Raw genomic sequence first — 57671 nt, forward strand, 5'->3', positions numbered from 1 at the left:
GATTCGAGAAAAGCTTAAGCTAGTTGCCTATGGTGACTGGCTTTTTTTTCGTTTGGAGCATGGGGTTAATAGCAGATAGCTGATCATAAAGAGCCAAACGACAGACAAAAAAATAGCCAACCGCAATAATCGCGATTGGCTCTATATATTTGTGAACAAATCATAAGTTCACTAACAACGTCAGTTGGCTAGGTGACCCTCGGCTTAAGAAGGGTCAATGTATATAATGCAGTTAGCGTGCCAACTTTAATTCAGCCATTTTATAAGCCCTGCATCGCATAAAAACCTCTAATTCATGATGCGAATTGCAAAGTGCATTTGCATAATGCAACCAAGATGCAATATCGATAGAAAACAGGTTTCACTGCCGCCGATAATAATAAGACACCAAGCAGTTGTATTTTAAATGTAAGGCAGATGTTCACATCAACGTATTGCCTTACAATTAAAGAGGTAATAAAGCACCTCGCCAAAGGCATATTCATACTTTTTTTACACTAAAGTTTGTATACTGCACAAAATCACTCTCAACTCTATGAAGCAATGAACTACTTAAGTACTTTTTTCAAAGGCATGGCAATGGGCGCAGCCGACGTTGTACCTGGCGTGTCGGGCGGAACCATCGCATTCATCACTGGTATCTACGATACGCTACTAGAAAGCATTCGAAGAATTAACCCTAGCGTACTTGGACTATGGAAGCGTGAAGGTTTCAAAGCCGCGTTTAGCCACATCAATGGTTTTTTCCTAATTTCACTGTTCGCAGGCGTATTCACGAGCATTGCGACATTTGCAAAACTGATTTCTTGGTTATTAGTCACCCACCCAGTTCCACTATGGTCTTTCTTCTTTGGCCTTATCTTGGTGTCGGTTTTCCATATTCTTAAACAAGTAGAAAAGCGCGATATGATTCGATTCGTATTTTTGCTGCTTGGTGTCGCCTTCGCTTACAGCATTACCGTGCTTAAGCCGCTGCAAATGGAACCTACCGGTATCAATATTCTCATTGCAGGTGCGATTGCAATCTGTGCGATGATTTTGCCAGGTATCTCAGGGAGCTTCATTCTGCTATTAATTGGTATGTACGGCCCGGTACTTGGTGCCGTTAAAGAATTTCAGGTTGATGTACTTGCCCTATTCCTTGGTGGCTGTGTGATTGGCCTGCTGACTTTCTCTCACGTACTTTCTTGGTTATTGCGCTCATTCCGCGACTTCACATTAGTATTCTTGACTGGTTTGATGATCGGTACACTGCCGAAGATTTGGCCGTGGAAAGAAACGATCAGCTGGCGCACTAACTCTAAAGGTGAGCAAGTTCCTCTGATTCAAGAAAACTTGTCACCGTTTGATTTTGAAGCCGTCACTTCTCAACCTTCACAGCTAGTAATGGCTATTTTGATGATGCTTGTAGCGATTGCTCTGGTCCTTGGGTTAGAGAAATTTGCAGAGCGCAACGCTGACTAATCATTCAGCCAACTTCTGGAAAGCGTTTAGAACGGATAATGCTTAGAAAGACTAAGCTCACGCCCCTATGACACAGACAAAAGCGAAGCCAATGGCTTCGCTTTTTTAGTTCTACCATACGCACAAAATTACTTTTTGATACAAGCACATATTGAGGGATATGATAACATCGCCGCTCTTATAAAATTAGATGAGAACACGACATGCACTCTGCATTAAAGGTTGCAGCTCTTGGGATCGCTCTCGTGGCAGGCTTTTATGGGCCGCAAGCAATTCAGCAATTTGAATCAGCGATGGAGCGAGCCTCTGCTGAGGTTAACTTAGATGATTACTGCATGCTTTCCACCACATCGTGTGAGCAAAATACAGTTGCGATGACACTTGATCGCGAGACAGCTCAACCTCTGGCTCCCACCAAAATCAAAGTAGTGTGGGAAGGCGCAGCCTCTGACACATTAATGCTGTCGCTTACAGGTTTAGAGATGGAAATGGGCTCGGCACGTTTTCAATTAAAAAACATTGGCAATAATACCTATGAAGGTGATGTGATTTTACCTGTATGTACTTTAGACAAGATGACATGGATCGGTGAGCTCACTGATGGTGTCGATACTGTAAATCCGGCAATAAGGATGGCAAGATGAGTAGAAATTGGTCGTTAGCATTGGTTGTCGCTTTTGTCCTTGGCTTTGGCGTTAAAAGTTATCTTGATGGGCAAAACGAAGCTCAAAAACAACACGCGGCAAAACAACAATTCTCCGCAACAACCCTTTTCGGCAAAGATAACCAGCCAACTGAAATCTTTGACCAAACCGATGACAGAATTCGTATCGTTTATTTTGGTTTCACACGTTGCCCAGATGTGTGCCCTACTTCTCTAGCAATGTTAGCCGGAGCACTTAACCAGATTTCTGATGAAGCAAAAGCCAAGATTCGCCCGATGTTTGTTTCTCTCGATCCAGAACGTGATGCCGCTGAAGCCTCATACGAATACGCACAATACTTCCACCCAATGATGGAAGGATTAAGTGGCCCGTTAGATGTGACAACAACGCTTGCACACAACTACGGTGTTATTTTTAGAAAGACCAAGCTTGAAGGTTCAGAGTTGGAATACACCCTAGACCACAGCTCATATTTCTATTTTTTAAAACCTGATGGCACGCTGATTACCAAAGTGCCGCATACGTTAACGCCAGCGCCAATTGTTGAAGCTATTAACACATTAACGCGCTAACGTACCAAGTCATCAGCGACGAGAAACAACGTGTACAAAAATAAAGAACTTAACGAATAAAGTTCGAACAAAAAGTCAGGTCCCAGACCAAAACAAAAAACTAAGGACAACAACATGAAGTTAAAAGCACTTGCTCTAGCAGGCTTATTGCTCACTCCTCTTGCTCAAGCGAATAGCGACATTATGGTTCATGACGCGTACGCGCGCGCAACCCCGCCTTCAGCAGTGAACAGCGCGGTATTCACGACTCTGATGAACCATAGCGATAAAGATCGCGCTATTGTTTCTGCAACAACACCAGCAGCAGGAAAGGTTGAACTTCATGATGTTATCGTTGATGGCGACGTAATGAAGATGCGTCAAGTTCAAGCGATCACCATCCCTGCAAATGGTAAAGCAGTACTTAAACCAGGTAGCTTACACATCATGTTGTTTGACTTGAAAAGCAGCCTAAAAGAAGGTGAACAAATCAAAATGACACTGACCTTCGCAAACGGTGAAACACAGACCTTTGATGCGCCAGTGAAGAAAGTGATGAGCGGTATGAAAAAGATGAATCACGATCATCATTAATCAGATTTACAACCGATGAAATAATTTAAGCCACGATGACTTCTCGCCATCGTGGCTTTTTGCTAAACTGAGCTCGCTTTTTATTCAAAGCCTGACCACATTAATAACCAAGGAGAATAGAAGATGATTGTAATGAAGACACTAAAACTGGCAGTAAAAGTAACGCGTTAACTTGTTTGGTTAATCCAACTTAAATACCGATCGACCAACTTATCGTCACTCTTTGACGACCGCACACTTTTACCCGGTTTACTGTTGATCGTAAGTGATCAATTCCTGCATGCCTGTAAAGCATGACTCAATCCGGGGTCCTATCTATTTGAATTCGACCCAAACTCAAAACATTTTTGACGTCTCGACGCTTTTAATCTCAGCAACTCTTTTTGGTCTCATTAACTCTTTTGATCTCATCAACAAATTGAGATCTCACAAGAAGTTAATGCTCTCATAAGACTTTAATGCAGTGATAAGACTTTAATGCTCTCACAAGAAAAGAAAGCTCGCACGTCTGGGTAAATAGACATGAATTCACAAAACGCATTTTCTAATCCAATGTCACTTCAACAACTTGGATGGCAACCTGTATTCCAACAACAACTGACACTCGAAGACTATGACCAATCCGTCATTGCTCGTATTACCGCGCACCATCGCAGCGGCTATACACTAGCGTCAGAACAAGGCGAAATCGTTCTCCCTATCCATCAAAACCAACCCTCAATGACGGTAGGCGACTGGGTAATCTTGAACTCTGAACTGCAATTCGGCCGTTTATTAGACCGTCAATCACTCTTCAGCCGTAAAGCTGCAGGTAGCCGTGTCGCCGAACAATATATCTCAGCTAACATCGACACGGTTTTTATCGTGGTTTCGTTAAATAACGACTTTAATCTAAGCCGTATTGAACGCTACCTAGCGCTCGCCAATGAAGCACAGGTTGAAGCCGTTATCGTACTCACCAAGAAAGACTTGTGTGATGACTACGAAGACAAAGTACAACAAGTGCAAAGCTTAGATTCTATGCTGATGATCGAAGCGGTGAATAGCCTAGACCAAGACTCAACTCAAGTCTTGTCGCCTTGGTGTAAAACGGGCAAGACTGTGGCTTTAATTGGTTCATCCGGTGTGGGTAAATCCACCTTAGTCAACTCATTACTTGGTGAGGCTGAACAAGCCACAGGTGGCATTCGTGAAGACGATAGCAAAGGCCGACACACAACCACATCACGATCGCTCCACTTGCTAACATCGGGCGGCTTACTGCTCGATACTCCAGGAATGCGAGAGCTACAACTTGCTGACTGCGCTGAAGGCGTGAGTGAAACCTTTTCTGATGTGGAAGAGTTAGCCATGCATTGCCGATTCTCTGATTGTCATCATGAATCAGAACCGGGTTGCAAGATACGCAAGGCGATTGAAAGTGGAGAATTGTCTGAGCGACGATTTGCTAACTATCGAAAGTTATTGCGAGAACAAGCCCGAAATGGCGCCTCGTTAGCGGAACAACGCGCCAGCAATAAGCAGCTTTCCAAGATGTACAAAACCGTACAATCAGAAGGCCGCAATCTTAAAAAAGCGTCTGACTAAGGTTTAAGGTTAACGGCTATAAGCTGTATTTAAGATAACCTAACTTAAGATAACTTTAATTTAAGACAATGAGCCCCATCGTGTTAATCACGTGGGGCTTTTGTTTCAATTTGATAATGGTGTGGTTATTTATGCACACAATGTTCTTTCCTATAGCCGTTTACATTTCTACATTTGCAGTGTTTTGAATCTATCAAATGAGAATCAGCAGATTTATAGCTCAATCAAAATACATTTATTTAACATTTAGCTCTAAAAACACCACATAGCGCAAACAATAACCCTAAAAGTAAACTATCCCTAGACACCCTCTTAGATCCCGCTAATATGACCGCCAATTCCGCTAGTGTATAGTTGGATTTGGTACAACTTCATAAAAAGATACATCACTATAATAAATTAACAATTGCAGGTATTTTATGCAAAATCACAACATGCTCGCCCGCATCGCTCGTGGAAATCTCGTTCTACAGATCCTTGCTGGTATTGTTTTCGGTGTCGTTCTCGCCATGGTTTCTCCTTCAGCAGCTCAAGATGCAGGCCTATTAGGTAGCCTGTTTGTTGGTGCTCTGAAAGCTGTTGCCCCAATTTTAGTATTCATTCTTGTTGCAGCTTCTATCGCAAACCAAAAGAAAGGTCAGCATACTCATATGCGTCCAATCATTGTGCTTTACCTGATTGGTACGTTCTCTGCTGCACTGACTGCTGTAGTACTGAGCTTCATGTTCCCAACCACTTTGACACTGGTTGCTGGCGCTGAAGGTGCTAACCCTCCTCAAGGTATTGCAGAAGTTCTTCATACGCTTCTATTCAAGCTTGTAGACAACCCAGTTAGCGCACTAATGAATGCGAACTACATCGGTATTCTTGCTTGGGCAATCGGTCTTGGTCTTGCTCTGCACCACGCATCTGCAACAACCAAAGCGGTTTTCGAAGACCTAAGCCACAGTGTTTCACACATTGTTCGCTTCATTATTCGTCTTGCGCCATTCGGTATCTTCGGTCTTGTTTCTGCTACATTCGCAACAACAGGCTTCGATGCACTGGCAAGCTACGGTCAACTTCTAGCAGTACTACTAAGCTCAATGCTAATCATCGCACTTGTGGTTAACCCACTGCTTGTATTTATTAAAACAAAACAAAACCCATACCCACTTGTACTGCAATGTATTCGTGAATCTGGTGTAACGGCATTCTTCACTCGTTCAAGCGCTGCAAACATCCCAGTGAACATGAACCTTTGTAAGAAGCTAAAGCTAGACGAAGATACTTACTCTGTATCGATTCCTCTAGGCGCAACGATCAACATGGCAGGCGCTGCAATCACCATTACTGTGTTAACGCTTGCTGCTGTACACACTATGGGTATTGAGATTGATATCTTCACTGCGATTCTACTAAGCCTTGTTGCTGCAGTTTCAGCATGTGGCGCATCGGGTGTTGCTGGCGGTTCACTACTGCTTATCCCGCTAGCGTGTGGCCTATTCGGTATTTCAAACGATGTAGCGATGCAGGTTGTAGGGGTTGGTTTCATTATCGGTGTGATTCAAGATTCAGCTGAAACGGCGCTTAACAGCTCAACAGACGTAGTGTTCACTGCGGCTGTATGTAAAGCCGAGCAAAACAAAGAGCTATAAGCCTTTAGCTGCTCTGAACCTAAACAGTTCTGAGCTCTAAGCTCTAAGCTCTAAGCTCTAAGCTCTAAAAAGCAAATCGTACATAAACAAAAAGGGAAGCAGATGCTTCCCTTTTTTTTGTTTGAGTGCTTTACCCGCCGCAGTCAATAATACCTACCGTATGACTTAGCGGCTTAATGCAGTCAGTTATAACATCTACACTCATATAACATCGTTGGATTTTTTAAATTGTAGAACTACTCGTTTCAGTCATGTACAGAATACAGGTAATAACTCATAAACACGGTTTATTAATTGCTCTTCCAGTTAGACTCGACTGCCGGTTGGCTAAAGTCCAAAGAACCGCTATTAGAGTTAGCTTGCTTATCTTGTGATGCTCGATTTACGCTTGCCTTGTCACCATCATGGTTTTCAGCCGCCTGTTGGTGATTGTTGCCATTTAAACCTTGAGCACTTGAAGCTTGAGCATTTGAGGCTTCAGTATCCAAATCCGCCTTATCGACACCTAACTCATCACCCTCTTCGTCAGAGGCTTCTTTCACTTTCTTATGTACTGGGATATCGCGTTTGTAGAGCTTGTTGAGCGCTTTAACGATAGAGTGCTTGGTGATTGCTTCTTGCGTCAACTTGGTCATTATTGGCTTAGTCAGAGCCTGTAATCCCACAACGGCATCAACACCAAGATCCCCACCAACTTTATCTCTCAAGTACCTCGCATCCGCATAGCCAAAATGAGCCGATAAGAATAACCAGATATACGCGATAGCATTGCCGTGCTCACCATGGTCAATCCACGCCTCACCGGCTTTAAACATCGCTTCTGCACAGTTTTTTTCAGCTGCCGTTTCAAACCAGTAAACCGCTTCACGATGATTAGCGACAACGCCAACACCATTCAAATAGCTCATACCCAATTTGATTTTTCCGTCTAGGTTATTCTTTTCAGCCGCTTTTCTGAACCACATGAAAGAGCTTTCTGGAGAATAATCTGGGTTCTCTCTATCTAAACACCAATCCCCCATGAAAAGCATCGCTTCGGTGTTACCACTAACTGCAGACTCTTCAATATAGGCGCTGCCTTTCGGAAGGTTTTTCTCAACTCCGCGACCAAACACGAGTGCTTTACCCACCTCGAATTTTGCAAGCGGATCGTTATCCAGTGCTGATATCGCTAACTGCCAAAAATTGGCCTTTTCTCTTAAAATTAGGTCTTCTTTGCACTTCATACTCAGACGCACAATGCCGTACATGCCGTTGACATTGTCTAAATGGGCAGCTTTATCGTACCAATACAGAGCTTCCTTAAGATTGACTCGTTCGGCCTCTTTCGCCAAATATAAAATCGACGGCACATGCCCTGTTTCAGCCTTAAATTGACGATCTTTTTGCTCTTGGATACGTGCTTTTTCAATCGCTTTTCGGTAAGCGACAGCGCGAGCTTTACGTTCTTGTTCCAAGCGCTTTTTTCTTAGCGACAAAGAGACCAGCCAAACAGCAATCAGTATTAACGAAAGAGCGGTCGCACCAATTGCGATTCCCATTGTACTCATAAAATATTTTATCCTAACTCGGCTAATAGCACCCTACACAGGAAAGCAATCAACCTATAGCGAGCAGTATGTTTGAATGACAGGGAAAAGCGCAGTTATTAAAACGTTCCGCCCTAAAATGAATTTTGTTCAGTATCTCAGGAATACATAATGATAAAAAGCCTACGAGTATCTATCCGTCAGCACTCCATTAATGCTGTGATCCCGCTCGCTTTTTCTCTATAAGTCTTGGGGCGTTACTTATTCTATCTTATCTATCTTATCTATCTTATCTATCTTATCTAGCAGCTTATGGCCTAGCGACATAATTAACCTTGCTGCATCTTCTCCCAAATGGTCGGAGAGCCAATATAGTCTTGAACCGTAGTAATGAACTCTTTCACCAATTTGGTCTGCTTACGATGCGGATACACAGCATAAATAGCCGTATCAACCGTCGAGATTGCATAATCAGGAAGTAACGTAACCAAGCCCAATTCTTTCATTGAGGCATACAAGTTTGATTGATCAAGGAAGCCATAACCTAGACCATCTTTCACACAAGACACCATAGTACGAACATCACTGACCTTATAGTTGCCACGAATCGTTAGGCTTTGGAAAGTGTTGCCATGCGGCTCTTCACTGATACGCAGGTGATCAACCGTCATATCACCATTGGTATAGATAACCGCAGGTAAAGAGAGCAAATCTTGTGGCGTCTTCGGCTCACCGTGCTCTTTCACAAAGTCGTTCGATGCAACGAGCATAAAGTTACTGTCGGCAATCTTCTTGGCAATCAAGTTTGATTCAACGAGCTTACTGAAACGAAACGCGATATCAAACTGCCCTGCAATGATGTTGGCGATCTTGTCGTCCAATGACAGCACAATCTGAACATCCGGATACTTTCTCATGAACTGAGTAATAATAGGTTGCAGATATTGCTGACCAAAATAGATCGGCGACGTAATTCGCAGCACACCTTTGGGTTCAGACTGATATGAATCTGCAATGCCCTGGATCTGATTAATAGTATCTTTCAGCACATAGGTTTGCGCTAAAATATCTTCCCCAGCCGACGTCAACGAGAACGAACGAGTAGATCGGTTGAGCAACTGAACACCTAAATCTTGCTCAAGCTTTTTGATCTGTTTAGAGAGCGATGAGTTGTCCATATCGTGTAAAGTTGCCGCTTTGGTAAACGACCCTTGTTGAACCACATCTAAGAACAACAACAACTGGTTAGTATTTGGCAATGCGCCTCTCCTGAAATAAAACTCGACTAACGTTCATCTTTGGGGGTGTCCATCACAACCATAGTCGTAATCGATTGCACCTGAGCACATTCCCCAAGCACATCGGCATGAAACTTCTTATAGCCCGGTAGATCTTTTGTTTCTACCCTTAGCAAGTACTCGTTGGCACCAGTAATGTTGTGGCACTCCACCACCTCTTTTTCCATACTGACGTGCTGTTCAAATTCTAGCTGAGCCGCTTTGCTATGGCTCGACAAGCCAATCGAAACATAAGCTATAAAGCCAACGCCCATCAGGCCATTATCCAGAACCGCACGGTAACCTTGAATGATCCCTTTACGCTCGAGGTCCTGTACTCGCCTTAAGGTCGCTGAAGCCGACAATCCTATACGTTCTGAAAGCTCAATGTTGGAGATTCTGCCGTCCAATTTAAGCTCTTGCAATATCCTTTCGTCAAATCTATCCATAAGTACTTATTATTGTGCATTAAGTGATAATTGAGGAAATAAAAGCACATAATTGCCTCACTTTCCACCTACTATGTTTCTCAACACGTGAAAGTCATGACCGGTCAGTCACTTCGTTCATTTTACTGCTGGAGAATCACAATGCCTTTAGAACAACTTAGCGCACTTGCCTTGTTTGCGTTTGTCTCGACCTTCACACCAGGTCCAAATAACATCATGCTCATGACATCAGGAGCCAATGTTGGCTTTGCCCGTACCATTCCGCACATGCTAGGCATTGCTCTGGGTTTTGCAGCCATGTTGCTATTGGTTGGCTTCGGCTTAATGGGGATTTTTAACGCCTATCCGGTCTCTCACCAAATCTTGAAATACCTGAGTCTTGCTTACCTCGTGTACCTTGCGATTAAGATAGCATTGAGCGGCAAAGCCAAAAGCACCGAGGCTTACAAACCCATGACTTTCATTGGCGCAGCGAGTTTTCAGTGGGTGAATCCTAAAGGCTGGTCAATGGCGCTGACGGCAATTTCAGTGTACAGCAGTGGTAGTTCATGGTGGGAGCTCGCGATCATCGCCAGTATATTCACATTAGCCAATTTGCCTTCTGTGACATTCTGGACAGCGGCAGGTAAACAGCTCCAGCATTGGCTAACAACACCCGTTCGAATCAAAAGCTTCAACTATGGTATGGCAGGGTTACTTTTAGCATCGACGATTCCGATGATCTAATCGACTTACTTTATCTATTGATGGTTAGTACACCGGTGCTAACCATCCGTTTCTTTAAAAGAGCTTAATAATCTCGCTTAGCCATTGACCAAATGTCGCCTGCCCACTCGGCGTTAACGTCCAGACAAAAGCCACAACATTAAGTGACACCGTCACGAAAAATATAAGTCTAAATGGTTGCTTCTGCGTTTTATGACGCAGTTTATCTTGAGCAATTAACGCCCCTAACCAACCACCAGCAACAGAAAAAATATGCAGAGTTTTCTCTGGTACACGCCAATTACCATTGATTGCCGCTCTCTTGTCCTTCGCGTACACAAAAAACGTCACTATTCCGATAACTAAATACCACACCAAGAGCGCTTTTGAACTTTCTGAAAACAACGCAGATACCGCTACCAATACCAGATAAGTAATAGCGATTTGAATAGATGAAGACAACATCAACTCCTTTGGATAATGAACAACATAGCGTCACCATTCCACATTAAAGACTCACTAAGGCTATTTGAGGCGAATGAGTACAAACTTTTTTTGATAGGAAAAACAACCTACGAGTGAAGTGCCACTAAGCTCACATAAATAAGGCGTAGTTATCACCCCTAGCGACTACTCCTATCTTCTACGCCTATGGCTAACCAACTGTATTTTATGAGCTATTGAACCAATAAAAAAGCGCGTTAACCACCACAATCCGTGATATCGACACTAGGTTTCCTATTTTTACGGATTAAAAATAACTTAATACATAAGCGTCACAAATAGTGGAGCATCGTTAAGCCTAGGATATTCATCTTCGTAAAAAATATGGATATCAAAACGTGAACGAAATAAATACCAATAAACACGAGATTCTACAAAGTACCTTGAAGATTGCAAAAACAACGAGCTTCAATATTGCGCAAACAAACACCTTTAAACGTTCAGCTTTAACTAAGGCGATATTGCCTCTCGTCACCGCGACCTTGATAGCAGGCTGTGGAAGCGACACTAGCAAAACAAACTCTGACAGCAATAGTCTATATAAAGCCGCTGAAAACGAAGTTGTTATTTATTACAAACGTGATGTTGCAGCGGCTCGCGCTTCTGGCTCGACCTACGACGGCTGGGGGCTTCATCTTTGGAATGGTGAAGGTTGTACGAGCACTGACTTAGTCGGCATGGGATTAGGTAACAATGGGACTGACTGGGATGTACCTTATGAATTCAAGGGCATCAATGATACCTATGGCGCCTACTACGTATTGAAAGTCGACCCAGATGCATCCGACCCTCATAAGTGCATCAACTTCATCTTGCATAATGGCGGCGATAAGGCGTTTGGCAGCGCCAACTCGAAAATTGATCTCACCAAACTGAGTCAATCTCAATCTGTATTCGGTTTCCATGGCAGCAGCGCGCTGTACTACGAACCGATTTCAGAACGCCCAGTTAAGATTGATGGCCAGAAGGCACATTGGTTGGACTCAAACACAATCGCTTGGGAAGCTGCAGACGGTGCCGATTCTCTCAAGTTGTTCTACGCACTCGATAACAGCATCACGATAAACGATGATAAGGCGATCGTCGGTGGGCAGGCCGTTGAACTCAAAAAAGATGGCAAGCTATCCTCTGCATTAAAAGAACGCTTCCGTCATCTAGCAAGCTTACCCGCTTTATCAATTGATGTTGACGACAGCACGCTGCGCACCATCTTGAAATCTCAGATCATTGTTGTTGCGTATAATGCGAATGGCGACGTTATCTCTTCAACTGAAGTTCAAAAGCCCGGCGTACTTGATGCTGTATTTGCCAACGAAGAGGCCGGTAACGCAATGGGAGAAACACTGGGGGCGATTGTGGAAGGCAGCACGACGACCTTCAAACTTTGGGCTCCTACTGCGCAAGATGTTGGGCTCGTCCTCTACAGCGAAGACCGACAAAGTTCAAAAGTGATCCCAATGACGGAAAGCTTGGAAACAGGCATTTGGGCAACGGATTCAATTTCTAACGCCGTGAATAGTTATTACCGTTACCAAGTGAAGGTCTACCACCCAACCACTGGTAATATCGAAACTCGCCTTGTGACCGACCCATACTCACTCGGCTTGTCGAAGAATTCAGCATACTCACAAGTGATTGACCTTGATGAAGCAGCACTGATGCCACAAGGTTGGGCTGGATATAAGCGCCCAACGGTGAAGAAAGACGAAGACCACGTACTGTACGAATCACACCTTCGTGACTTTAGCTTCAGTGATAAGTTAGGTACAGCAAGCTTAAACGGCAAGTACCTAGCGCTAACAGAAGCCGATCGTGAGTCAGTAAAACACTTGAAAGCTCTGAAAGATGCCGGTTTAACTACGCTTCATATCTTACCTGCATTCGATATCGCTACCATCAATGAAGATGATGCGAACCGCGTGGATATCACCGACACCGTTAGCAAACTCTGTAACGTAAAACCAACAGCGACTTTATGCGGCACCGAAGATGAAAACAAAACCATCGAAGCCGTACTCAACAGCTATAACTCTTCAACAGGCGATGCCCAAGCTCTAATGAACGATCTGCGTATGTTAGATAGTTTCAACTGGGGCTACGACCCATTCCATTACACCGTTCCAGAGGGAAGTTACGCGACAGATCCTAACGGTTCAAAACGTATTCTAGAATTCCGTCAAATGGTTAAAGCTGCGCACGACATGGATCTTAAACTGATCATGGACGTGGTTTATAACCATACCAATGCGTCTGGCGTGAACGATAAGTCCGTACTGGATAAGATCGTCCCTGGGTATTATCACCGCCTGAATGTGAACACTGGTGGCGTGGAAAGCTCAACGTGTTGTGATAACACCGCAACTGAAAACCTAATGATGGGTAAGTTGATGGTCGACTCACTCAAGGTATGGGCTGACGACTATAAGGTTGATGGTTTTCGTTTTGACTTAATGGGCCACCAGCCAAAAAGCGTAATGGTTGAAGCATTGAAAGAAGTGCGCAAGATCGACCCAAATACCCTGTTCTATGGCGAAGGTTGGGACTTTGGCGAAGTAGCAAACAACGCTCGCTTCGAACAAGCCAACCAGATCAATATGGCAGGCACCGAAATTGGCACCTTCTCTGACCGTTTGCGTGATGCAGTAAGAGGCGGTAGCCCATTTGATGGTGGTGTCGATTCTGAAGGTAAGCACCCACTTCGATTTAACCAAGGCTTCGGTAACTCCGCGTTTGCCAACGAAGAAACCAAAGTTGATCAAGATTCAGTCAACGGTCGTTTACACAACCAAGATCTTGTGCGCTTAGGCATGGCCGGTAACTTAGCCGAATACGTATTACTGGATTACAAAGGCGATACCAAACTGGGCAAAAACGTCGACTACAACGGCGCACCTGCCGGCTACACCAAAATGCCATCAGAGAACATCTCTTACGTTTCCAAGCACGATAACCAAACTCTTTGGGATAACAACGCTTACAAAATCGCCGAAGGTACAAGCTCTGCAGAACGTGCTCGTATGCAGTCGGTATCGCTCTCGACCGTCATGTTGGGCCAAGGCATCCCGTTCATCCACATGGGGTCTGAACTGTTACGTTCTAAATCGATGCAGCGTGATTCTTACGACTCTGGCGATTGGTACAACCGTGTGATGTTTGATGGTACTGGCAATAACTGGAATGTTGGCTTACCTCGTGAAGACAAAGATGGTGCCAATTGGGAACTCATCAAAACCATCATTGCCGACAGCACAGCCAAGCCTGCAAAAGAGGATATTGACCTCACCAAGCAGCAATTCCTAGAGTTGTTAAAAATCCGCAGCTCAAGTGAACTGTTCCGCTTAGACACAGCAGAAGAAGTCATGAAGCGTGTCGACTTCCGCAATGTGGGCAAAGATCAAATCGAAGGCCTGATCGTGATGTCTATTGATGACGGAATCTCCACAGGCAAAGACCTAGATACTACCGCTGATGCGATTGTGGTTGTTGTAAACTCAACGAGTAAATCTCAATCGTTCAAGATCACGGGAGCGACGGGCTTTACACTCCATACCATTCAGAAGAACTCTGCCGATGACATCGTGAAAGGCGCCACCTTTTCCGCTGAGACTTTCACCGTACCGCCATTAACCACCGCAGTGTTTGTGCAAACTCAAGGCGCGTCACAAGGTGCTGGGTTATCGGTTGATAACTCACAAAAGGACGTATCTAAGATTCCGCCATATGGCAAAACGACCGTCTATGTACGTGGTGCAATGAACGGATGGAACCCGACGGACGCTTGGGCGATGAACTTCGTTGGTAACGGCGTTTACTCTGTCACTGGCGCTTTGGCTGTGGGTGAATATGGCTTCAAGTTTAGCGGTTCTACTTGGGGTATCTTGGATATTGGCTGTCACTCCGTCGACTTAGCTAAAGGCTCGATCAACATTGGCAGCGAAGGCGACTGTAAGTTGAATGTAACCGAAGCCGGCAACTACACATTCACACTGAATGCGATTCATCAACTCAATGACAGCGCAGAAAAAGCCGTGGTATCTGTGACGAAACAATAAGCTTCACATTCACATAATCATCACAGACGAGCCTGTTTTTTTGGGGAAAAGCGAGGGGAGGTATTAACCTCCCCTTTTTTTGAGCAGCCGCTCACATACCACAGCAACTACGCCCCGATTTTCTTACCCAAGGAGGATAAAGCCGCATTCTGATTAAGCTAGCCTCCTAACAATAACTTCTATATCAAATATAACGTCTAACACAGCTTCAACGACAAAGCCCTACACCTCCACTTCTCGAGATGGAATATAAGTATGTACAACAAGAAACATTCAATCTATCAAGTTTTTACCCGTTTGTTCGGCAATCAGAATACACAGAACACACCTTGGGGAACCATTGAGCAAAATGGCGTGGGCAAGTTCAGTGACTTCACCAATAAAGCGCTGACAGAAATTAGAGAACTCGGCATCACTCATATTTGGTACACCGGAGTACCACATCATGCTGTGATCAACGACTACAAGCACATCGGCATCTCAGACGATCATCCAAGCGTTGTAAAAGGACGGGCTGGCTCACCTTATGCCGTCAAAGATTACTACTCCGTAAACCCAGATCTTGCTGACAACCCAGCGCAGCGCTTACAGGAATTCGAAGCCTTGATCAAAAGAAGCCATGACAATGGTTTGAAAGTCATCATTGATATCGTCCCTAACCACATTGCCCGTAATTACCAAGGCTTGAATAACCCAGAGGGCGTGCGTGACTTTGGTGATCAAGATGACACGACGGTTGAGTATCATCGCAACAATAACTTCTATTACATTCCTGACAGCACATTTGAACTGCCCGAGATCGAACCTGCGTTCATTCCTCTTGGTGGCGAACAACACCCGAATTTAGCCTCACCGTTTCTTGAATCCCCAGCAAAATGGACAGGAAACGGATCGCGCTTGAGCAAACCTAACTTCGATGATTGGTATGAAACCGTAAAAATTAACTATGGCGTGCGACCAGACGGTTCAAAAGACTTCCCTGAACTACCGAATGATTATGCGATGCGTGATCACCTCGCCCACTACCATTTCTGGCAGCAAGTTGATATGCCGGATTCATGGATTAAGTTTCGAGACATCGCATTATATTGGTTAGAAAAAGGTGTCGATGGATTTCGCTACGATATGGCAGAAATGGTACCGGTCGAATTCTGGAGCTATCTCAATTCATCAATCAAAGTAAAGAATCAAGACGCCTTTTTGATGGCGGAAGTGTACCAACCGGACCTTTATCGTGATTACATTCGCATGGGTAAAATGGACTATCTGTATGACAAAGTCGATCTTTACGACGGCCTAAAAGCAGTCATGCAAGGTAAGGCTTCAACGGCAGTCATCCCTGAGATCCAGCATCAAATGATGGACATCGAACACCACATGATGCACTTCTTAGACAACCACGATGAGCAGCGTGTCGCGTCTCCTGAGTTTGTTGGTAACCCACACATTGCCAAACCAGCCATGTTAGTCAGTGCGCTATTAAGTAGCTCTCCCACCATGATTTACTTCGGGCAAGAAGTCGGCGAATCGGGCGCGGAGAACGCAGGCTTTGGGCAACCTTCTCGCACGTCTATATTTGACTACATCGGTGTTCCTCAACATCAAAAATGGATGAACGGAGGAAAGTTCGATGGTGGACAGCTCAACGATGACGAAAAGCAGCTCAGATTCTTCTACCAACAAGTGATGACGTTTTCATTGAACCATTCATCGATGACCGGAGCGTACCAAGATTTACACCAATCCAATCAACTAAGTGATTCTGTTTATGCTTTCTTGCGTTTTGATAATCAAGAACTGGTTATCGCCGCGGCTAACTTCAGCCAAAGCAAAACGGATCACATCCAGCTGAAGGTGACGGCAGAGGTTATTCAAAAACTAGGCATTGCTGACGGAAGCTATACGCTCAAAGAACATATTGAAGGCGCCCAACAACAGACGCTGTATGTGGAAAACGGTGTCGGTTACTTCAGTGCAGAATTAAAACCCCTAGCCGCTTTCGCTTGGGTGTTAACCCTTTAATCAATCGTTCTAAAAGTAACCAGCAATGACGGCGTTAAACAAGAGGAAACGGTACTTAACGTCGTCTTCGGATAGGAGCGCACTAATGTGCGCTCTGAGTTATTGCAAAATAAACACTGCGATACGCTGGGTATAAAATACCAACCGAGCATCCTTTGTGCTCCGTGGGGCCTCACTTGCGTTCAATGGTATGTATATGATCATGTTAAATACTCCTGTAATTTACATAAGCGCCCATGCGCTCACTACTATATTTATTAAATTACGCCAAAATGACGTCCAAACAGCTTGTTTATTTGCCTTTTCAGCGGAGTAAGGACAATAATATCGCCACCAACGATAACGCTCATCTGTCTATCTCCAGTTCAGTCAACTCTCGTCTGACTTATCTTTGCCCCTTTCTTCGTTAGATCTTATAGTGATTCATATCTTGTAAATTTGAGTTTACCCTACTCAAACTTATCTGAGCGAGTTGATGGATAGAGTTTCCATTATTCGGTAAAATTGTGCTGCTTATCTTTCATGGTTTTTCTATAACTTATTGATTTTAAATTAATTAAACATGAAAGATACAGCGTTTTGGAAGGGTGGAAAGACGACGATTGGTCGTCTAATAAGCGTTAGTCATTTCATTTCATCAACCTTACTTTTCGTTGAGCAGTAAAGGTGAATCGATTTACCTCACATTTTTTTGACTGATGATATGTAATATCAATAGTTTGTATGTGTTATGACGTAACTATGATTAATTATAAGAAAAAAATTTATCTACTATCTCTATGTTTACTTTTTGGCTGTAAGACAACGGAGCAAATAGTACAAGAGCGTGAGGTTGCTATTTCCAATATGGATAACTTAGATATATGTTACAACCTAGGAAAACAAGATGATTTCAACTACTGGAAGCTTATTAAGAATGAACAGTTCCATAGGAAAAATACAACTCATTCATGGGATGTTCCGAATGATCTGTGCAACAAAGCTATTGAGATGGGTAGAGCGGCTCTACTGAAAAGCGAGATGCGAGAGCAGAGACACAGAGATGAATTAGTCGATACTATTAATAGTGCCTCTAAGTCAATAAGTGATGGGTATAAGAAATCGGCAGATGCCTATGGCTCGCAAACTAGAACAACCTGTCAAAGCTACGGCTCTGAAACCAACTGTATTTCATATTAGTGAATGGCTAATAAACTGTTTAAGAGTGATTTTCAACGCGCGGTATTTTCACCATGCGTTGTGTTTAGTATGGCGTGCGAAAGCATTTGTATTGCGTGTCTAACGCCTTAATTAGGTGTTAAATTACAGAGGCAAGAATGAAGAAACTAGTTATTGTTTTGTTGGCAACCTTCCCATTGTTTGCATTATGTGATGACTCCAAAAAGTACGAAGAGCTACTTACAGGTTTCAAAGAGTCTCAAGCATACAAGAGCGTAGCTATTGGTGTTTGGGATTGCGTTTCCCTGTCTGATAAAGATGTTGTCTCAGTGTTAAGTTTACAGCCAGATCATATGGTCTATTACAATGCGCTAGACAAGTATTATTTCTCCCTGCAAGACAGCAGTGATAAAAAACGTGTAACGTTACTTGAAAGAGGCTTGAAGGCAGTCAATAAAATAAAACACAGCACAATGGCTGACGAATTGGAATTTGATTACTCTACTCATATTGTTAGCTTCAAACCATTTGCTAGTGCATATGGTAATTTTTCAAATTATCAGTGTACGAAACGAAAGTAATTTAACAAATGATCTGCTCCAGTCAGGCTGGAAACCAAGTTAAGTGATTTTCCATACTTCTAGTTATTCATAAATTGCTAATTTAGGGGAAGCCATAACACACTTTTGTCCAGAGACGTGTTATGCCGCCATGCTTTGGGACAAGAACGCCTTAGTGCTATGACTCTAAAACGCGTGTGCCTCAAAATCCGTCAGAGTTAAACCCATACATATCCTGTTCCTGTTTTTCACCAGATTATTTAGTCGTGAAGATCTCGATACGATTGAAATTAATGTGAGGCGGATGATATAAATGTAACCTTTAAATGCAGGAATTAATAAATTTAGATATGGTACAAATGGATAACTTTCCCACCGTAGGACTTAAAACCTCGTTACCCATAAGCATATTGGCACTTGCCATATATTACCTATGGGGCGACATGGGTTTTAATGATCTTCGAGGCCTTTTTTGGGTGGTGGCGTTTGTGATGATGCTTACTTTAAAGAAAAGTGAAAATAGCCTCTTTTCAGTAACTCCACAAGTTTCCTCTTTTACTCATCATGTATTCCCAATTACTGTGCTAGCGATTGGCGTGGCTTGTATCACGTTGTTCTATATGGAATTTATCCGGAAATATATCACGGGGCAAGAAGTCGACTATATCGTAGGATTTCTCGTTAGTGGTGAACTGGAAGTAAGCGAGAAACTAAATTATCTTTTCGAAACCGTTATATTAGCTCCGTTATCAGAGGAGTTTTTCTTCAGGTTTATCTTGCTAAGTAGCATATGCTTACTTTTGAGAAACAAGTTTGTAGGCGTAATTTTATCGTCACTCTTATTCGCCTACGGCCATGAAGACCCTGTCGTTGCTTTTTCTCTAGGTATCACTGCATCAATAGTTCTACTGAAATACATGAGTATATATAGCGCTATAATTTTTCATACGATTTATAATTTGTGGATATATACAGTGGAAGTTTTTATCGTACCCGCATTTTTCTTTAATGATTGGGACTTTGCACCAAGTGGGAACATCGGAACAACCGTTTCTATAATGGCATTAGCTGTATCTTTTTTGGCACTATTGATTATTAAACGCAAGGAAAAATCAATACAATAAGGTTTTAGTAACCGCTTCATCACTATAAGGACTGAGGCAATAATCAATGAAATCACCACACTTATCGACACCTCGATAGTAAAGTTTCTGACACATTTATGTCCAAAAACGAGCCAGCACGATCTCTGTTACCTCACCCCTTTCTAAGGTTAACCGCTCCCGATTACATTCCACTGGTTTACTGTTTTTCCATTCGCTTTTTATGGTTAAAATGCCTTATGGTACAAACAATCGAATTATAGATACTTGCGGGCTTTGCCAAAGGTATTCCCCATTTACACGAAAAGACTGATTATGAATTTTGATATCAATGCACTGAAACACCACCAACTGGTCGAAGATGGTCAACTAGAAGGGTGTTACCTTCATCAACCAGCACAGGGCAGCCAGCAAGACGATGACGCTGTTTTAGCAGAGCGCCAAGCGCTAGAAAAATTGGGGTATAAGGTAGTACAGGTACAAGCTAAAGGTGGGGCAACAACCTTTGCTGAGGCTATGCAAAAGTTTGCGAAGAAAACAGGTCACCAGACCAAAGAGTAAGCGAATGGGTGTAGAGGGGCTTTCTATTACGGCTGATAGCCTTTGGATTTTAAAGCGAACACAACATAAAGCTTTTAACAACAGCCACTTAACTCGAATTAAAACACACCCTGTAAGTCACTAAACGGGGTTATAAGTACATCAGCTAAATCTCTGCTATAACTCTATTTATGTATGATGCAATAATCAACGAGAGCCATTGATATGTCTTGTTTTTGCCTTAATAAGACCAGGCCTATAACCGTGCCATTATTCACCTCATAAAACAGCCTAAAGCCCGATTTTTTGAACTCTCTGATACTAGTGACCCCCAACCCTACAAGCTCAGAACATCTAGAGTACATGTCAGGGTTATGGCTCACATTTTCTTCAAAGGCATCTAAAAGACTCTCAACCCCTTCAATGACTGATTTTTCATCATTCCATTGAGTTAGGTGATCAATCGAATCATTTAGCGAATTTTCAAATGTTTCCGTGTATTGAATTTCTACTTTATGAGTCATATTTACCTTTGTTACTTACGGGCAGCTAATCGACTTCTTAAATCTCTAGACGAAGTTACACGATCTTGAACAACATCATTTTTTGCAAAGCTAACCAGTTTCATTAGCGCAATGGCATCTTGACGTTTTTTATGGTCTTCATACGACTCAACTACATACGTAGGTTTTCCATTTTGCGTGATCGTTAGTGGTTCACTTAAAGGCAAGTTAGCCGCATTTTTTTTTAAGAAACTGACGGTTTCTACATTTGCTGTGTCCATAATCACTCACCCTGTTTGTATTTGTTGCTTTAGTTAGTTGAATGTCATCACTCATTCAATAGCTATATTGTACTACCAGATCACTGCAAGTTCAAATTTAGACTTTATTTAAACCACCTTGCACAACCAAAACAGGACGCTTACCAAAAGGAGTTTCGTATTTCATGTAATGCTTAATCAAAATTGGCTTTTTGTAAGATCTCAATGAACGTCTTGATCTTGAGGTCTTCCGCTCCCTGTTTCGCGTAGAGGCCAACGTTTCCTAACTTAGAGTCATCAATCAGTAAGGTTTCGAAGCCTTTGTCTTTCATCCAGTCACACATTTTATGACTGTATGGCATGACAGCATTAGACATTCTCAACATATCTAAACTCGCAAAAAGAGAGTCAACGTCATAGACATCTCGCCCAACCATCTCAGTATCACGCCCGCCAGGCTGTGAATTTACGTGGTCAGACAGTACAGAGTTATGTCGAGAGTGATCGGGGGTCACTTGGAGTATTGGAAACGCCAACACCTCACGCCTTAACAAGATCGGGTCTAAGTGCTTCTTCGTTAGCAATGGATGGTTAGCTCGAACAAACACCGCTTCTTTGTCTTGAAAGAGTGGGTAAAACGTTACTTTGCATCGCTCATGCAGCCCATAGATTTCATGGCCAACAAACAAGTCGATATCGCCTTGAACCAAATGGTGCATCAAAGACAAGTTGTTACCGAACTCCAAATGTAGCGAGCCCATTCGTTCTTGTTGCTTGTATTCCTCAACCGCCTTGCAAACAAATTGTTCCCACCAAGCTTCCCCAGTGCCGAGCTTCAATTTACCGGATTGGCGCTGCTGCATGTCGGTAAAGCGGTGCATTAACGACAGATGCTTTTCTTGCTGTTCTTGTGCAAACTCCCGAAACAACAACCCGTACTCGGTAAGCTCAACGCCTTTTGACTTACGAGTAAAAATAGCCACACCAACATCACTCTCTAATTTCTTGATCGCAGCGGTCAAGGAGGGCTGGCTAATATTCAGCTTTTCCGCGGCACCTTTAATACTGCCAGTATGCGCAACCATCAGAAAGTATCGGTATAGCTTGTTCATAGGATTCTCTTAGTTTGCATTCGATCACAAAATGCGAGGTTAGAAATTCAACAAATTAAACCACTGAACACAGTGCGCAGCGGATAGAGCTCATGATATAGGATTTTTCTATAGAGAGCATTAGTAATGCTATTTCCCAGTGTAAGATGAAATCACTATAGTAAGGTCAATTAACTTATTAAGTGGACATTGAGATGGAACAGAAATGGTGGCATGACGCAGTGGTCTACCAAATTTACCCGCGTAGCTTTTTAGACTCGAATAATGACGGTATCGGTGACCTAAATGGAATCATCAGCAAACTCGATTACCTTAAAGAACTGGGCATTAATGTCATTTGGCTCTCTCCTGTTTATCAATCTCCAATGGACGATAACGGCTACGACATCTCCGACTACCAAGCGATTGCTGAAGAGTTTGGCACGATGGAAGAGATGAAACGACTGATGGGTGAAGCGAAAGAGCGTGACATTAAGATTGTTATGGATTTGGTGGTAAACCATACGTCAGATGAGCACCGTTGGTTCGAGCAAGCACGCTCTTCAAAAGACAATCCGTATAGAGACTATTACATTTGGCGCGATGCAAAACCGGATGGCAGCGCACCGGATGACCAAGGTTCTATCTTTGGCGGAAGTGCTTGGCAGTGGGATGAACTCACACAACAATATTACTTCCATCTATTCTCGAAACGTCAGCCAGATTTGAACTGGGAAAACCCGAAGGTTCAAGAAGAAGTTCATACTATGATGAACTGGTGGATTGACCTTGGCATCGGCGGCTTCCGCTTAGATGTGATTGATCTTATTGGTAAGGAGATCGATAAAGGAATCACTGGTAACGGACCAAGGCTGCACAAGCTATTACAACAAATGAATCAGGCGACCTTTGGTAACAAGGATTTGTTAACCGTAGGAGAAACTTGGGGCGCAACACCAGAAATAGCCAAGCTATACAGCGGACAAGGTAAAAATGAACTTTCTATGGTATTCCAATTTGAGCACATTACCCTGACATGGGAAAACGGTGACAAATGGAACCCTATTTCGCTTGATCTTCGAGAGTTCAAAAATGTGCTGACCAAGTGGCAGCTAGAGCTGGCCGATGGTGGTTGGAATTCCCTTTTTTGGAACAACCACGATTTACCACGTTTGGTTTCAAAATACGGTGATGACAAACACTTCCGAGTTGAGTCAGCAAAAATGCTGGCGACGTGTTTGCACTTCTTAAAAGGCACACCTTACATTTATCAAGGTGAAGAGATTGGCATGACCAATGTCGCTTTTGACAATCTGGACCAATATAAAGATATTGAAACGCACAATTTCTATAAAGTAAAAACGGAATCAGGTGTTACTCATGAACACATGATGGACGCCATTCACGAGAACAGCCGTGACAACGCTAGAACACCCATGCATTGGAACAACCAACCAAATGCAGGCTTCTCTGACGGAACACCTTGGATTGAGCTGAATCCAAACTACCCAGAGATCAACGTCGAAAGTGCGTTGGCTGATCCAAGTTCCATATTTTATCACTACAAGACATTGATAGAGTTACGAAAAGCTCACCCAGCGATTGTCTACGGTTCATTCATTCCTGTTTTTGAAGAACACGACAAGGTTTTCGCCTACGTACGTGAGTTGGATGGTGAAAAACTGTTTGTAGTTTGTAACTTCTCAAACGACAACCTGACACTGGATATGCCTGAACAATACCAAACTCAGACGCTTGATTGTCTGATCAATAACTATCAAACGGTCACTGAGTTGTCAGCCAAGCTTGAACTGGCACCGTATGAATCATTTGCTGTAAAACTGTAATCATACGTTAAACTCAACACACCAAAGGCAAGGTTCTCCTTGCCTTTTTTATTGCCCAAAGCCATCGGTTCTCTCCAACATTTCACATCTTAACCTAAGCAACCTAACGCTTAGTTTTGGATGGCTTTCATCACCCAAAAATAGTTTGAGCCCGCCTTCACATTTCTCTATACGCGCCACTTCACAAAACTATGGCGATCGCCTGTAAAACAGCACTGTATCGGCATTGCTATAGCTTTTTACTATATCAAAGGTGCGTTTACCTATTTCTCAAAGGCTAAATTAGTCGATATTATTTTCAGCAGATAATAAGAACTGATAGAAGTGATTATCGTTATGGATAACCTTCTGAATATGGAATGAAATTATGAAACCTCTATTAAAAACACTGTCTATTTGTACCCTTGCTGCTCTTTGCAATGCACCGGCTTTTGCTATGGAAGAAGGTGAAATCACAATCTGGATCAATGGCGATAAAAGTTATGCCGGTCTTGCTGAAATTGGTAAACAATTCGAAGAAGATACCGGTGTAAAAATTAACGTTCAGTACCCAGACTCACTGGAAGCTAAATTCCAACAACACGCAGCAACAGGCGGCGGCCCTGACATCATTTTCTGGGCACACGACCGTTTTGGTGGCTACGCAGAATCAGGGCTACTTCACGAACTTAATCCAAGTAAAGAATTCAAAGAAAAGCTTGTCGACTTCAGTTGGGATGCGGTGACAGTCAACGGTAAAGTTGTGGGCTACCCTCTAGCAATCGAAGCACCTTCTCTAATCTACAACAAAGACCTACTTCCAAACCCACCAAAAACATGGGAAGAGCTTGCTGACATTCAGAAAGAAATGGCTAAGCAAAACAAAAAAGCCATCATGTGGGATGTGAAAAATGCGTACTTCACATGGCCGATGATCTCTGCCGGTGGTGCCTTCGCGTTTGAAAAAACAGCAACAGGCTATGACGCTAAAAGCACAGGTGTTAACAATGCAGCGGGTGTTCGCGGCCTTCAATTCTTAGTTGATATGGTAAACCAAGGGGTAGTTAACCCGAATATGGATTACTCAGTAGCAGAAGCAGAGTTCACCAATGGCAATGTGGCAATGACCATTAATGGCCCTTGGTCTTGGGGTAACTTAGACAAGCTTGGTGTTAATTATGGCGTTGCTGAACTGCCGACATTAAATGGCGGTAAAGGTAACCCATTTGTTGGGATCCTAAGTGCGGGTATCAATGCTGCGAGTCCAAATACTGATCTTGCTGTAGAGTTCTTAGAGAACTACCTATTCCAAGACGACGCTCTGAAAACTATGAATGATGACAAGCCTCTTGGCGCGGTGGCACTAAAGTCATTCCAAAAAATTCTTGAGAGCGATGATCGTATCAAGTCAACCATGACAAATGCTGAAAACGGCGAAATCATGCCAAACATTCCGCAAATGACGGCTTACTGGTTCGCTGAAGGTGCGGCTATCGATAACGCAATGCAGGGTAAGCAAACCGTTAGAGAAGCGCTAGACACAGCAGCAAAACAAATTACCAAATAAGCTTTCTTCATATTAATAACCCTTTCTTCATATTAATAACCCTTTCCTCATATTAATATCCTATTGTCCTTTGGCACAGCGCATGCTGTGCCTTTTTTGTTTTGGAAATCAACTCGCTATGCAAATCCCTACTCTTTACCTAAAAGGTACGTTCAATGGTTGGGGGTTAGACACCCCATTGTTCAAAGAGCAAGACGGCTCCTACAGAGCAAACCTATGTTTATCTACCGACCTTTATCGCTTCAAAATTTCGGATTCAGATGGCACCAAGCAATGGACACTTTCAGGGCATGAAAGTGAAGCCACTCTCTGCGAATTGGAACAAGCAATGCCGCTTATCAATACACAAGGCATTGGCAATGATCTACTGCTCTCTCCTGCAGTCGCTGGTCAATACTCCTTGAAGGTGCAATTTGGCTCTTCGACGCCAACGGTCACCGTAACCAAAGGGGAATACAATGACCTATCAACACCTCAACGAGAGCCTATTGATACTCACCTGATTGAGGCTGATATTGAGGTTGAGGAGTCGCAGCCTCACTGGCAACACCCTGAATTTGCAATGCCACATGACCAACTATTCCAAAAGCTCATCATCTCAGAGACACAGTCATTCCCGTTTGTGTTTGGGGATAATGTCGATGGTTACTATCATGGAGCAACCTATAGCTATGTAAACGGTGGTAAATATCGTCACCACCAAGGTTGGATACTGGGAACCTTCGCCAGCTATATCGACGGCAAGTTCAATAACAAGTTAGAGGCAGAGCGTGCCAGCCTGACGCCTTATGGTATTGAACATCATTATGATCATAGCCGAGAGTCGTTGAGCCTGGTTCAAGGTTCCAGACTTGTATCACTCACTGTGTCGTCAAACAAACCGAGCGCTTTAAGCTTAATTCCAGAACTCAACATACCGACCACTCACTCTAAAGTTCATACCTCAGACTCAAACATCGTCATAGAACTCAGCCCTCAAGTTTGCCCAGACGGCTGCCCAAGGTTTGTCGCCATCGCAAGCAATCATGCTGTACATGCACGAGAGATCTCGCTAGACGCTCACCCTGAACTTCGCGACCTAGTTCAGCTCTCAGAGAGCAATACAAAACTCATGCTCACGACGTCAGATAAACAAACTGAACTTGTCGTCTACCTCGGCTTTGCTGAAACTCTTGAAACCGCTAGCTCATTGGTTAATCAAGCGATCAAAAATAACGAACACGTTCTTCACCAACAGCGGATTTATGAGTTCTTAACCAATAATTATTTGTGGACCAACGACCTTGAATACAACCAAGCCGTCATGTGGTCGCGCCTTGCAAGCCGAACCTTTGTGAGTCATGAGTTCGGCACGGGCATTTGGGCTGGATTACCTTGGTTCAAGGACTGTTGGGGCCGCGACACCTTTATCGCGCTGTCTGGTACAAGCCTGGTAAATGGTTTATTCAATGAAGCAAAAGAGATCATTGAAAACTTTGCGTCCATGCAGATGCTCGACGAAGATTCCACAAATTACGGACGAATCCCGAATCGAGTGACGAGTAAAACGAACATCATTTATAACACCACCGATGGTACTCCTTGGATGATTCGTGAAGCCCTTGAGTACATCAACTACTCTGGCGATGTGGCGTTCGCTAAGGCCATTTACCCTACTCTCAAGCGTTTCATCACGGGTGTCGAAAAACACTACTTGAATGAAGATAGCTTGAATAAAGATGGCTTGAACGAAGATTATTCGAATAAAGACAGTCTGATGGCACATCGCCACCCTGATACGTGGATGGATGCAAAAATTGATGGGATGACACCTTGGTCTCCTCGTGGCCCTAAAGCCAATGACATCCAAGCTTTGTGGTTTGAAAGCTTAAACTGCGCTATTCAACTCGCTATTCTGGTGGGCGACTCTGAATCAGAAAAGAGCTGGACAATCCAAGCTGGAAAAGTGAAAGAGAGTTTCGCCACCAAGTTTTGGGATGATACAAACCATCGCCTAGCCGACCATTTATCGCAAGGTGATGTGCCTGATTATAGCGTGCGTCCGAATCAGTTGATGACGATTTCAATTCCTCAGAAAAGTCCGCTGAATCAGAATGAAAGAGAGCAATACATCGTCAAGAACGCGGTAGAAACGCTATTGTTCCCATGGGGGATCTGCTCCTTACAACAAGAGCATGTCGATTTTCATCCTTATCACGACAATCAAGCCATGTACCACAAGGACGCGGCTTATCACAACGGGACGATCTGGGGGTGGAATTCGGGCTTTACTATTACGGCGCTCAACAAGTTTAAGCAGCAAGAACTCAGTTACCAGCTATCCAAAAACTTGGCAAAACAAATCCTTACACAAGGCTGTAGAGGGACAATGAGTGAAAATTTGGATGCTTTCCAAGAAAGTGACCGCGACCTTGTAGAATCAGGGACGTTTGCTCAGGCCTGGTCCGTTTCAGAATACGCTCGTAACGCGCAACAGGACTATTTGGGATATTGCCCACGCTTATTGGACAATCAGATACACCTAACACCAAACTTCCCAAGTTGTTGGAGCGAATTAGTGACTTCGTTGCCTTTTGGTCAAGGAAACCAGCTACGACTGTCATTTGAATCTAAAAATGGGATTTCTCATTACAAGATTCAGTCAAATCTAGAAGATACGGTAAGTCCCGAAATCACGTTGGTGCTTACGCTAGACATAAACCATGAGTCTGTTGCCGTAATCTCGACACCATTAACACAATCGTTGGAGATCATGATCGACAGTCACCAACAACAGGTCACAGTTAACGACAAACAAGCGCAGTTTGAGATTCAGCTAAAGCCAAATAACGCCATCTTACGCGATTTACAGTTTGCCAAGCCCGACTTTGCAAGGCAACACAACAGCTTGATGAGCAAGGACTACTTGTTGAACAAGCGCAATAAGCAAAAATTGTCAGCAGCCAAGGACTAGCTTTGCTGATACTAAGCCTATCGCTTTATAGACGTATAAAGTGATACGGCTATAAAGCGATAAAAAAGCAGGCCTAATACACCGGTTACGAAGACAAAACGGAGTTAGGCCTTCTTTTATTGTCTAAAAATAAAGTCGATAAAATCCGGGAATCGCAACGACCAAGCCAGTTCATTGTGTTGATGACCTTGCCCTTCTTGATAAAACAGCGTCACGTTCGGCTTTTGAGTGAGTAACGTGTTCATTGCCCTTGAACCACTCAGATAAACGTCAGCAAAATCTACGTTTGCCTCTTCACGAGCTTCATTCGTTCCCATATCCATATATATTTTCGTTGGAGACAGAAAGTTAAACTCTTTCATATACTCGAAGTATGAGGATTTATTGAACCAAAACGCCGGACAGAAGACCCCAAGCACGCCAAAAGTATTCTGGTACAGTGAGCCACCATATAAGCTAATTAGCCCGCCCATTGAACTGCCAGCAAGGTACGTAAACTCTCGGTTCGGCTTTGTTCTGTATGTTTGGTCTATATAAGGCTTCAATGTTTGACAGATAAACGCTATATACTCGTCCCCTTCACCACCAAATTTAAGTAGCTCATCACCAACACCCAACTCTTTTATCTCTTGGTTAGCGCGCCAAGGCGAATACTCATTGTAACGCTCCATGCCATCACGCTCATGACTGCTGTCGATAGCGACAACAATTAACCCGGATAACTTACCGAGCCTTTGCATCTCATCGAGTGTCGTTTGTGCATCCCAACACATCCCATACGTCGCTGTAGACTTCTCAAAGACATTCTGCCCATCATGCATGTATAAGACAGGATAAGCGTGCTCTGTTTGGTGATACCCCGCAGGAAGGTAAATGCGGAGCGTTCGAGTTCGATTCAACTGTGGAATAAAGAACTCATCGATAATAATCAATTCAGATTGCATAACGACCTCTAAACTTGAAGTGTCTATAAATTCAGATATAAAAAACGCCCCTTTAAAGGAGCGTTCTATCTTTATTTCTATCTCTATCTAAGCGACTAAGATACTGGGCTGCTAAGCCATTAAGCCTACTAAGCTATTAAGTTCTTAAGCTCTTAAGCTCTTAAGCTCTTAAGCTCTTAAGCTAACAAGCTAACAAGCTAACAAGCTAACAAGCTAACAAGCTAACAAGCTATTTTGCGTTGACGGCTCGCACAAAAGCTTCTTGTGCACCTTCAACATTAAGCGCCTTCGCTTCATCTAACAAACCTAAAGCTTTCGGTATATCACCTGACTTCACCGCATTTTGTATAGCAGACAAATAGAAGTCTTTTGTCTCTTGCTGCACACGTATCTGCGTGTCTGCTTTCTTCGGTACAACAGCTGTTGCAGTCGCTGCCATAGCGGCAGGGGCAGCAACGACTGGCGCTACGGCAGGTTTAGCACGGTAAGGGCGAAGTTTTAAAGTTTTAATTTCTAACTCTAAACGACCACCTAATTGATTGGTGTATACCGGATCGGTGACCATAGGCATCACCTCACCAAATTCTTTTGCTCGCACCTTTGCTGGGTGATCAACTTTCACCTTATTGCCAAGCTCATCAGCAGGCGTGTAGATAATAATATAAGGTGTCTTGCTCGCATCAATACGCAAGCGTTCAATGTAACTCGTGCGAGTAAAAGCATCGGATGCCTGAACCTTAAAGTCTTCAAACTTCAATGTTTGCACTGGCTTAAAGTTTTCATCTAGAAGCATGGCTTCTGGAGCAAAAACTGAATCATCGATCATCAAGCTCGATAGCTTAACGACCATCTCCCCTGAGCGCTCGCTGAACTTGAACGCTGCAAAGTGGCTATTACCTGTTGTAAATGTACCGACAGGTGACCCCAAGTCGATATCAAACTTTAAATCTTCATTATCATTCAATTGTGCGTATGGGTACTGCGAAAAATCGCTGCAGCATACTTCTGCATTAGTGGGTGCATCGAGTTTAGTTTGAACCTGAGCATCGGAAGCACAACCGCTTAGCAAGGCACCTAGTACCACGGCTAACATAGAGCTTTTATTTGTCATTGTAATCTCTCTCACTATTGGTTGTTGTTGGGGGAAACGGAAAAAGGCAGCCAATGGCTGCCTTATACTTTAAACGGTTTAGAACCAAATTTCAGTGTGTACACCGAATACAAATTCGTCTTTACCGTTATCGATACCAATTTGTTTAGCACTTGCTTCATCATCAGCTTTAATGTAGCTAATGTAAGGCTTAACTTGTGGACGACCGAAGTAGTCAGAGTTCGCTGTAAATGCAGTTGCAATTTCTAGGTTAAGAATATCGCTCTCTACAGCATCGCCAGTACGACCACCAAAGTAACCTTCATCACCCTCTTCGTGACCGTAAGAAGCCGTTGCTTCTAAACGAACGTTGTCGTTCAGCTTGTAAGAAGGACGAGCAGCAACCATGTAACGAGTCAAACCGTCAGCACCAAACAATTGGTCAAGAGCTGTAAAGTACACAGCTTCCGTACCTAGCTGCCATCTTTCTGAAATGTTTAGTACACCGTAAGAAGTCAAGAATAGAGACTCAGCTTTATCATCGCCGCCAGACCAACCACCGAAGTTAACACCACGGTTTTGCATTACACCAGAACCATAAGCAATGGCATTTTGAGTCCAACCGTCTAGACCATAGTAGCTTGTGTTTAGTGTTACAGCAGCTCCGAAACCATCTTGATCCTCACCATTATTAATGTGTTTCTGACCATATTTAAAGTCAAAGTCTAGGCTGCCGATACCCGCATCCACGCCGTAGTAGTACAAATCGATAGAAGAGAGAGTTTCTCTTTCTTTTGCACCGTTTTTATTAACTTTACATTTATTAGGATCTGTCGATGTAGTGCCATCTTTTTGCTTACAGTCAATCGCATAAGAATCTGCAGAACCTGCATCAGGATCAGCCATTACATAAGCGATACCAGCAGTATGTCCTGCAAGCTTAGTTTGAATACCTGCACCAATACCAGATGATTGTTTCCAGAACTCACCAGATAAAAGACCTGCTGCACGGTTTAGGTAACGTTGACCACCCCAAATAGAAGTGTCTTCACCTAAAATACCGCCGAGCTCAACGAAAGCTTCTTTTACTTCGAACTGAGAATCATCATTCTTCTTTTGTCCGCCTTCAGAAGAATAAGCGTATGAGTTACCGTTACCATATTCAGTACGAAGAACGTAGTCCGCCCACACACCATTTTGATACTCAGAGTGCTTCTTAATTACAAATTCAACTTGGTTAGTACTCTTACCGTGAGTACCCGCTGTTTTGTAATCTGGCTTACCGAATTCAGTGTCTACTGTTTTACCGTCGACAACACGAACGTTAGAAGACATGTAACCGTGAACTTCCCAGCCGTCAGTGATAACGTCAGTAGGGTTTTTCACCTCTACTTCCATTGCAGAGTCACCACTTGTTACATCAAGTGCAACGTCATTTTCTGCGAACGCTGAACCAGCGACAAGTGCAGAAGCCACTGCAGCAGCAATCAAACTTACTTTTTTCATTCTTAACTCCATTAAGGACGATTTATTTTAGGTTTTATATTTTTGCTCTCTTGCGACAACCAAAGGCAGTAATGGTGGGCGTAAGATAGAGAGGTTTAGGGTTTCCCCTGATTCGTTTCAACGGAGCCAATATTAAGAGAGGATGACAAGTTTGACTTCCTCCACCCCGAACTAAATTAAGGGGGATGAGAAGGGAGTAGAGTTTATACAGAATGGTATTTTAAAGGGTTGGATCACTTAATCTAGGAGGAGTAGACAGCACACAGATCTAATTATTCAGCATAAGTGAGATCTACTTCAAATATATAATTTGAACTTCATCGATGAATTATTTTTCAACAAAATTTATTCTATGAAGTTGCTTGACCTTAATGGGACAAAGCCTTTTACTAATAGTTCACTGATGTTGATAAACGAACAAGAAATCAAGCAATGACTAGAACGCTCGCTCGCCCTTATCCACTAGGCGCAACGCTAGGTAACACTGGCTGTAACTTCTCAATTTATTCCCCTGACTGTAAATCCCTTTCTCTCGCTCTTTTTGACGAGAACGATGAGTTCACCACTTATAAATTGGAAAATGAATACGCTGATATCAGATATGTATTTGTTGATGGTATTAAAGCGGGACAAAAATACGGTTTCATTGCTGAAACTGATAATGGCCCGATCTTACTTTCCGACCCTTACGCTAAAGCAATAAGCGAACCGCTCGATTACGCAACGCCATATACCAATGAAAAAAGCTTTTCGATGGCGAAGTGTCTCGTAGTTGATGACACGTTCGATTGGCAAGATGTCGAAAAGCCGCGTATTAGCCGCGAAGAGACCGTTCTTTTCGAAACCCATGTTAAAGGCCTATCTCAACTTCACCCAGAAGTCGCGACCAATACAAAAGGCCGTTATTTGGGGTTAGTTAGTCCCGAAATGCTTGCATTCTATAAACAGCAAAACATCAATTCTCTACAACTTTTACCTATTGCTGCATGTATGCATGAGCCCCACCTATTGGATATGGGGAAAGTGAATTACTGGGGTTACAATCCATATTTGTTTATGGTGCCAGACCCACGCTACGCAGAGAAAGACGCCGTAAGTGAACTCAAAACCGCGATTCGAGAACTGCACCGCAACGGTATCGAAGTCATTCTCGATGTCGTCTACAACCACACAGCAGAAGGCGGTGAAGGCGGCACAACCTTCAACCTAAAAGCACTCGATAGTCGCTACTACATTAAGCATGGCTGTCATTACGCGAACTTCACCGGTTGTGGTAATACGGTCGACCTCACCCACCAACCAGCACTTAACTTAGTAATGGATACACTGCGCTACTGGGTTAGTGAGTTCCAAGTCGACGGCTTCCGTTTTGATTTGGCAGCAACACTGGGGCGCGAAGGCGATAACTACAATCCTGAGGCTGCTTTCTTCAAAGCCGTCGCCCAAGATCCGGTATTGAAAGAAACCAAGTTAATTGCAGAACCATGGGACATCGGGCCAAATGGCTACCAAGTTGGCAATTTTCCGTTGGGGTGGAATGAATGTAACGACAAACTGCGAGATATCACTCGTAGCTTCTGGCGTGGTGATCAAGGCTACTTGAAAGAGTTTGCGACTCGCTTAATGGGCTCTCGTGACATCTACAGTGCCGCACACTGGCCGTACAAATTAACCGTCAACTACATCACTTATCATGACGGCTTCACCATGCAAGATCTTGTTTCTTATAAACATAAGCACAATGAAGAAAATGGTGAGAGCAACCGCGATGGACACGGTGATAATCGCTCTGAAAACTATGGTGTTGAAGGCAACACAGAAAACCTTTTGGTTATCGCAACACGCGAAAAGCAAAAGCGTAACTTCATGGCTAGCCTGTTATTTGCATTCGGTATTCCACATATTTTGACGGCCGATGTGTTATCTCATTCTCAAAATGGCAACAACAACGCGTACTGCCAAGACAGCGTCACTAGCTGGCTCAACTGGGAAAATTCCGAGCGTAAGGCTTACTTCAAGGCTTGGTTGTCTGAGATGATCTCCGCACGTCAGCAATACATGGTGCCGTTTATCAAAGCGTTCAGTGGCGATAAACGTAACTCTAACCGTATATTCTGGAGCCGTGTTGATGGCACAATCATGGAACATGATGATTGGAACCGTTTAAGCTCCGTAGCCTTGCATTTAGGCATCGGCAAAGATGGCGACGAGTTGATTTATCTGATCAACCAAACCAACGCTCCTGCTCGATTTTCTTTACCGAGTGACCGTCAGCAAGACTGGGTAACCATCTGTGATACCAACTTGCGAAACGTGAAACCGGGTCATGCCGAAGGTGAAATGCTGTTATCTCCCGTTTCAATGGCAATTTTGCACTATTCGCCAAACAAGACTGATTCGGTTTAGGTTTAGGTTTAGGTTTAGGTTAAAAGCCAAATCAGCTTAATAGAACACGCGAAGCCATAGAAGCCAGTTATGTTTATGACTGGCTTTTTTATTAGCTGAACGTCACAAACTCAACTTTTTATATGGAACATTTTGCATTGATGTGATTACGAAAACTGTTTAGTATGGCCGTACTATAAAAATGAATCTATAACGTCTTTGGATATCATGGCTTTACCTAAAACATTAATTCGGCTTTTTAAACCATACATTATTTTATTAACTGGAGGGATGCTCTATCTTGCTGCAGCTCAACTTGAAAAAGTAGAAACGACAGCAAAAGAACAATCACTATCAAATATTCGTATCGCAAGTTCCATCATCAATTCCAACATCGAAGCCACATTCGGCAAACTCTATTTTTTGGAAACCAGTTTAAGCTTATCTACATCAGGCCCCGTCGGTGAACAAAAATTCAGGGACATCAGTGACAATATTCTTAAGAGAACACCTAACTTCTCCGATATTGTTCAATACCAGCCTCAATCCCAACAATATATTTCAACTCGTGGCCTGCCTCTTTCTAATGAGCAGATCAATGCCATCCAGTGGAATCCAATAGATAGTGTTGTAGAAGGTTTTTACATCTCTTCTATCTATCAAAAACCCGATGGTCGTTGGGTTTTCGCGATCAAACACACGACGGAAAAGTTGAACAAAGAAATATGGATTGAGTTTGACCTTTTGCATACCACACAAGGCCTGAGAGACTTAAAGACATTAGACCGTGGCTATGTATTTGTGGTTGATAGAGCAACCGAACGACTGGTTTTCCATCCTGATCCGAAACGCATTGGCTCCAAATCCATCAGCTATCATGCCGGCATCAGCCACCAACTCTCTCAAGGTGAGACCGTCGGCCAACACGAATACTACTATCAAGATAATTTCAAAATAACGGTATTTGATGCTGACAACAGCTTAAACTGGGTATTCGTCTCGGGCACTGATCGCCACGACATACTCACCAGCTCACACCAATTTACGCTAACTGGCGTGGTACTCGGGTCACTGCTTCTATTATGGATTGGCGCACACTACCTAGCTCACCGCTTGAACATGTCGTTATCTCAACTGAATAAAGTTGATGATCTCGCCAGCTTTAAACGAGAGTTAAAAGCCATATTCAATAGCTTTACCTATCAAAAAGGCATTCAATTCTGCCTTTATCAAGCAGAGAGCCACTCATTCAGTACCATCGATTATCATGGAAACAAATCAACGGTACATTCTGACAAAGCCCTTGCTGAGCGATTTGCTCCCGAGACCATGGCTTATCGAAGCAGCAAATACGCAGATCCATTGGCACGTAAACTCAAAATACTCCAACGCCACTACTGTATCCCTTTGCACTCTCGTAACCAGCTAATCGCGGTGATTTACGTCAATGCGCCCTTGCCGATCAGTCAAAGTATTTTACGTATGATCAAAGATTACACGGAAGTCTCGTTGTCTAACTTACTGCTCCACCATCAATTGAGCAGTAAAGATCTCATGACTCAGTTAGACAACAAAAGTAGTTTTAACATCGCGATCGACAACTACGCATGCGAACCCGATACCTATGTAGCTCTGCTCGATATCGATAACTTTGACCACGTAAATCGAGCTTACGGTGAAGCGATTGGCGACAAGATGATAAAGCTCGCCGCAGAAGCGATGCGTTCTTACTTCCCTAAGCCAAAAGGGCTTTGCCTTGCTCGAGTTGGGGATAAGGAGTTCGCCGTTTTATTCAAAGCGAATGATGCGAAGGATGCCAAGCACCAATTGGAACAATGTCGAGTCAGCATCGCCGAGAAAACCATAGTCACTCCGGATATCACATTGTCACTCAGTATCAGCGTCGGGTTTTCGCAAATAGACGGCGAAACAGACTCTGCTTTAGCCCTTGCGGAACAAGCAAAGCTTATCGCACTACAACTTGGAAAGAATCGAGTAGAAGGTCACATTAGAGGCGTAGCCAAAGCGTCGTAGACATTAGCTAACACGCTCGTATCACACCGATTGGTACGATACCGATAACAAAAAAGCACCTAGGATTAATCCCCTAGGTGCTTTTGTTTTTATGGAAAGTCATTACAATGCGCGTTCGATACAACAATACCCTTTTTTAACGATACGAGCCTTATGAAGCTAAGTAACCGACTGCAAACTATCCACTCCCTTGTCAGTAATGACTACCAACATATTTGGGACTGTTGTTGTGATCACGGCTTCTTGGGTGTTCAACTATTATCTGACCACAAAGCACCGCAGATTCATTTTGTCGATATCGTCCCTTCTCTGATGAATGAACTAGAAGGCAAACTAACTCGTTACTTTCCCCAAGGTGAAACCGCAAAGCAAAAGGTTACTAGCCAATGGCAAGTCTACTGCTTGGATGTCGCAGCGATTCCATTGGAAAAGCACACTGGCAGACATCTAGTCATTATTGCGGGTGTGGGAGGCGATCTAACACAAAAGCTCGTCGACGATATTCATTGTAAGCATCCAGACAAAGCGATCGATTTTTTGCTTTGCCCGGTTCATCAGCAGTTCGAGCTAAGAAATCATTTAAAGGCGCTCAATTTCGGCCTAATTGATGAAGTGTTAATTGAAGAGAACCGTCGTTACTACGAGATTTTATTGGTCAGCAATAACCAAGGTGAAAGCGACAAAAATCTAGATGAAAATGGCAATAACCGAACGGTAACTGAGATATCAAGCGTCGGCGACAAGATCTGGACTCCGCACTGTGAACAACAGAAGCAAGTATCACTGCAATACAAAGCCAAAACATTGCAGCACTACTTGCGCATCCATCAAGGACAAGAGAAGCAAGGCAAAACCAGTCAGGTTAAGCACATCATTGAGGCTTACCAAGCGATTTAACTTCCTCACTCTTTGACCATCCTTGTTTTAGCGCTTTAGAACATAGTGAGCACTGACTGCACTGTTTGAGTAGACAAAGTCCAATCAATAAAAAAGCCGACAGTTCAATGAACTATCGGCTTTTTTGATGCTATCGATTTGGTATGATCTTACTGTTCTTGTTTCTTATAAGCGACATCAGGTTCATCAATCATTTCAACCTCAGAGGGCGTATCAAGAGCATAAACCGTATCGAGATAGTCGTCTTTCTCTTTCCACGTACTATTCAACCAACTGTGGAAACGACGTTTAAACGCTTTATCTTCAAAATAATTACCGTTCACGTTCTCATCCATTGGGTGCAGTTTAATACGCACCACCACCTTGGTCATTTTACCCTTCAGCATGTCTTCAAATGGAGAAGCCTGATTTTCTGGATAAGCCAGAGTGACATCCACAATACCATCCAAGATTGGGCCCATAGCAGACAGAGCAAACGCCACACCACCTGTTTTCGGTTTAAGTAGATGTCGATAAGGTGTTTTCGCTGTCGCCAGTTTCTCGTGGTTTGCACGAGTTCCTTCCACAAAATTTACCAAGGTTGTCGGTGCCCATTTGAACTTAGTACATGCCTTATTAATTGCATCAAAGTCATCATTGCGACGCTCAGGGTTACGAATCAAAAACTCACGTGAGTGACGTCTCATGAAAGGCATATCCAAGCCCCAACATGCCAAACCAACAAAAGGGACGTACAGCAATTCATGCTTAAGGAAGAACTTGGTCATTGGCATCTTATCTTTCAAGATCGAAGACAAGATCACGATATCCGCCCAGCTCAGGTGATTCGACATCATCAAGTACCATTGCTTAGTCGAGATGTCTTCCCCACCCTCAACTTGCCACTCGATATCATTATTCACGTTCAACATCCAAAGATTGAGCGAAGCCCAACACCAAAATGTGAAATTCGCTAAACGAGTACATGACTTTTGAATAATAGAGATTGGAAGAATCAGTTTGATGAGGCCAAAAAAGCTCACGGTAAACGCAGTCATTGCGGTATTGATAGTCACGAACAATACGTTCAAGGCCATACGAAGATTATCAAGCATAAAACACGGCTATATTGAGATCGAAAGCCGCCATTATACTCATCTATAAAATATTCTCTTTAGTTATTGGTGAATACATTAAGGGTCAAACCACGGAACTAATTTTGGTCTGTGCCCATAGGGCAACTCATCGTTCTTAATCACAAGGAATCACATCAAAAAACAACAAAGATGTCATTTAGACACAGCAGTGCAAAGTCTATTTGACATCATTCAAGTTAATTTTTACCGAATAACCAGTATTGATAAGCATTCTCACTAATGGCATGGTACATGCAACTCCAAAGTGTAAATAGTTGAGTATCCTTAATGAGATAACTTCTCTAAATAAAGGTGATGATATGACAGATATTCCTCATGGCTTAGTAACCGGAAAAGTCGTACACAAGACCGAATGGACAGAGCAACTGTTCTCGCTGCAAGTCAGTGCGCCAGTCTCGCCCTACCAAGCGGGGCAGTTCACTAAGCTGGGGCTACGTAACAGTGAAGGCGAGTTTGTCAGACGTGCTTATTCCATGGTGAATGCGCCAGAGCACGAACAAGGTCATCAACATCTGGAATTTTTGATTATTAAGGATCAGAACGGGCAGCTTTCACCTCAACTTCATGAGTTGAAGGTAGGCGATGACATATTTGTCGGCAAAGACCCAAGTGGGTTCATGACATTAGAGGAGATCCCAGAGATCGCCGACGATCTATGGATGCTTTCAACCGGAACCGCCGTTGGGCCTTTTATCTCAATGCTCGAAAGCATGCAGATACAGCAGCATAACGGCTCTGAATCTGAAAAAGTCACCTCGTTCAAAAACCTTGTACTGGTTCATGCCGTAAGAACAGAGCAAGACCTCACGTATCAAGATCGAATCAATCAACTCGTTGAACACTTTCAGGGGAAACTACAATATGTGCCAATTATTTCTAGAGAATCAGTCACCGGAACTTTGCGCGGACGAATCCCAAGCTTGTTACTTGGAGGCGACCTTGAGCAAACCACGTCTGTCACTTTCAATCAAACCCGCAGTTTTTTCTACCTTTGTGGCAATCCGCAAATGGTTCGCGACACAAGTGAAGCACTAACCAACTTAGGTTTCGAGAAGCACTTACGCCGAAAGCCCGGCCAATTCAGCAGTGAAAACTACTGGTAATCACGGTCACCAATTCAATCAAAGCTAAAGCTTGTATTCAAAATACAGACAAGAGGTTTTATATGAGTCATTTACGTATTCCGTCACACTGGAAAATTCAACGTTCAACGCCATTTTTCACCAAAGACAACATACCGGCTGCATTGCTTAATCACCACAACACCGCAGAAGGTGTATTCGGGCAGATCTGCGTAATGAAAGGCACCGTCACCTTCTATGGTTTTGCCGATGCCGACGCGACAGAACCAGAAAGTGTTATCACGATCCAAGCAGGGCAATTTGCCACAAGTCCACCTCAATATTGGCATCGAGTAGAGCTGAGCGACGACGCACAATTCAACATTAACTTCTGGTCTGAGAAAGAGACTAAGAAGATGTTCAACACCCGAAAGTAAGATCCATTCAATATTGATGAACTTATAAGCAAGCTGCCTCGTACTGTGATTTTTAATGTTCAATAAGTGAAGACAACAGACCAAATAACCATAGTAATTACAATGACTAATGGTGATAGACAAGAGAAAAAAACTCTAGCAAACTGAACAGAGTTATTAGTTTTAATCCCGTTTCAAAGAATGAATCAGTGGGTTATTTATATTTTAGGTAAGAGAGGAAGCCATGCTCAACATTGCTTTTTTTAGCTCAAAATCATACGACGAAAAATCATTTGAACTGGCAAAAGGCGAACTCAACGCCGAGTTCCATTTTCACGATTTTCGACTCACTACAACAACAGCAAAAATGGCGCACGACAACGAAGTGGTTTGTGCGTTTGTAAACGATGACCTATCGCGAGACGTGTTAGAGATTCTTGCTAAAGGCGGTACCAAGCTGATCGCGATGCGCTGTGCGGGCTTTGATAAAGTCGACCTAGACGCAGCCAAAGAGTTTGGTCTGCAAGTGGTTCGCGTTCCGGCTTACTCACCAGAATCGGTAGCAGAACACACGGTTGGCATGATGATGTGTTTGAACCGTAAACTACACAAAGCATACCAACGCACTCGTGATGCGAACTTCTCTCTTGAGGGTTTGGTTGGCTTTAACTTCCACGGTAAAACTGTTGGTGTGATCGGCTCTGGCAAAATTGGGCTAGCAACCATGCGTATTCTGAAAGGTTTAGGCATGAACATCCTATGCTACGACCCATACCCGAACCCATTGGCAAAAGAACTGGGCGCTAAACACGTTGAGCTCGACGAGCTTTACCAAGAATCTGACGTGATTTCTCTGCATTGCCCAATGAGTAAAGAGAACTACCACCTGTTGGATGCAACGGCATTTGAGAAAATGAAAGATGGCGTGATGATCGTCAACACCAGCCGTGGTGAACTACTGGATTCAACCGCCGCAATCGAAGCGTTGAAACAAAGCAAGATTGGCGCGCTTGGCCTTGATGTCTACGACAACGAGAAAGAGTTGTTCTTCCAAGACAAATCTAACGATGTGATTGTGGATGACGTATTCCGTCGCTTATCTGCTTGTCACAACGTATTGTTCACAGGTCACCAAGCCTTCCTGACTAAAGATGCTCTGTTCAACATTGCCAATACAACGCTCACCAGTGTTGATGCCTTTTTTACAGGTAACACCAGCGGCAACGAACTGGTTTAACAACAACTTGAGTTAATAGCAGACTGAGTTAGTAATAGACTCAATCTAGAAACACAAAGCCACGCTATTCCTAAGTGAACAGCGTGGCTTTTTCGTTTATCCAGTATTCTAAAACCGTTCCTAGACGCAGAAATGACAATCTTCGGTATCTAAGCCATAGACACCGTTTCTAATGGCAAGGTGCTCTTCCCCTGCTTTCACACCCATCTCATAACCTGCATTCAAGACCGTTTGATCCATTGTCAAACGCTTCACTGCAAACGCTTCTGGTGGCGCAATCACCTTGATGGTCGCATCTTTTGGAGGGTTACGAATGAACTCCAAAGACTGGTTATAGTTTTCGGCACGCACCGCCATCGACTCTGCAATATTCGGGAATTTCTTTAGCAGCTTTTTCAGCATCCACTGATACTTCTGCGGCTTCATTCGGTAGCTTAATGGGTGAGAAAGAATCACCGTAATGTCTCGTGCACCACGACGATAGGCTTCGCGAACCGGAATAGAGTCGGCTACACCACCATCGGTATAACAACCACCAGAGAAGCACGGTGTTTCACGGTAAGCGATAGGTAGAGCTGTTGTTGCTTCAACCACGTTAGAAAGGTTTTCTGGCTTGATGTGATAGTAGTCTGCACTGCCAGTATCGACGTTAGTTACAGCAGCAATTAAAGGAACACTTGAGAACAGCTGACCGCAATCAAGCGGATAACGTTGGTTAGATTCATCCCACAACCACTTAACGTCGACCAAATTGCCACCTTTAGCAAAGCGAGCAGGGTTAAAGAACGTTTTATCGGTCGCCATAGTGGTGATCACGTTGTAGCTACGCTTCGGAGCTTGAGATAAGTAACCAACCAAATTGGACACACCTGCTGATACGCCGATGGCAAAATCATAAGGACGGAAATCGTCTTGCATAAAGGCGTCCAACACTCCTGCTGCGAAGATGCCTCTCATTGCCCCACCTTCAACGATTAATGCGCTCTTACTCATCTCAAACTCTTCTACTTTATAAACTGATAGTCGTAGAATAATCCGATCGTTCTTACAAAGATAATGGGATAAATTTATCAATTCGATAGGTAAAAACTATCAATGTGAATAGTTCAACTTTTCAATGATTTAGGGTTGCTTGATGATCAGCGAGATCAAAAAAGGCCATCGAGTGATTAACTCAACAGCCTTTCAACTATTTAAACGAGTGTATTGATTACGACTTAAATTCGCTCACGTCGATTTCAAGCAGTTTACCAATGCCTTCACCGTATGCAGGGTCGGCTTTGTAACAGTGTCTTAGGTGACGCAGTTGAATCTCTTTAGGAACGCCGCCTAGGTTACGAGCAGTGTTATCAAACAGAATCGCTTGCTTTTCTGGCGTCATCAAACGGAACAGATCACCCGGTTGCGAGAAGTAATCTTCGTCTTCGCGGTGATCCCAGTGCGCCGCAGCGCCATCTAGGTTCAATGCTGGTTCAGCAAAGTCTGGTTGCTCTGCCCATTGGCCTTCGTTGTTTGGCTCATAGCCAAGTGTGCTACCAAAGTTACCATCAACACGCATCGCACCATCACGATGGTAGCTGTGTACAGGACAACGAGGTGCGTTTACTGGGATATGCTGATGGTTAACACCCAAACGGTAGCGCTGTGCATCACCGTAAGCAAACAGACGGCCTTGTAGCATCTTGTCTGGTGAGAAGCTAATACCCGGAACCACGTTTGCCGGGTTGAATGCAGACTGCTCAACTTCAGCGAAGAAGTTTTGCGGGTTACGGTTCAATTCAAACTCACCCACTTCTATTAATGGGTAATCTGCATGAGGCCAGATCTTAGTCAAATCGAACGGGTTGTATGGCACTGTCGCTGCATCCGCTTCTGGCATCACTTGCACTTTCAACGTCCATTTAGGGAAGTCTTGGTTGTCGATACTGTCTAACAAGTCGCGTTGGTGGCTTTCGCGATCATTACCGATTAATTGTCCGGCTTCTGCATCAGACAGGTTTTTAATACCTTGCTGAGATTTGAAGTGGAATTTCACCCAGAAACGCTCGTTGTCTGCGTTAATAAAACTGAACGTGTGGCTACCAAAACCGTGCATGTGGCGGTACGTAGCAGGAATACCACGGTCACTCATTACGATGGTGATTTGGTGAAGCGCTTCAGGTAGAGATGTCCAGAAATCCCAGTTGTTTTTCGCGCTACGCATGTTGGTGCGCGGGTCACGTTTAACCGCGTGGTTTAAGTCTGGGAACTTAAGAGGATCACGAAGAAAGAATACTGGGGTGTTGTTACCCACCATATCCCAGTTACCTTCTTCGGTATAAAACTTCAATGCAAAACCACGGATATCACGCTCAGCATCGGCTGCACCACGCTCACCCGCTACCGTTGTAAAACGTGCAAACAGGTCGGTCTTTTTGCCTATTTCAGAAAACAGTTTTGCCTTGGTGTATTTGGTAATGTCATGCGTAACAGTAAATGTACCGTAAGCGCCTGAACCTTTCGCGTGCATACGACGCTCTGGAATGACTTCGCGGTCAAAATGCGCCATCTTTTCTAAAAACCAAACATCTTGAAGAAGTTGAGGACCGCGCTTACCTGCAGTTTGAACATTCTGGTTATGAGCAACAGGACAACCCGCAGCTGTAGTTAGTTTTTTACTCATGATCTATCCCTTAAGGTCCAAAGGTGCAGCAATAGTGAGTGCACCTTGATATTTATACTGGCTTCCTTTAAAAGCCCCAAAAATACTATGGATATAGAATAGACCTCTAATGGCATAAAATATAATCGTTTCTATTTATCGTTATAATCTATAAAACCTATTGAGCGACTGATTTAGGAATCATATTCTAAGGCACTGACTAATCGAGTATTTTCCTTCCTAGTTTAAGCGTCGCTGCAATATTCCTAGCCGTTCTTGCCAGATTTTTTTCCGCTTCTTTCAGAACTTGGTCAAGTGACTGAGGAGAACGAACCGTACCAAACAAGCTGCTCATTTCTCCATAAAGAGTTTCTACTTCAGTTCCCAATGAGCCAGCAATAGCTATGGTTGGAATGCCTTGTAAGCTCGCTCGTTTAGCCATGCCATAAGGCGTTTTCCCTTGCAGAGTTTGGTTGTCCATCTGCCCTTCGCCAGTAATCACCAAATCGGCACCTTTCAATAGATCATCAGCTTGCAAAACATCGAGCACCATCTCAATGCCGGGTTTAATTTGGATATTGAATAACAAACCAAGCCCCATCGGCGTACCACCAGCTGCGCCATAACCCACGCGCTTGTAAGCAGGCTCATCGCCACCGACATAACCTTGCGTTTCTGCAACTTGAGAAAAATTCTCAAGCGCCTTATCAAGCATTAAGACTTGTTCAGGTGTCGCTCCTTTTTGCGGACCAAATATATAGCTGGCACCGTTATCACCACACAATGGATTATCCACATCGCACGCCACAATCAACTCAATATCGGAGCAACGAGAATCGACGCCTGTAAGATCAATTGAAGCCAAATCCGCTAGCACAGCGCCACCTCGGCTGAGCTCTTGCCCTGCACGATCAAGCAATTTACCACCTAACGCTTGTACAATGCCTGCACCACCATCATTGGTCGCACTGCCACCCAAGCCAAGAATAATCGTTTGAGCGCCCTGCTCTATCGCTTCCAAAATCAGCTGCCCTGTTCCAAAAGACGAAGCAATCAAAGGATCACGCTGTTCTGGTTTCAGCAAGTCTAAACCAGACGCAGCAGCTATCTCTATCAAAGCCGTTTTATTTGGGTTCTGAGCCGACGGTTCTAACATCGCCCATTCAGCACCAACCAACTCACCCAATGGCCCTTCAACTTGATGGGTTCGCTTTTGTCCGGCTAAACCTTGTAGCAATATATCTACCGTACCTTCGCCACCATCGGCCAGAGGTAAAGTCACATAGTCAGCGTCAGGAAAGATTTCACGAAAGCCCTTTTCAATACACGCCGCCACCGATACCGCCGATAAAGATTCTTTAAACGAGTCTGGTGCAATAACAATTTTCATAGAAGCTGGCTCCAATACTTCACAAATATCTACCAAGCAATAGTACAAAAACAACAAAACCACTATATAGAAGACGGGTCAACTGTGCGTACTTCCCTCTCCGAATTTGACCAACACCTCAGATTTCACCGCCACTATTTTATATTCAGTAAAGTTACGGTTGGTTAATAACCCATCTTTTGACAAGTTTAATCCCGCCAAATTGTCGAATTTCACCTCAATTAGTCGTAGAAACCAGATCCTGAACACGCTTTTTGTTTCGCATTGCGGAATCTTTAAATCTTTTTGTTCCACTTTTTAACCAGTTAACAGTTATTAGAGAAAAACTTAATAAGGAAATATTTCGTAACTTTGCTCACAGAATTTTTTCGGAATAAAAACAATAATTGATTCCGTATTATGGAATTCAAATTATCGGAGAACACAGATGCCTTTAGTATCAACAGAAAAACTACAACAAGAATACGAACGAATCCTTTTAGCTCGCGACATGAAGCCAGAGATGGCAACCAAGCTTGCGGCTGGTTTTGTTGAGATGGCAAACGAAGGCACATACTCACATGGCATCAACCGTTTTCCTGTATTCATTGACCAAGTAGATAAAGGTCAAATCAAACTCAATGCAGAACCAGAATGCGTTAACAGCATGGGTGCACTCGAGCAATGGGATTGTAACTACGGTCCTGGCGTTCTTAACGGTCTTATCTGTGCAGAACGTGCCATGGAATTGGCTCGTGACTACGGCATTGGCATGGTCGGTATGCGTAATTCTAACCACTGGATGCGTGGCGGTGCTTACGTATTGAAAATGGCTCGCGAAGGTTTTGCAGGAATTGCATCAACCAACTCAATCGCAGTGATGCCAGCATGGGGTGGTAAAGATCACCGTGTTGGTTCAAACCCTCTCATCATGGCGGTTGCGGGCGATCCACCGGTGGTTGTTGACTGTTCAATGAGCCAATTTTCTTACGGCCAACTACAAAACTTCGTGCTTGCTGACAAAGAACTACCTGTTGTTGGTGGCTTTGACAACGAAGGTGAACTCACTAAAGACCCGCATGTACTGTGGGAAAACAAACGCCTACTTCCAATGGGTTTCTGGAAAGGTTCATCAATGGCAATCGTACTTGACATGATGCTAACGGCAATCACTGGCGGCCACTCAGTACCAGCGCTGACTGAAGATATGGGTGGTGAGTTTGGTGTATCTCAATTCCTTATCGCTATCGACTTAAGCAAGACAATGGATCAAAGCACTTACGCACAAGAGATGAAGCGCATCCGCGATTACGTGCTTGAGTCAGAGCCTGCAGAAACGGGTTCAGTGATGATTGCTGGTTCTGAAATTGAAAACTTCATTAAGAAACACGAAGCAGCTGGCGGCATTGAAATTAACGATGGAATTTGGGAACAAATTACGTCTCTGTAATTAGCCAAAGGTAGGGAAAGCGTTATGCAAAGTGTATTAAAGAGTATTTGGAAAAGTATCGATGTCATCATGGCGGTCATTCTGACCTGTATGGTTGCGCTCGTATTTACTAACGTAGTTTTACGTTATGGCTTTTCTTCTGGTCTTCGTCCCTCTGTAGAACTATCTCGCCTTGGTCTTGTATGGGTTGTCATGCTCGGTGCTGCCGTTGTGCTGCGCCGAGGTGAACACCTCGCTGTTGCGGAATTTTCTGAACGACTTTTCCCAAAAGCAGTACCCGTATTAAGACGTATCTGCTGGGTAATAGTACTGATTTCTGTCGGCATGCTTTACGTCGGTTCATACCGTCAAATGATGTCTAACTGGTCAGATATTTCTCAGCTTACAGGGCTTCCTTCAGCATTATTTTACTTAGCCGGTGTGGTGTCAGGTTTGTTAATGGGCGTGATTGCCTTTATGCGAATCTTCAAGCCCGACTGGCAGCTAGATAGCTTAGATGAGGAGAAAGAATAATGACGTTAGCCATTTTCTTATCGGTATTGATTGTCTCAATCTTACTTGGTCTTCCTGTTGCGTTTGCACTGTTATTGTCTTCAATGGCGCTGATGCTTCACATGGACTTCTTTAGTGCAGACATTCTTGCGCAGTCTTTAATTAATGGTGTCGACAGCTTCACTCTGCTTGCCATTCCATTCTTCCTCATTGCGGGTGAAGTAATGGCATCGGGTGGTTTGTCGCAGCGTATTGTTCGCCTAGCAACCACTTACGTGGGACACCGTCAAGGTGGCTTAGGTTACGTTGCAATCATGACTTCGGTACTGCTTGCTGGTCTCTCTGGCTCAGCTGTAGCTGATGCAGCAGCCTTGGTCAGTATTCTTTACCCAATGATGAAAGCAGCGAAATACCCAGAAGCACCTTCAATGGGCTTACTTGCTTCAGGCGGTATCATCGCACCCGTTATTCCACCTTCAATCCCTCTGATCCTTGTAGGTGTTGCTGGCGGTATCTCGATCAAAAACCTATTCCTAGGCGGCATCGTTCCTGGCCTGTTAATGGGTATGACATTGATGTTTGTGTGGCGCTGGACGGTTCGTAAAGAAAACTTAGAAACGTCTGAACGTGCAACAAAGGCTGAAAAACGCGCTGCACTTAAAGATGGCGTATGGGCATTGATGTTACCAGTCATCATCATTGTCGGTATTCGCTTTGGTATTTTTACACCGACAGAAGCCGCTGTAGTCGCCGCCACTTACGCTATTTTCATCTCAACGTTTGTTTATAAAGAACTCACTATTAAGAAGTTCTACCACATCGTACTCAACGCTGGTCGCTCGACCGCAATGGTTATGTTCTTGGTGGGTTGTGCAATGGTCGCTGCGTGGTTAATTACTGTTGCTCAGCTTCCTCAACAACTCGCAGAAATGTTAGGTCCACTGGTGGATAGCCCACGCCTATTAATGGCAGTAATTATGTTGCTCGTACTTTGTGTCGGCATGGTTATGGACTTGAGCCCAACGATTCTAATCCTTGTACCCCTTTTAATGCCTGTCATCAAGATGGCTGGGATTGACCCAACGTACTTCGGCCTACTGTTCGTTATCAACTGTTCAATTGGCTTGATTACGCCTCCTGTAGGCACCGTACTAAACGTAGTGTGTGGTGTAGCGAGAGTACCAATGTCGACTGCAGTGAAAGGTGTATTGCCCTTCATCGCGGCTTACATGGCTCTGCTCACACTGTTTGTCATCTTCCCAAGCATTATCACTGTGCCAATGTCGTTTGTCATTGGTTAATCCTCGACGGAGAAAATAATAATGAAAACCCTACTAAAACTTACTCTACTCGCTTCGACTATCGCAATGAGCTCTAGCGCTTTTGCCGCTACGACTCTAAAACTGGCGCACGCTGCACCAGAGTCGGATTTGCAACAAGACCTATCTTTGTTCTTTAAGAAAGAAGTAGAAGCTCGTTCAAACGGCGAAATCAAAGTAAACATCTACCCACAAGGTCAATTGGGCAGTGATAAGCAAATGATCGATGGTTCACGTGCTGGCATCGTCGATTTAGCGATGGTTGGCTTGAACAACTACAACGGCCTAATGCCTGAATCAGCGGCCTTCACTCTGCCGTTCATGTTCCCAGATCGTCAAACAGCATACAAAGTACTGGACGGCGAGCCGGGTAAAGAAGTGTTAGCGAACTTTGAAAAATTCGGTCTTAAAGGTCTTGGTTTCCCTGAAAATGGTTACCGCAACATGACCAACAACGAAAAACCTATTCGTGTTCCTTCAGATGTTGAAGGCCTACAAATGCGTGTGAATGGCTCGAAAGCGCTAAACGACATGTTCAATGAGCTCGGTGCTAACCCGCAGCAGCTTCCAGTATCTGAACTTTATACTGCACTTGAAACAGGCGTTGTTGACTCTCAAGACCACCCAATTTCTGTAACGCTGTCTTTCAAGTTTGATGAAGTACAAAAATACCTAAGCCTTACACAACATGCTTACTCACCATTAGTTCTAACAATGAACCTACGCAAGTTCGACAAGCTAACTGAAGATGAGCAAAAGATTATCGAAGAAGTTTCTGCTGAAGCCGTAGCAATGCAACGTGAGCTAAGCATCCAGAAAGAAGACAAGATGATTGCTCAACTAGAAGCAAACGGCATGCAAGTAAACCGTGACGTTGATGGTGCTGCTTTCCAACAAGCTATCCAACCAGTTTGGAGCGCTTACATCGAGAAAAATGGCGATGTGATGATCAACAAGATCAAACTAGCAGCTAAGTAACGTAATTGAGTGCGATTGCCTAGTCCTCTTTTTTAGCTAGGGAATTTAGCTAGGCAATCCGCTCGTCATTCACTCAATACAACATGGGCAAACACAATGTCTCAAGAACAAAAAACATACCAAGAATTAAAAGAACGCGTGTTCGCAGCAAACTTGCAACTTCCTAAATATGGCTTAGTGACTTTCACTTGGGGCAATGTCTCTGAAATCGACCGCGAACGTGGCGTGATTGCAATAAAACCGTCAGGTGTTGAATACGATGTAATGACGGCAGATGACATCGTTGTTCTCGATTTAGAAGGCAACCGCCTTGAAGGCAAGCTGAACCCTTCAAGCGACACGGCTACGCACATTGAGCTTTACAAAGCCTTCCCAACCATTGGCGGCATCGTTCACACACACTCTCGTAATGCAACAATCTGGGCACAAGCCGGGCGAGACATTCCAGCGCTTGGAACCACACACGCCGATTACTTCTACGGTGATGTGCCTTGTACTCGCCTACTAACAAAAGCTGAGATTGAGTCAGATTACGAGAAAAACACAGGCTTGGTGATCATCGAAGAATTCAACCAACGTGATATCGACCCGCAAGCAATGCCAGGTGTCATCATCGCAGGCCACGCACCATTTACATGGGGCAAGGATGGTTCAGATGCAGTGCACAATGCAGTGGTAATGGAAGAGATTGCTGCCATGGCAACAGCCACTCGCGCTATCAGTCCAGAAGTAGCGATTCAACCTGAGCTGCTAGATAAACACTACAACCGTAAACACGGCAAGAACTCATACTACGGACAGAAGTAAGGCCTCGCACATGCATAAGTCATCACCGCATAAGTCCTATAAACATAAATTGGATAAGCACAAGCTATTGGCGTTAGATCTCGATGGGACGGTGCTCAACTCGCAGCACACGATTAGCCAAGAGTTAGTCGAAGCCATCAAGCAAGTCGCTCAACACACTCATGTGGTTATCGTTACGGGTCGCCATCATGTCGCGGCAAAACCTTATTACGATCAGCTTGGTTTATCGACGCCAATAATTTGTTGCAATGGCACTTACATCTTTGATTACCAGAACGATACGGTCATTCAAGAAAACGCAATCGACAAAGAAATTGCGGCTGAGTTTATCACCCTATCTCAAGCTCATGATCTGAAAATGGTGATGTATGTGCGTGATGCAATGCTCTACTCGAGAGCACGCCCTATTGAATACATGGAAGCGCTACTGACGTGGTCTCAAACCTTTCCAGAAAGCCAGCGACCAAACATTCAAAAGGTCGACGACTTCCAACATGAAGCACAAATTTCAGAGTATGTGTGGAAGTTTGTCGTTGAAGGTGAAGTAAACACATTCGCAGAGATTCCTTTTGTGAAAGAGAACTTCAACGGCGAACGATCTTGGATTGATCGTGTCGATTTCGCAGCAACAGGTAATAGCAAAGGTAATGCATTGACTCGCTACATTGAGCCGCTCGGTATCAGCCTAGAGCAGTGTGTCGCGATTGGTGATAACCACAATGACATTTCGATGCTTAAAGCAGCAGGACTTGGCATCGCAATGCAAAACGCAGATGACACCGTAAAAAGCTCAGCCAACCTAATCACGCCCAAAAACAATGATGATAAGACAGGGTTAGCGACGCTTTTACAAGACCTATTTAGTGCCCATTAATTTAAAGCATTGGCTTAATTAAGCTGTTTATATTTAAAGAGAATTTTTATGTTAGTCGGAAATACTCAACCTACGCAGATCAGCAAGTCGTACCCTGTCGTTATTCAAAACGTGCTTGAGTACTTGAACAGTCTCGACCAAGAAAAACTCGCATTAGGTCGCCATGAACTCCCTGGTTTTGATTCAAAACAGGCATGGTTTGTTGTATTGGAATATGACAAAGAGCCTCTAGGAAACTTCCAACCTGAAGTCCATAAATACCATTCTGACTTGCAGATCATTCTCGAAGGTTCTGAAGTGATGGCATGGGCTATAGACACTGGCGAACACAGCAACGCACAACCTTATAACCAAGAACGTGACCTTCAGTTTTACGAATACCCGGGGGTTGAGCTCAGCTTCATTCATGCAAAACGCAATCAATTTTATTTATTCACGCCAAATATCGTGCATATCACCAATATTGAAAATGATGACAGCCAACCGGTAAGAAAACTGGTGGTGAAGATTCACAACGATTTACTGGAAGCCAAATAATGAATTACTACATTGGAATTGATTCTGGCGGCACTTTTATGAAAGCCGCGTTGTTTAACGCAAAAGGTGAACAACAAGGTCTTGCCCGCGTATCGGCGAGCGTCATCAACGAAAAACAAGGTTGGGTAGAACGCGACCTAAACGCACTATGGGGTAACGCTGTCGATGTCATTAAGCAGCTTTTAGAGACCACAAAAGTAGAACCGACCTCTATCAAAGGCTTGAGCATTTCAGCCCAAGGCAAAGGCGTTTACCTTCTTGATAAAGAGGGACAAAACCTCGGCCACGGCATTATGTCTTCTGACTCGCGTTCACTGCCTATCGTTAAAGAGTGGCTAGAACAGGGTAAAGCAAAAGAGATCTATCCAACCACACTGCAAACACTGTGGACAGGTCACCCTGTATCGATTATTCGCTGGATCAAAGAAAACGATGCCGAACGATACAACAACATTGGCGCAGTGATGATGTCTCACGACTACCTTCGATATCGCTTAACGGGCGAAGTCGCAGCAGAACTGACCAATATTTCAGAAAGTAATTTTTTCAACTCCATCACTGGTGAGTATGACAAAGCACTTTTGGAAACCTTTGGCATCGAAGAAATTTGGGATGCGCTACCACCCGTTGTAAAACCTCAACAGCAAGCAGGGAAAATCACTGCGGCCGTTGCTAATGAAACCGGACTAGCAATAGGTACGCCGGTGTTCGGCGGTTTGTTTGATGTTGTGTCTACCGCGATCTGTTCTGGAATCAACTCTTCAGAAGATACCCTGAATTACGTGATGGGCACATGGGCGGTCACGTCTGGTATCTCAAAACAAGTGACTCAAGAATCACACAATTTTGTTTACGGCCATTACGCCGTCGATAACGAATACATCATTCACGAAGCGAGCCCGACTTCTGCGGGTAACTATGAATGGTTCGCCGACTACCTTGGTGAAAATGGCGAGCTTAACCACCAGCAAAATCAAGCGTTAGTCGAAGCATTAGATCCGGCATCAAGCAGTATCTACTTTGTGCCATTCCTTTACGGTTCAAACCAAGGGCTTGGCCTAAAGTCAGGCTTCTATGGTCTGCAATCGCACCATACTAAAGGGCACCTAATTCAAGCCATTTGGGAAGGCATTTTATTCTGTCACAACATTCACCTAGAACGTATGCGTCAGCGTTTTCCAAAAGCCAACAGACTAAAAGTGACAGGCGGCCCTGCATCTAGCCCTGTATGGATGCAAATGCTGGCTGACCTTACCGGCATGACCGTTGAAATATCAGACGTGGATGAAACCGGCTCATTAGGTGCCGCAATGATGGCAATGGTCGGCGCAGGTGAGTTCGCTTCATTAGAAGAATGTACTCAAGCCATCACTAATTCTACGTCACGTGTCGAGCCGAATCCTGAACACTACGACATATACCAAAAGAAATATAAGCACTATCAAAGACTGGTGCAGTTGTTTAAACAATTTGAGGATGAAATAGATGTCTAGCACTGTATTAAAACCATCTAAACCACTGCTACAAATGGCTCTCGATGCCACAGATATCGACACGGCATTAGCCTCAATAGAGCATGTTGCAGATAAGTTAGATGTAATTGAAATCGGGACGATTTTAGCCTTCGCCCACGGCGTAGATAGCGTAAGAATCCTACGAGAAAAATACCCAAATCACATCATTGTCTGTGACATGAAAATCACCGATGCCAGCGCCATTTTAACGCGTCTAGCGATGGGTGCCGGCGCTAACTGGGTAACAGTAAGTGCAGCAGCACACATCGAAACTATTCGTTCAGCGAAGAAAGTAACGGATGAATTCGACGGCGAAGTGCAAATTGAGCTGTATGGACACTGGACAATGGAAGATGCGCAAGCTTGGGTCGACATGGGCATTAAACAAGCAATTTATCACCGTTCTCGTGATGCGGAACTTGCTGGTGTGAGCTGGACCGAAGAAGATTTGATAAAAATGCAGAAATTATCGGATATTGGAATTGAACTATCCATTACTGGTGGTATTGTTCCTGACGATCTGCATTTGTTTAAGAATCTGTCTGCGAAATCGTTTATTGCTGGCCGAGCGTTAGCTGGTAGCAATGGACGTGACATCGCAGAAAACTTCCATACTGAAATAGGTAAACACTGGTAGCACATATATGAGTGAGCAAATTAAATCGTTGTCTAAAGCACTGACCGTATTGGAATTCCTTGGGAATTATCCTAATGGCGTTTCGCTACAAAAAGTGTCTGAAGGGACTGGCTTCAACAAGTCATCTGTCCACCGTATTTTAGCAACATTTGAAGACTCTGGTTATGTTGCTCAAATGTGTTCAGGTAAAGAATATCGCTTAACAATGAAGTTGGTTCAGCTTGGACACGCTGCTATCAACTCTGATGTCACTGGCACCGTTAAGCCATACCTATCTGAGCTACTCGACGATGTGAATGAAACGGTTAACTTCCTCTCTTTTGATGCTGACAACATCATTTTTAAAGACAAGTTTGAACCCGTTAATTCTTCCTTTAGAACTCGAACCTACGTAGGGCTGCATTCTCCAATGTACTGCTCAGCGGCAGGAAAATGTTACCTAGCATTTAGCTCTGACAGCGTTCGAGAAACCTATTGGAAACGCAATGTCAGCACAATGAAGCCGTTAACTGAAAACACGATTCTCGACAAGTCTCAGTTTTTTGGTGTTCTCGATAAAATTAAGAGCCGTGGTTATGCGCTCGATGATGAAGAGAACGAAGCGGGTATTTCTTGTGTTGCTGTCCCTATTTTTGACAAGAACAATTCTCCTGTATACGCGGTTAGCGTCTCTTCGCTTACGCCAAAAATGAAAGCTCTCGGCTACGAAGAGATCGCTAGTAGAATTCAAGACATAACAACGCGTATAGAACAACAACTCTTTTAAGGAAAAAGAATGTTTGATTCTAAAAACAAATTCAGATTAGGTATTTACGAAAAAGCGATGCCAACCACCCTTACATGGGAAGAGCGTTTGATTCACGCTAAAGAAGCTGGCTTCGACTTTGTAGAAATTTCAGTGGATGAAACCGATGAGCGACGTGCTCGTTTAGATTGGTCAGACGAAGAAATTTATGAGCTTCGCCGTCTATGTGAAAAGCACCAAATGCCTTTCCAATCAATGTGCCTAAGCGCACACCGTAAGTTTCCGTTTGGCTCAATGGATGATGCTATTCGCACTGAATCGCTGATCATCATGGAAAAAGCGATTTCATTGGCTTATAAGCTTGGTATTCGCTGTATTCAAATGGCGGGCTACGATGTGTATTACGAACCGCAATCGGCTGAAACTCACGCTCGCTTCATTGAAGGCATGCAACAAGCCACCAAAATGGCAGAACGTGCAGGCATCATGTTAGGTGTAGAGATCATGGATACTCCGTACCTCAATTCATTAAGTAAGTTTGAAGTGCTTAAGCGCGAGATCCCATCACCTTACTTCATGGCTTACCCAGATGTCGGTAATATTTCTGGTTGGAACTACGACGTGTGTACCGAACTAAAGCTAAGCCGTGATCACCTAGTACAAGTCCACCTTAAAGACACGCTACGAGTTTCAGAGACCTGTAAAGGTCAGTTCAGAGATCTGGTGATTGGTGAAGGCCAAGTCGACTTCCCAGCTATTTTCAAAACACTCGCTGAAATTGATTACAGCGCGCCATTAGTGATTGAAATGTGGGCTCAAAATGACAACTGGTTCGAAGATATCAAACAAGCAAAAGCAACGTTGAAATCTATCGCTAACCAATCTGGCTTTGAACTGTAAGGAAACGACCATGACAATTTTTCGCACCGCTTTTTTTGAAGCCGATTTAACTGAAGAACAAAAGCAAGACTTCTACCAATACATGGAAAACGAAGTCGCGCCTATTATTCGCACATTCCCGAACAACCAAGGGTTAACGCTGAATAAGCCTGAAGCGATTGAAGCTGAAAGCCATAAAAACCTACTGCTGATGATGCAGCACAGTTACGAGAACGAGTCAGCAATGGCTGCTGCTTTAGATTCTGAGCAACGAATCAAAAGTATGCATGCGACCAAAGTGATTATTGAGAAATACAACATTCATGTTCATCACATCAATTTCGTTCGTGATTAACAGCTTAATAGGCAATACACCGTAAAGTCTCAATCGAAAAGCAGAAGATCATCTTCTGCTTTTTTTATCGCTATCAATAAGGAATCACTATGAGAGTATTCCCGTTAAAAGATGCCCCACTGGTCTTACTGTCTCTGATATTTTTTATCTGGGGTTTAATTACCGTTTCAAGTAACTCGCTAATTCCACATTACAAAGAAGCTTTCTCTCTCGACTATAAAATGGCGATGCTATTTCCCATGGCCTTCTTTATCACCCGAATTACGGTGTCGCTTCCAACGTCATTTGTCATGGCAAAAATTGGCTATAGAACTACGCTGAAGTTCTGCTTGATATGGTGCCTTCTGGGCTGTCTAGCCATGGCATATTTAGTGCGAGGAGAAGAGCTTGTTCCAACACTCATTGGGATCTTATTGATGGCCTCAGGTGTGTCAGCAATTCAAGTAGTGAGTTCACCTTACGTATCACTTCTCTCGACACCCGATAAGAGTGTTATACGTCAAAGTGTGGCAACAGCATCTAACTCCGTTGGCACTGTGCTTGGTCCGCTAGTGCTTACCGCTGTCATTCTCGTGGCTACAAGTTTTAACGTCGACAACACCGCCCATCAAGTTTCGTATCTGTTCTTATTCATCGCCCTGTTCTTTTTCGGCTTACTGGTATTTTTTAGCAAAATGACGCTTCCAGATATCAAACCAAAACAGATGACTGGCTTTTGGCGAGGGTTAAGGCTTCTAATTAAAAATCAGCAGTTTATGAAATTAGCGTTGGTACTGTTGCTGTACATCGGTGTAGAGGTCAGTTTTGGTACTTTTACTATTGTGTATCTTGCCGACCAGCAATATGGCGACCTTGGTTTGGTCTTCGCAACACAGATCATCGCTCTTTATTGGGTATTAATGTTTGTTGGAAGAGTGTTATTCGCCAAGTTTGGAAACACTGTAAACAAGCACTATCTCTTCTCACTGTCTTGCGTTATTGCAGCTTTGATTAGTGCCGTTGCGGTCTATCAAAATTATGTTTGGATTGGCTATTTGATGCTTGTCGTAGGGTTATGTAATTCAGCACTCTACCCTATCATTTACGCACAAGCGCTACATGCATCAGGTAAGCAAAACTCACAAGGGGCAGCAATTCTCATTATGTGTTCAATTGGAGGGGTTGTTTTACCATTCGTACAGGCGAGTTTGATTGATGAGCTTTCGCTGAGTACGAGTTATATTGCGCCCGCATTAGCGTATGTATTAATGATAGTTTTGTACTGGTCTAGTTTAAAGCATCGTGCTTAAACCGTTGATTTAGAAAAGTAACTTGGTTTAGTCAATCACTTGATTCAGTCACTAAGTCGATGACTAAAAAGTCGGCCTGATTGGCCTAGAAGATAGAGAAAGTGAACTGGAGAAAGATAAGGAAATGAATTTGGTGCTTCTGACGTTAGTTTGAATCAGTGAGTGGCTAATCACCACCACTGATCACACTTAACGCGGGTTATTTAAGAAATTAAACCCAAGCAGAAGCAACAAGTAGGATAATTGCACCCATGATAACGGTAGACTTAGCAAAAAATAGAACTTCATTCATTACTGAAGGTTTTGCTAGTGATACGTTGTTTTCATTCGTGATTACTGTAGCGTTCATACTGTGTTCTCATCGTTATGTGATCTGAGGTCAATTTTGCGCCGTTATGTGACCAAAGTCAATATTAACTGTAGTTTTATTACACAATGAAAAAGATATAACTGAAGAGAACTCCAACAACGCAACCTCCCCT

50 protein-coding genes are annotated in these 57671 nt (G+C 43.7%); 35 read left to right on the forward strand and 15 right to left on the reverse strand.

Translation table 11 applies throughout. The features are described 5' to 3' along the window. Window positions 1–543: 543 nt before the first annotated feature. The 6 genes from ACED59_RS01260 (at window position 544) to sstT (ending at window position 6498) form a co-directional block, all read left to right on the forward strand. Window positions 544–1464 carry a DUF368 domain-containing protein gene (locus ACED59_RS01260; RefSeq protein ID WP_032499522.1) on the forward strand — a complete coding sequence of 307 codons (921 nt, stop codon included), beginning with the start codon at window positions 544–546 and terminating at the stop codon, window positions 1462–1464. A gap of 203 nt (window positions 1465–1667) precedes the next feature. Continuing rightward, window positions 1668–2108, forward strand: coding sequence for a hypothetical protein (locus ACED59_RS01265; protein WP_017096252.1), 441 nt, complete (start codon window positions 1668–1670; stop codon window positions 2106–2108). After that, the gene (locus ACED59_RS01270) at window positions 2105–2701 is read left to right on the forward strand and encodes an SCO family protein (RefSeq protein ID WP_012600175.1); all 597 of its coding nucleotides are present in this window, start codon (window positions 2105–2107) and stop codon (window positions 2699–2701) included. Before ACED59_RS01265 ends, ACED59_RS01270 begins: the two co-directional genes overlap by 4 nt. A 114-nt stretch (window positions 2702–2815) precedes the next feature. Then, the gene (locus ACED59_RS01275) at window positions 2816–3274 is read left to right on the forward strand and encodes a copper chaperone PCu(A)C (protein WP_017096254.1); all 459 of its coding nucleotides are present in this window, start codon (window positions 2816–2818) and stop codon (window positions 3272–3274) included. A 522-nt stretch (window positions 3275–3796) separates the two neighbouring features. Continuing rightward, on the forward strand, window positions 3797–4861 hold the full coding sequence (rsgA, locus tag ACED59_RS01280) for a ribosome small subunit-dependent GTPase A (protein WP_017096255.1): 1065 nt from the start codon (window positions 3797–3799) through the stop codon (window positions 4859–4861). Window positions 4862–5280: 419 nt separating this feature from the next. After that, the gene (sstT, locus tag ACED59_RS01285; RefSeq protein ID WP_017096256.1) at window positions 5281–6498 is read left to right on the forward strand and encodes a serine/threonine transporter SstT; all 1218 of its coding nucleotides are present in this window, start codon (window positions 5281–5283) and stop codon (window positions 6496–6498) included. Window positions 6499–6788: 290 nt separating this feature from the next. Here sstT and ACED59_RS01290 read toward each other — a convergent pair whose 3' ends face one another. From ACED59_RS01290 to ACED59_RS01300, 3 genes are all read right to left on the reverse strand, one after another. Beyond that, a complete protein-coding gene (locus ACED59_RS01290) occupies window positions 6789–8039 on the reverse strand; it encodes a tetratricopeptide repeat protein (protein WP_029223715.1) in 1251 nt (416 codons plus the stop codon). 317 nt (window positions 8040–8356) lie between these two features. Further along, entirely contained in the window at window positions 8357–9286 is a 930-nt protein-coding gene (locus ACED59_RS01295) for a LysR family transcriptional regulator (RefSeq protein ID WP_017096258.1), read from the reverse strand. A 26-nt stretch (window positions 9287–9312) separates the two neighbouring features. Then, window positions 9313–9753: an Lrp/AsnC family transcriptional regulator gene (locus ACED59_RS01300; protein WP_009845852.1), complete on the reverse strand. Its 441-nt coding sequence runs from the start codon at window positions 9751–9753 to the stop codon at window positions 9313–9315. Between the two features lie 141 nt (window positions 9754–9894). Between ACED59_RS01300 and ACED59_RS01305 the strand changes: the two genes are divergently transcribed. After that, window positions 9895–10479, forward strand: a complete 585-nt coding sequence (locus ACED59_RS01305; RefSeq protein WP_029223716.1) for a LysE family translocator — start codon at window positions 9895–9897, stop codon at window positions 10477–10479. 54 nt (window positions 10480–10533) lie between these two features. Here ACED59_RS01305 and ACED59_RS01310 read toward each other — a convergent pair whose 3' ends face one another. Further along, a complete protein-coding gene (locus tag ACED59_RS01310) occupies window positions 10534–10923 on the reverse strand; it encodes a DUF1294 domain-containing protein (RefSeq protein WP_017096260.1) in 390 nt (129 codons plus the stop codon). A gap of 377 nt (window positions 10924–11300) precedes the next feature. Between ACED59_RS01310 and pulA the strand changes: the two genes are divergently transcribed. The 6 genes from pulA (at window position 11301) to ACED59_RS01340 (ending at window position 20418) form a co-directional block, all read left to right on the forward strand. Next, window positions 11301–15014: a pullulanase-type alpha-1,6-glucosidase gene (pulA, locus tag ACED59_RS01315; protein ID WP_017096261.1), complete on the forward strand. Its 3714-nt coding sequence runs from the start codon at window positions 11301–11303 to the stop codon at window positions 15012–15014. 255 nt (window positions 15015–15269) lie between these two features. Continuing rightward, window positions 15270–17036: an alpha-amylase family protein gene (locus ACED59_RS01320; protein WP_017096262.1), complete on the forward strand. Its 1767-nt coding sequence runs from the start codon at window positions 15270–15272 to the stop codon at window positions 17034–17036. A 741-nt stretch (window positions 17037–17777) separates the two neighbouring features. Beyond that, on the forward strand, window positions 17778–18215 hold the full coding sequence (locus tag ACED59_RS01325) for a hypothetical protein (RefSeq protein ID WP_231847886.1): 438 nt from the start codon (window positions 17778–17780) through the stop codon (window positions 18213–18215). A 137-nt stretch (window positions 18216–18352) separates the two neighbouring features. Further along, entirely contained in the window at window positions 18353–18775 is a 423-nt protein-coding gene (locus ACED59_RS01330) for a hypothetical protein (protein WP_012603836.1), read from the forward strand. Window positions 18776–19080: 305 nt separating this feature from the next. Next, window positions 19081–19878, forward strand: coding sequence for a CPBP family intramembrane glutamic endopeptidase (locus ACED59_RS01335; RefSeq protein ID WP_017096263.1), 798 nt, complete (start codon window positions 19081–19083; stop codon window positions 19876–19878). 294 nt (window positions 19879–20172) lie between these two features. Continuing rightward, window positions 20173–20418, forward strand: coding sequence for a hypothetical protein (locus ACED59_RS01340; RefSeq protein ID WP_009845860.1), 246 nt, complete (start codon window positions 20173–20175; stop codon window positions 20416–20418). Between the two features lie 164 nt (window positions 20419–20582). On the opposite strand, the gene ACED59_RS01345 is transcribed toward ACED59_RS01340, so the two are convergent. From ACED59_RS01345 to ACED59_RS01355, 3 genes are all read right to left on the reverse strand, one after another. Further along, on the reverse strand, window positions 20583–20921 hold the full coding sequence (locus ACED59_RS01345; protein WP_017096265.1) for a type II toxin-antitoxin system RelE/ParE family toxin: 339 nt from the start codon (window positions 20919–20921) through the stop codon (window positions 20583–20585). Window positions 20922–20932: 11 nt separating this feature from the next. Then, entirely contained in the window at window positions 20933–21181 is a 249-nt protein-coding gene (locus ACED59_RS01350; RefSeq protein ID WP_009845862.1) for a prevent-host-death protein, read from the reverse strand. A 173-nt stretch (window positions 21182–21354) separates the two neighbouring features. Further along, on the reverse strand, window positions 21355–22272 hold the full coding sequence (locus ACED59_RS01355; protein WP_017096266.1) for a LysR family transcriptional regulator: 918 nt from the start codon (window positions 22270–22272) through the stop codon (window positions 21355–21357). Between the two features lie 194 nt (window positions 22273–22466). Here ACED59_RS01355 and ACED59_RS01360 point away from each other — a divergent pair, with 194 nt between their 5' ends. The 3 genes from ACED59_RS01360 to ACED59_RS01370 all read left to right on the forward strand — a co-directional run bounded on the left by ACED59_RS01360 (window position 22467) and on the right by ACED59_RS01370 (window position 28597). Further along, entirely contained in the window at window positions 22467–24098 is a 1632-nt protein-coding gene (locus ACED59_RS01360) for an alpha-glucosidase (RefSeq protein ID WP_029223717.1), read from the forward strand. A 367-nt stretch (window positions 24099–24465) separates the two neighbouring features. Then, on the forward strand, window positions 24466–25644 hold the full coding sequence (gene malE, locus ACED59_RS01365; RefSeq protein WP_017096268.1) for a maltose/maltodextrin ABC transporter substrate-binding protein MalE: 1179 nt from the start codon (window positions 24466–24468) through the stop codon (window positions 25642–25644). A gap of 70 nt (window positions 25645–25714) precedes the next feature. After that, window positions 25715–28597 carry an amylo-alpha-1,6-glucosidase gene (locus tag ACED59_RS01370; RefSeq protein WP_017096269.1) on the forward strand — a complete coding sequence of 961 codons (2883 nt, stop codon included), beginning with the start codon at window positions 25715–25717 and terminating at the stop codon, window positions 28595–28597. Between the two features lie 116 nt (window positions 28598–28713). Here the strand turns inward: ACED59_RS01370 and ACED59_RS01375 are convergent, their stop codons facing one another. The 3 genes from ACED59_RS01375 to ACED59_RS01385 form a co-directional block, all read right to left on the reverse strand. Continuing rightward, entirely contained in the window at window positions 28714–29541 is an 828-nt protein-coding gene (locus ACED59_RS01375) for an alpha/beta hydrolase (RefSeq protein WP_371704845.1), read from the reverse strand. A 229-nt stretch (window positions 29542–29770) separates the two neighbouring features. Further along, a complete protein-coding gene (locus tag ACED59_RS01380) occupies window positions 29771–30652 on the reverse strand; it encodes a MalM family protein (RefSeq protein WP_122046148.1) in 882 nt (293 codons plus the stop codon). A 78-nt stretch (window positions 30653–30730) separates the two neighbouring features. Continuing rightward, window positions 30731–32137 (reverse strand): carbohydrate porin, encoded by a 1407-nt coding sequence (locus tag ACED59_RS01385; protein ID WP_017096272.1) that lies wholly within the window; start codon window positions 32135–32137, stop codon window positions 30731–30733. Window positions 32138–32569: 432 nt separating this feature from the next. Between ACED59_RS01385 and glgX the strand changes: the two genes are divergently transcribed. The 3 genes from glgX (at window position 32570) to ACED59_RS01400 (ending at window position 37453) form a co-directional block, all read left to right on the forward strand. Beyond that, window positions 32570–34543, forward strand: a complete 1974-nt coding sequence (gene glgX, locus ACED59_RS01390) for a glycogen debranching protein GlgX (RefSeq protein ID WP_017096273.1) — start codon at window positions 32570–32572, stop codon at window positions 34541–34543. A gap of 270 nt (window positions 34544–34813) precedes the next feature. Next, window positions 34814–36556 carry a diguanylate cyclase domain-containing protein gene (locus ACED59_RS01395; RefSeq protein WP_371731354.1) on the forward strand — a complete coding sequence of 581 codons (1743 nt, stop codon included), beginning with the start codon at window positions 34814–34816 and terminating at the stop codon, window positions 36554–36556. 153 nt (window positions 36557–36709) lie between these two features. Further along, window positions 36710–37453: a tRNA (adenine(22)-N(1))-methyltransferase TrmK gene (locus ACED59_RS01400; RefSeq protein WP_017096275.1), complete on the forward strand. Its 744-nt coding sequence runs from the start codon at window positions 36710–36712 to the stop codon at window positions 37451–37453. A 149-nt stretch (window positions 37454–37602) separates the two neighbouring features. Here ACED59_RS01400 and ACED59_RS01405 read toward each other — a convergent pair whose 3' ends face one another. Beyond that, complete coding sequence (locus tag ACED59_RS01405; protein WP_017096276.1) at window positions 37603–38547, reverse strand: acyltransferase; 945 nt, start codon at window positions 38545–38547, stop codon at window positions 37603–37605. A 341-nt stretch (window positions 38548–38888) separates the two neighbouring features. Here ACED59_RS01405 and ACED59_RS01410 point away from each other — a divergent pair, with 341 nt between their 5' ends. The 3 genes from ACED59_RS01410 (at window position 38889) to ACED59_RS01420 (ending at window position 41303) form a co-directional block, all read left to right on the forward strand. Next, on the forward strand, window positions 38889–39692 hold the full coding sequence (locus ACED59_RS01410) for a ferredoxin--NADP reductase (protein ID WP_032499525.1): 804 nt from the start codon (window positions 38889–38891) through the stop codon (window positions 39690–39692). A 62-nt stretch (window positions 39693–39754) separates the two neighbouring features. After that, window positions 39755–40087, forward strand: coding sequence for a DUF1971 domain-containing protein (locus ACED59_RS01415; RefSeq protein WP_012600152.1), 333 nt, complete (start codon window positions 39755–39757; stop codon window positions 40085–40087). 223 nt (window positions 40088–40310) lie between these two features. Beyond that, a complete protein-coding gene (locus ACED59_RS01420; RefSeq protein WP_017096278.1) occupies window positions 40311–41303 on the forward strand; it encodes a 2-hydroxyacid dehydrogenase in 993 nt (330 codons plus the stop codon). A gap of 120 nt (window positions 41304–41423) precedes the next feature. On the opposite strand, the gene ACED59_RS01425 is transcribed toward ACED59_RS01420, so the two are convergent. The 3 genes from ACED59_RS01425 to ACED59_RS01435 all read right to left on the reverse strand — a co-directional run bounded on the left by ACED59_RS01425 (window position 41424) and on the right by ACED59_RS01435 (window position 45334). Continuing rightward, window positions 41424–42296: a patatin family protein gene (locus tag ACED59_RS01425; protein WP_017096279.1), complete on the reverse strand. Its 873-nt coding sequence runs from the start codon at window positions 42294–42296 to the stop codon at window positions 41424–41426. Window positions 42297–42513: 217 nt separating this feature from the next. After that, window positions 42514–43965 carry a catalase gene (locus ACED59_RS01430; protein WP_004732174.1) on the reverse strand — a complete coding sequence of 484 codons (1452 nt, stop codon included), beginning with the start codon at window positions 43963–43965 and terminating at the stop codon, window positions 42514–42516. A gap of 199 nt (window positions 43966–44164) precedes the next feature. Beyond that, window positions 44165–45334, reverse strand: a complete 1170-nt coding sequence (locus ACED59_RS01435) for a glycerate kinase (protein WP_371704972.1) — start codon at window positions 45332–45334, stop codon at window positions 44165–44167. A gap of 427 nt (window positions 45335–45761) precedes the next feature. Between ACED59_RS01435 and yiaK the strand changes: the two genes are divergently transcribed. The 13 genes from yiaK to ACED59_RS01500 all read left to right on the forward strand — a co-directional run bounded on the left by yiaK (window position 45762) and on the right by ACED59_RS01500 (window position 57189). Continuing rightward, a complete protein-coding gene (gene yiaK, locus ACED59_RS01440) occupies window positions 45762–46763 on the forward strand; it encodes a 3-dehydro-L-gulonate 2-dehydrogenase (RefSeq protein ID WP_009845879.1) in 1002 nt (333 codons plus the stop codon). 24 nt (window positions 46764–46787) lie between these two features. Next, window positions 46788–47276 (forward strand): TRAP transporter small permease, encoded by a 489-nt coding sequence (locus ACED59_RS01445; RefSeq protein ID WP_012600147.1) that lies wholly within the window; start codon window positions 46788–46790, stop codon window positions 47274–47276. Then, a complete protein-coding gene (locus ACED59_RS01450) occupies window positions 47276–48556 on the forward strand; it encodes a TRAP transporter large permease subunit (RefSeq protein WP_009845881.1) in 1281 nt (426 codons plus the stop codon). Before ACED59_RS01445 ends, ACED59_RS01450 begins: the two co-directional genes overlap by 1 nt. A gap of 21 nt (window positions 48557–48577) precedes the next feature. After that, window positions 48578–49552, forward strand: coding sequence for a DctP family TRAP transporter solute-binding subunit (locus ACED59_RS01455; RefSeq protein ID WP_012600146.1), 975 nt, complete (start codon window positions 48578–48580; stop codon window positions 49550–49552). A gap of 96 nt (window positions 49553–49648) precedes the next feature. Continuing rightward, the gene (locus ACED59_RS01460; RefSeq protein WP_017096280.1) at window positions 49649–50359 is read left to right on the forward strand and encodes an L-ribulose-5-phosphate 4-epimerase; all 711 of its coding nucleotides are present in this window, start codon (window positions 49649–49651) and stop codon (window positions 50357–50359) included. Between the two features lie 10 nt (window positions 50360–50369). Then, window positions 50370–51233 carry a Cof-type HAD-IIB family hydrolase gene (locus ACED59_RS01465; RefSeq protein WP_012600144.1) on the forward strand — a complete coding sequence of 288 codons (864 nt, stop codon included), beginning with the start codon at window positions 50370–50372 and terminating at the stop codon, window positions 51231–51233. A gap of 48 nt (window positions 51234–51281) precedes the next feature. Further along, window positions 51282–51770: a YhcH/YjgK/YiaL family protein gene (locus tag ACED59_RS01470; protein WP_017096281.1), complete on the forward strand. Its 489-nt coding sequence runs from the start codon at window positions 51282–51284 to the stop codon at window positions 51768–51770. Continuing rightward, entirely contained in the window at window positions 51770–53263 is a 1494-nt protein-coding gene (locus ACED59_RS01475; protein ID WP_017102303.1) for an FGGY-family carbohydrate kinase, read from the forward strand. The genes ACED59_RS01470 and ACED59_RS01475 overlap by 1 nt, the downstream gene beginning before the upstream one ends. Beyond that, the gene (locus tag ACED59_RS01480) at window positions 53256–53921 is read left to right on the forward strand and encodes a 3-keto-L-gulonate-6-phosphate decarboxylase UlaD (RefSeq protein WP_017096283.1); all 666 of its coding nucleotides are present in this window, start codon (window positions 53256–53258) and stop codon (window positions 53919–53921) included. The genes ACED59_RS01475 and ACED59_RS01480 overlap by 8 nt, the downstream gene beginning before the upstream one ends. Window positions 53922–53928: 7 nt before the next feature. Next, the gene (locus ACED59_RS01485) at window positions 53929–54687 is read left to right on the forward strand and encodes an IclR family transcriptional regulator (RefSeq protein WP_009845888.1); all 759 of its coding nucleotides are present in this window, start codon (window positions 53929–53931) and stop codon (window positions 54685–54687) included. Window positions 54688–54696: 9 nt separating this feature from the next. After that, window positions 54697–55566: an L-ribulose-5-phosphate 3-epimerase gene (locus ACED59_RS01490; protein ID WP_012600141.1), complete on the forward strand. Its 870-nt coding sequence runs from the start codon at window positions 54697–54699 to the stop codon at window positions 55564–55566. A 10-nt stretch (window positions 55567–55576) separates the two neighbouring features. Continuing rightward, window positions 55577–55900, forward strand: coding sequence for a hypothetical protein (locus tag ACED59_RS01495; protein WP_009845890.1), 324 nt, complete (start codon window positions 55577–55579; stop codon window positions 55898–55900). A gap of 89 nt (window positions 55901–55989) precedes the next feature. After that, window positions 55990–57189: a sugar MFS transporter gene (locus ACED59_RS01500; RefSeq protein WP_017096284.1), complete on the forward strand. Its 1200-nt coding sequence runs from the start codon at window positions 55990–55992 to the stop codon at window positions 57187–57189. Window positions 57190–57400: 211 nt separating this feature from the next. On the opposite strand, the gene ACED59_RS01505 is transcribed toward ACED59_RS01500, so the two are convergent. Next, on the reverse strand, window positions 57401–57538 hold the full coding sequence (locus tag ACED59_RS01505; protein ID WP_012600138.1) for a hypothetical protein: 138 nt from the start codon (window positions 57536–57538) through the stop codon (window positions 57401–57403). Window positions 57539–57671 lie beyond the last annotated feature (133 nt).

Origin of the sequence: Vibrio sp. FF266 (assembly GCF_041439695.1) — a bacterium.
Classification (GTDB): Bacteria; Pseudomonadota; Gammaproteobacteria; order Enterobacterales; family Vibrionaceae; genus Vibrio; species Vibrio tasmaniensis_A.

Coding starts and splice junctions, on each gene's coding strand:
- ACED59_RS01265 (WP_017096252.1), top strand. CDS start 1,668: ATGCACTCTGCATTAAAGGTTGCAGCTCTTGGGATCGCTCTCGTGGCA.
- ACED59_RS01335 (WP_017096263.1), top strand. CDS start 19,081: ATGCAGGAATTAATAAATTTAGATATGGTACAAATGGATAACTTTCCC.
- ACED59_RS01415 (WP_012600152.1), top strand. CDS start 39,755: ATGAGTCATTTACGTATTCCGTCACACTGGAAAATTCAACGTTCAACG.
- ACED59_RS01420 (WP_017096278.1), top strand. CDS start 40,311: ATGCTCAACATTGCTTTTTTTAGCTCAAAATCATACGACGAAAAATCA.
- ACED59_RS01400 (WP_017096275.1), top strand. CDS start 36,710: ATGAAGCTAAGTAACCGACTGCAAACTATCCACTCCCTTGTCAGTAAT.
- ACED59_RS01305 (WP_029223716.1), top strand. CDS start 9,895: ATGCCTTTAGAACAACTTAGCGCACTTGCCTTGTTTGCGTTTGTCTCG.
- ACED59_RS01360 (WP_029223717.1), top strand. CDS start 22,467: ATGGAACAGAAATGGTGGCATGACGCAGTGGTCTACCAAATTTACCCG.
- ACED59_RS01430 (WP_004732174.1), bottom strand. CDS start 43,965: ATGAGTAAAAAACTAACTACAGCTGCGGGTTGTCCTGTTGCTCATAAC.
- ACED59_RS01410 (WP_032499525.1), top strand. CDS start 38,889: ATGACAGATATTCCTCATGGCTTAGTAACCGGAAAAGTCGTACACAAG.
- ACED59_RS01395 (WP_371731354.1), top strand. CDS start 34,814: ATGCTCTATCTTGCTGCAGCTCAACTTGAAAAAGTAGAAACGACAGCA.
- ACED59_RS01345 (WP_017096265.1), bottom strand. CDS start 20,921: ATGACTCATAAAGTAGAAATTCAATACACGGAAACATTTGAAAATTCG.
- glgX (WP_017096273.1), top strand. CDS start 32,570: ATGACTAGAACGCTCGCTCGCCCTTATCCACTAGGCGCAACGCTAGGT.
- ACED59_RS01500 (WP_017096284.1), top strand. CDS start 55,990: ATGAGAGTATTCCCGTTAAAAGATGCCCCACTGGTCTTACTGTCTCTG.
- ACED59_RS01480 (WP_017096283.1), top strand. CDS start 53,256: ATGTCTAGCACTGTATTAAAACCATCTAAACCACTGCTACAAATGGCT.
- ACED59_RS01455 (WP_012600146.1), top strand. CDS start 48,578: ATGAAAACCCTACTAAAACTTACTCTACTCGCTTCGACTATCGCAATG.
- ACED59_RS01505 (WP_012600138.1), bottom strand. CDS start 57,538: ATGAACGCTACAGTAATCACGAATGAAAACAACGTATCACTAGCAAAA.
- ACED59_RS01375 (WP_371704845.1), bottom strand. CDS start 29,541: ATGCAATCTGAATTGATTATTATCGATGAGTTCTTTATTCCACAGTTG.
- ACED59_RS01350 (WP_009845862.1), bottom strand. CDS start 21,181: ATGGACACAGCAAATGTAGAAACCGTCAGTTTCTTAAAAAAAAATGCG.
- ACED59_RS01340 (WP_009845860.1), top strand. CDS start 20,173: ATGAATTTTGATATCAATGCACTGAAACACCACCAACTGGTCGAAGAT.
- ACED59_RS01475 (WP_017102303.1), top strand. CDS start 51,770: ATGAATTACTACATTGGAATTGATTCTGGCGGCACTTTTATGAAAGCC.
- ACED59_RS01425 (WP_017096279.1), bottom strand. CDS start 42,296: ATGAGTAAGAGCGCATTAATCGTTGAAGGTGGGGCAATGAGAGGCATC.
- ACED59_RS01385 (WP_017096272.1), bottom strand. CDS start 32,137: ATGAAAAAAGTAAGTTTGATTGCTGCTGCAGTGGCTTCTGCACTTGTC.
- ACED59_RS01270 (WP_012600175.1), top strand. CDS start 2,105: ATGAGTAGAAATTGGTCGTTAGCATTGGTTGTCGCTTTTGTCCTTGGC.
- ACED59_RS01490 (WP_012600141.1), top strand. CDS start 54,697: ATGTTTGATTCTAAAAACAAATTCAGATTAGGTATTTACGAAAAAGCG.
- ACED59_RS01450 (WP_009845881.1), top strand. CDS start 47,276: ATGACGTTAGCCATTTTCTTATCGGTATTGATTGTCTCAATCTTACTT.
- ACED59_RS01320 (WP_017096262.1), top strand. CDS start 15,270: ATGTACAACAAGAAACATTCAATCTATCAAGTTTTTACCCGTTTGTTC.
- ACED59_RS01485 (WP_009845888.1), top strand. CDS start 53,929: ATGAGTGAGCAAATTAAATCGTTGTCTAAAGCACTGACCGTATTGGAA.
- rsgA (WP_017096255.1), top strand. CDS start 3,797: ATGAATTCACAAAACGCATTTTCTAATCCAATGTCACTTCAACAACTT.
- ACED59_RS01275 (WP_017096254.1), top strand. CDS start 2,816: ATGAAGTTAAAAGCACTTGCTCTAGCAGGCTTATTGCTCACTCCTCTT.
- ACED59_RS01405 (WP_017096276.1), bottom strand. CDS start 38,547: ATGCTTGATAATCTTCGTATGGCCTTGAACGTATTGTTCGTGACTATC.
- ACED59_RS01355 (WP_017096266.1), bottom strand. CDS start 22,272: ATGAACAAGCTATACCGATACTTTCTGATGGTTGCGCATACTGGCAGT.
- ACED59_RS01330 (WP_012603836.1), top strand. CDS start 18,353: ATGAAGAAACTAGTTATTGTTTTGTTGGCAACCTTCCCATTGTTTGCA.
- ACED59_RS01300 (WP_009845852.1), bottom strand. CDS start 9,753: ATGGATAGATTTGACGAAAGGATATTGCAAGAGCTTAAATTGGACGGC.
- ACED59_RS01495 (WP_009845890.1), top strand. CDS start 55,577: ATGACAATTTTTCGCACCGCTTTTTTTGAAGCCGATTTAACTGAAGAA.
- ACED59_RS01310 (WP_017096260.1), bottom strand. CDS start 10,923: ATGTTGTCTTCATCTATTCAAATCGCTATTACTTATCTGGTATTGGTA.
- ACED59_RS01290 (WP_029223715.1), bottom strand. CDS start 8,039: ATGGGAATCGCAATTGGTGCGACCGCTCTTTCGTTAATACTGATTGCT.
- ACED59_RS01260 (WP_032499522.1), top strand. CDS start 544: ATGAACTACTTAAGTACTTTTTTCAAAGGCATGGCAATGGGCGCAGCC.
- ACED59_RS01325 (WP_231847886.1), top strand. CDS start 17,778: ATGATTAATTATAAGAAAAAAATTTATCTACTATCTCTATGTTTACTT.
- ACED59_RS01435 (WP_371704972.1), bottom strand. CDS start 45,334: ATGAAAATTGTTATTGCACCAGACTCGTTTAAAGAATCTTTATCGGCG.
- ACED59_RS01380 (WP_122046148.1), bottom strand. CDS start 30,652: ATGACAAATAAAAGCTCTATGTTAGCCGTGGTACTAGGTGCCTTGCTA.
- ACED59_RS01465 (WP_012600144.1), top strand. CDS start 50,370: ATGCATAAGTCATCACCGCATAAGTCCTATAAACATAAATTGGATAAG.
- yiaK (WP_009845879.1), top strand. CDS start 45,762: ATGCCTTTAGTATCAACAGAAAAACTACAACAAGAATACGAACGAATC.
- malE (WP_017096268.1), top strand. CDS start 24,466: ATGAAACCTCTATTAAAAACACTGTCTATTTGTACCCTTGCTGCTCTT.
- ACED59_RS01460 (WP_017096280.1), top strand. CDS start 49,649: ATGTCTCAAGAACAAAAAACATACCAAGAATTAAAAGAACGCGTGTTC.
- ACED59_RS01445 (WP_012600147.1), top strand. CDS start 46,788: ATGCAAAGTGTATTAAAGAGTATTTGGAAAAGTATCGATGTCATCATG.
- ACED59_RS01470 (WP_017096281.1), top strand. CDS start 51,282: ATGTTAGTCGGAAATACTCAACCTACGCAGATCAGCAAGTCGTACCCT.
- sstT (WP_017096256.1), top strand. CDS start 5,281: ATGCAAAATCACAACATGCTCGCCCGCATCGCTCGTGGAAATCTCGTT.